The sequence below is a fragment of the Roseovarius tolerans genome, from assembly GCF_900109855.1.
In the GTDB taxonomy this organism is placed as follows: domain Bacteria; phylum Pseudomonadota; class Alphaproteobacteria; order Rhodobacterales; family Rhodobacteraceae; genus Roseovarius; species Roseovarius tolerans.
On the sequence record NZ_FOBO01000004.1, the window covers coordinates 220,226 to 272,672 of the forward strand.

General features: G+C 63.7%; 53 protein-coding genes, 1 tRNA gene and 1 pseudogene (1 of these 55 only partly in view). 30 read left to right on the plus strand and 25 right to left on the minus strand.

The features are described 5' to 3' along the window. The 9 genes from BMX04_RS05745 to BMX04_RS05785 form a co-directional block, all read right to left on the minus strand. On the minus strand, window positions 1-2,534 hold the 5' portion of the coding sequence (locus BMX04_RS05745) for an efflux RND transporter permease subunit (RefSeq protein ID WP_074785387.1). It extends 598 nt beyond the left edge of the window; 2,534 of the gene's 3,132 nt are visible here — the first part of the coding sequence; the start codon lies at window positions 2,532-2,534; the stop codon falls past the left edge of the window. Between the two features lie 3 nt (window positions 2,535-2,537). Next, on the minus strand, window positions 2,538-3,548 hold the full coding sequence (locus BMX04_RS05750) for an efflux RND transporter periplasmic adaptor subunit (RefSeq protein ID WP_175477328.1): 1,011 nt from the start codon (window positions 3,546-3,548) through the stop codon (window positions 2,538-2,540). Window positions 3,549-3,733: 185 nt separating this feature from the next. After that, complete coding sequence (locus tag BMX04_RS18860; protein WP_083398092.1) at window positions 3,734-4,192, minus strand: rhodanese-like domain-containing protein; 459 nt, start codon at window positions 4,190-4,192, stop codon at window positions 3,734-3,736. A 108-nt stretch (window positions 4,193-4,300) separates the two neighbouring features. Continuing rightward, window positions 4,301-5,047, minus strand: coding sequence for an amino acid ABC transporter ATP-binding protein (locus BMX04_RS05760; protein ID WP_074785389.1), 747 nt, complete (start codon window positions 5,045-5,047; stop codon window positions 4,301-4,303). 9 nt (window positions 5,048-5,056) lie between these two features. Then, entirely contained in the window at window positions 5,057-5,893 is an 837-nt protein-coding gene (locus BMX04_RS05765) for an amino acid ABC transporter permease (RefSeq protein WP_074785390.1), read from the minus strand. Then, window positions 5,893-6,636 (minus strand): amino acid ABC transporter permease, encoded by a 744-nt coding sequence (locus BMX04_RS05770; RefSeq protein WP_074785391.1) that lies wholly within the window; start codon window positions 6,634-6,636, stop codon window positions 5,893-5,895. Before BMX04_RS05770 ends, BMX04_RS05765 begins: the two co-directional genes overlap by 1 nt. Before the next feature lie 59 nt (window positions 6,637-6,695). Then, window positions 6,696-7,502, minus strand: a complete 807-nt coding sequence (locus BMX04_RS05775) for a transporter substrate-binding domain-containing protein (protein ID WP_139194502.1) — start codon at window positions 7,500-7,502, stop codon at window positions 6,696-6,698. A 298-nt stretch (window positions 7,503-7,800) separates the two neighbouring features. After that, on the minus strand, window positions 7,801-9,036 hold the full coding sequence (locus BMX04_RS05780) for a DMT family transporter (RefSeq protein ID WP_244888481.1): 1,236 nt from the start codon (window positions 9,034-9,036) through the stop codon (window positions 7,801-7,803). A 316-nt stretch (window positions 9,037-9,352) separates the two neighbouring features. After that, window positions 9,353-10,225 (minus strand): polysaccharide deacetylase family protein, encoded by an 873-nt coding sequence (locus BMX04_RS05785; RefSeq protein ID WP_074785393.1) that lies wholly within the window; start codon window positions 10,223-10,225, stop codon window positions 9,353-9,355. 290 nt (window positions 10,226-10,515) lie between these two features. Here BMX04_RS05785 and BMX04_RS05790 point away from each other — a divergent pair, with 290 nt between their 5' ends. Genes BMX04_RS05790 through BMX04_RS05805 form a run of 4 tightly spaced genes read left to right on the plus strand, consistent with a single transcriptional unit; the run spans window position 10,516 to window position 14,186 of the window. Continuing rightward, on the plus strand, window positions 10,516-11,478 hold the full coding sequence (locus BMX04_RS05790; protein WP_244888482.1) for a TRAP transporter substrate-binding protein: 963 nt from the start codon (window positions 10,516-10,518) through the stop codon (window positions 11,476-11,478). Window positions 11,479-11,498: 20 nt separating this feature from the next. Continuing rightward, the gene (locus tag BMX04_RS05795; protein WP_244888483.1) at window positions 11,499-11,993 is read left to right on the plus strand and encodes a TRAP transporter small permease; all 495 of its coding nucleotides are present in this window, start codon (window positions 11,499-11,501) and stop codon (window positions 11,991-11,993) included. Beyond that, window positions 11,990-13,270: a TRAP transporter large permease gene (locus BMX04_RS05800; RefSeq protein ID WP_074785395.1), complete on the plus strand. Its 1,281-nt coding sequence runs from the start codon at window positions 11,990-11,992 to the stop codon at window positions 13,268-13,270. The genes BMX04_RS05795 and BMX04_RS05800 overlap by 4 nt, the downstream gene beginning before the upstream one ends. 4 nt (window positions 13,271-13,274) lie before the next feature. Beyond that, entirely contained in the window at window positions 13,275-14,186 is a 912-nt protein-coding gene (locus BMX04_RS05805; RefSeq protein ID WP_074785396.1) for a LysR family transcriptional regulator, read from the plus strand. 143 nt (window positions 14,187-14,329) lie between these two features. Here the strand turns inward: BMX04_RS05805 and BMX04_RS19560 are convergent. After that, window positions 14,330-15,199: pseudogene (locus BMX04_RS19560) on the minus strand (LysR family transcriptional regulator); the annotation flags it as partial. A gap of 230 nt (window positions 15,200-15,429) precedes the next feature. Here BMX04_RS19560 and BMX04_RS05820 point away from each other — a divergent pair. The 5 genes from BMX04_RS05820 to BMX04_RS05835 all read left to right on the plus strand — a co-directional run bounded on the left by BMX04_RS05820 (window position 15,430) and on the right by BMX04_RS05835 (window position 17,600). Beyond that, window positions 15,430-15,831 carry a helix-turn-helix domain-containing protein gene (locus tag BMX04_RS05820; RefSeq protein ID WP_074785398.1) on the plus strand — a complete coding sequence of 134 codons (402 nt, stop codon included), beginning with the start codon at window positions 15,430-15,432 and terminating at the stop codon, window positions 15,829-15,831. Between the two features lie 5 nt (window positions 15,832-15,836). After that, window positions 15,837-15,977: a hypothetical protein gene (locus BMX04_RS19365; RefSeq protein ID WP_175477329.1), complete on the plus strand. Its 141-nt coding sequence runs from the start codon at window positions 15,837-15,839 to the stop codon at window positions 15,975-15,977. A 180-nt stretch (window positions 15,978-16,157) separates the two neighbouring features. Next, on the plus strand, window positions 16,158-16,709 hold the full coding sequence (locus BMX04_RS05825) for a fasciclin domain-containing protein (RefSeq protein WP_074785399.1): 552 nt from the start codon (window positions 16,158-16,160) through the stop codon (window positions 16,707-16,709). Window positions 16,710-16,782: 73 nt separating this feature from the next. Then, window positions 16,783-17,250: a peptide-methionine (R)-S-oxide reductase MsrB gene (gene msrB / locus BMX04_RS05830; RefSeq protein ID WP_074785400.1), complete on the plus strand. Its 468-nt coding sequence runs from the start codon at window positions 16,783-16,785 to the stop codon at window positions 17,248-17,250. Beyond that, window positions 17,247-17,600 carry a DoxX family membrane protein gene (locus BMX04_RS05835; RefSeq protein WP_074785401.1) on the plus strand — a complete coding sequence of 118 codons (354 nt, stop codon included), beginning with the start codon at window positions 17,247-17,249 and terminating at the stop codon, window positions 17,598-17,600. Before msrB ends, BMX04_RS05835 begins: the two co-directional genes overlap by 4 nt. 285 nt (window positions 17,601-17,885) lie before the next feature. Here BMX04_RS05835 and BMX04_RS19845 read toward each other — a convergent pair whose 3' ends face one another. Beyond that, window positions 17,886-18,092 carry a DUF1272 domain-containing protein gene (locus tag BMX04_RS19845; RefSeq protein WP_083398101.1) on the minus strand — a complete coding sequence of 69 codons (207 nt, stop codon included), beginning with the start codon at window positions 18,090-18,092 and terminating at the stop codon, window positions 17,886-17,888. Here BMX04_RS19845 and BMX04_RS05845 point away from each other — a divergent pair. After that, entirely contained in the window at window positions 18,024-18,257 is a 234-nt protein-coding gene (locus BMX04_RS05845; RefSeq protein ID WP_074785402.1) for a tyrosine-type recombinase/integrase, read from the plus strand. The two genes, BMX04_RS19845 and BMX04_RS05845, sit on opposite strands and share 69 nt — an antisense overlap. Window positions 18,258-18,328: 71 nt before the next feature. Here BMX04_RS05845 and BMX04_RS05850 read toward each other — a convergent pair. The 10 genes from BMX04_RS05850 to BMX04_RS05890 form a co-directional block, all read right to left on the minus strand. Continuing rightward, window positions 18,329-18,405, minus strand: a tRNA-Pro gene (locus BMX04_RS05850). Window positions 18,406-18,513: 108 nt separating this feature from the next. Then, window positions 18,514-19,620: a 3-isopropylmalate dehydrogenase gene (leuB, locus tag BMX04_RS05855; RefSeq protein WP_074785403.1), complete on the minus strand. Its 1,107-nt coding sequence runs from the start codon at window positions 19,618-19,620 to the stop codon at window positions 18,514-18,516. 91 nt (window positions 19,621-19,711) lie between these two features. Next, the gene (locus BMX04_RS05860; RefSeq protein ID WP_074785440.1) at window positions 19,712-20,767 is read right to left on the minus strand and encodes an endonuclease/exonuclease/phosphatase family protein; all 1,056 of its coding nucleotides are present in this window, start codon (window positions 20,765-20,767) and stop codon (window positions 19,712-19,714) included. Then, entirely contained in the window at window positions 20,764-21,609 is an 846-nt protein-coding gene (locus BMX04_RS05865) for a hypothetical protein (protein ID WP_074785404.1), read from the minus strand. Before BMX04_RS05865 ends, BMX04_RS05860 begins: the two co-directional genes overlap by 4 nt. Before the next feature lie 334 nt (window positions 21,610-21,943). Beyond that, a complete protein-coding gene (gene leuD, locus BMX04_RS05870) occupies window positions 21,944-22,549 on the minus strand; it encodes a 3-isopropylmalate dehydratase small subunit (protein WP_074785405.1) in 606 nt (201 codons plus the stop codon). Then, a complete protein-coding gene (gene leuC, locus BMX04_RS05875) occupies window positions 22,549-23,949 on the minus strand; it encodes a 3-isopropylmalate dehydratase large subunit (protein ID WP_074785406.1) in 1,401 nt (466 codons plus the stop codon). Before leuC ends, leuD begins: the two co-directional genes overlap by 1 nt. Window positions 23,950-24,005: 56 nt before the next feature. Further along, window positions 24,006-24,140: a hypothetical protein gene (locus tag BMX04_RS19745; protein ID WP_276325612.1), complete on the minus strand. Its 135-nt coding sequence runs from the start codon at window positions 24,138-24,140 to the stop codon at window positions 24,006-24,008. A gap of 104 nt (window positions 24,141-24,244) precedes the next feature. After that, window positions 24,245-24,739: a hypothetical protein gene (locus BMX04_RS05880; RefSeq protein ID WP_175477330.1), complete on the minus strand. Its 495-nt coding sequence runs from the start codon at window positions 24,737-24,739 to the stop codon at window positions 24,245-24,247. A 155-nt stretch (window positions 24,740-24,894) separates the two neighbouring features. Beyond that, on the minus strand, window positions 24,895-25,596 hold the full coding sequence (locus tag BMX04_RS05885; protein WP_074785407.1) for a response regulator: 702 nt from the start codon (window positions 25,594-25,596) through the stop codon (window positions 24,895-24,897). Further along, window positions 25,593-26,090, minus strand: coding sequence for a MarR family winged helix-turn-helix transcriptional regulator (locus BMX04_RS05890; RefSeq protein ID WP_074785408.1), 498 nt, complete (start codon window positions 26,088-26,090; stop codon window positions 25,593-25,595). Before BMX04_RS05890 ends, BMX04_RS05885 begins: the two co-directional genes overlap by 4 nt. A 165-nt stretch (window positions 26,091-26,255) precedes the next feature. On the opposite strand from BMX04_RS05890, the gene BMX04_RS05895 reads away from it, so the two are divergent. Together BMX04_RS05895 and BMX04_RS05900 are read left to right on the plus strand one after the other, a co-directional pair. Continuing rightward, window positions 26,256-27,122 carry a branched-chain amino acid aminotransferase gene (locus BMX04_RS05895; protein WP_050663957.1) on the plus strand — a complete coding sequence of 289 codons (867 nt, stop codon included), beginning with the start codon at window positions 26,256-26,258 and terminating at the stop codon, window positions 27,120-27,122. Between the two features lie 885 nt (window positions 27,123-28,007). Further along, window positions 28,008-28,697 (plus strand): sugar transferase, encoded by a 690-nt coding sequence (locus BMX04_RS05900; RefSeq protein ID WP_244888486.1) that lies wholly within the window; start codon window positions 28,008-28,010, stop codon window positions 28,695-28,697. On the opposite strand, the gene BMX04_RS05905 is transcribed toward BMX04_RS05900, so the two are convergent. Then, entirely contained in the window at window positions 28,677-29,855 is a 1,179-nt protein-coding gene (locus tag BMX04_RS05905) for a glycosyltransferase family 4 protein (protein ID WP_074785409.1), read from the minus strand. The genes BMX04_RS05900 and BMX04_RS05905 overlap by 21 nt on opposite strands. Window positions 29,856-30,077: 222 nt before the next feature. Between BMX04_RS05905 and BMX04_RS05910 the strand changes: the two genes are divergently transcribed. From BMX04_RS05910 to BMX04_RS05950, 9 genes are all read left to right on the plus strand, one after another. Further along, window positions 30,078-31,493, plus strand: a complete 1,416-nt coding sequence (locus BMX04_RS05910; protein WP_074785410.1) for a hypothetical protein — start codon at window positions 30,078-30,080, stop codon at window positions 31,491-31,493. Between the two features lie 13 nt (window positions 31,494-31,506). Then, a complete protein-coding gene (locus BMX04_RS05915; RefSeq protein WP_074785411.1) occupies window positions 31,507-32,796 on the plus strand; it encodes a glycosyltransferase family 4 protein in 1,290 nt (429 codons plus the stop codon). Then, window positions 32,793-34,787 (plus strand): acyltransferase family protein, encoded by a 1,995-nt coding sequence (locus BMX04_RS05920; RefSeq protein WP_074785412.1) that lies wholly within the window; start codon window positions 32,793-32,795, stop codon window positions 34,785-34,787. The genes BMX04_RS05915 and BMX04_RS05920 overlap by 4 nt, the downstream gene beginning before the upstream one ends. Continuing rightward, entirely contained in the window at window positions 34,784-36,361 is a 1,578-nt protein-coding gene (locus BMX04_RS05925) for a GMC oxidoreductase (RefSeq protein WP_074785413.1), read from the plus strand. Before BMX04_RS05920 ends, BMX04_RS05925 begins: the two co-directional genes overlap by 4 nt. Further along, the gene (locus tag BMX04_RS05930) at window positions 36,358-37,119 is read left to right on the plus strand and encodes an SDR family oxidoreductase (protein WP_074785414.1); all 762 of its coding nucleotides are present in this window, start codon (window positions 36,358-36,360) and stop codon (window positions 37,117-37,119) included. Before BMX04_RS05925 ends, BMX04_RS05930 begins: the two co-directional genes overlap by 4 nt. Before the next feature lie 105 nt (window positions 37,120-37,224). Then, on the plus strand, window positions 37,225-38,199 hold the full coding sequence (locus BMX04_RS05935) for a metal ABC transporter solute-binding protein, Zn/Mn family (protein ID WP_074785415.1): 975 nt from the start codon (window positions 37,225-37,227) through the stop codon (window positions 38,197-38,199). A gap of 2 nt (window positions 38,200-38,201) precedes the next feature. After that, window positions 38,202-38,987, plus strand: coding sequence for a metal ABC transporter ATP-binding protein (locus BMX04_RS05940; RefSeq protein ID WP_074785416.1), 786 nt, complete (start codon window positions 38,202-38,204; stop codon window positions 38,985-38,987). 4 nt (window positions 38,988-38,991) lie between these two features. After that, window positions 38,992-40,191 carry a metal ABC transporter permease gene (locus BMX04_RS05945; RefSeq protein ID WP_074785443.1) on the plus strand — a complete coding sequence of 400 codons (1,200 nt, stop codon included), beginning with the start codon at window positions 38,992-38,994 and terminating at the stop codon, window positions 40,189-40,191. Further along, window positions 40,191-41,126: a metal ABC transporter permease gene (locus BMX04_RS05950; protein ID WP_175477331.1), complete on the plus strand. Its 936-nt coding sequence runs from the start codon at window positions 40,191-40,193 to the stop codon at window positions 41,124-41,126. The genes BMX04_RS05945 and BMX04_RS05950 overlap by 1 nt, the downstream gene beginning before the upstream one ends. On the opposite strand, the gene BMX04_RS05955 is transcribed toward BMX04_RS05950, so the two are convergent. After that, the gene (locus BMX04_RS05955) at window positions 41,119-43,425 is read right to left on the minus strand and encodes a DNA topoisomerase IV subunit A (protein WP_074785418.1); all 2,307 of its coding nucleotides are present in this window, start codon (window positions 43,423-43,425) and stop codon (window positions 41,119-41,121) included. The genes BMX04_RS05950 and BMX04_RS05955 overlap by 8 nt on opposite strands. Before the next feature lie 158 nt (window positions 43,426-43,583). On the opposite strand from BMX04_RS05955, the gene BMX04_RS05960 reads away from it, so the two are divergent. The 6 genes from BMX04_RS05960 to BMX04_RS05985 all read left to right on the plus strand — a co-directional run bounded on the left by BMX04_RS05960 (window position 43,584) and on the right by BMX04_RS05985 (window position 47,836). Then, the gene (locus tag BMX04_RS05960; RefSeq protein WP_074785419.1) at window positions 43,584-44,231 is read left to right on the plus strand and encodes an SH3 domain-containing protein; all 648 of its coding nucleotides are present in this window, start codon (window positions 43,584-43,586) and stop codon (window positions 44,229-44,231) included. A gap of 38 nt (window positions 44,232-44,269) precedes the next feature. Then, window positions 44,270-45,097, plus strand: a complete 828-nt coding sequence (locus tag BMX04_RS05965; RefSeq protein ID WP_074785420.1) for an SDR family NAD(P)-dependent oxidoreductase — start codon at window positions 44,270-44,272, stop codon at window positions 45,095-45,097. A 102-nt stretch (window positions 45,098-45,199) separates the two neighbouring features. Then, the gene (locus tag BMX04_RS05970) at window positions 45,200-45,406 is read left to right on the plus strand and encodes a twin transmembrane helix small protein (protein WP_050664271.1); all 207 of its coding nucleotides are present in this window, start codon (window positions 45,200-45,202) and stop codon (window positions 45,404-45,406) included. A 4-nt stretch (window positions 45,407-45,410) separates the two neighbouring features. Further along, on the plus strand, window positions 45,411-45,983 hold the full coding sequence (locus tag BMX04_RS05975) for a cob(I)yrinic acid a,c-diamide adenosyltransferase (protein ID WP_074785421.1): 573 nt from the start codon (window positions 45,411-45,413) through the stop codon (window positions 45,981-45,983). 168 nt (window positions 45,984-46,151) lie between these two features. Next, window positions 46,152-46,910: an electron transfer flavoprotein subunit beta/FixA family protein gene (locus BMX04_RS05980; RefSeq protein WP_074785422.1), complete on the plus strand. Its 759-nt coding sequence runs from the start codon at window positions 46,152-46,154 to the stop codon at window positions 46,908-46,910. Continuing rightward, window positions 46,910-47,836 carry an electron transfer flavoprotein subunit alpha/FixB family protein gene (locus BMX04_RS05985; protein ID WP_074785423.1) on the plus strand — a complete coding sequence of 309 codons (927 nt, stop codon included), beginning with the start codon at window positions 46,910-46,912 and terminating at the stop codon, window positions 47,834-47,836. The genes BMX04_RS05980 and BMX04_RS05985 overlap by 1 nt, the downstream gene beginning before the upstream one ends. 49 nt (window positions 47,837-47,885) lie before the next feature. Here BMX04_RS05985 and BMX04_RS05990 read toward each other — a convergent pair whose 3' ends face one another. After that, window positions 47,886-48,719 (minus strand): DUF6473 family protein, encoded by an 834-nt coding sequence (locus tag BMX04_RS05990; protein WP_074785424.1) that lies wholly within the window; start codon window positions 48,717-48,719, stop codon window positions 47,886-47,888. A 163-nt stretch (window positions 48,720-48,882) separates the two neighbouring features. Between BMX04_RS05990 and BMX04_RS05995 the strand changes: the two genes are divergently transcribed. Continuing rightward, window positions 48,883-49,758, plus strand: a complete 876-nt coding sequence (locus BMX04_RS05995; protein WP_074785444.1) for a 3-hydroxybutyryl-CoA dehydrogenase — start codon at window positions 48,883-48,885, stop codon at window positions 49,756-49,758. Window positions 49,759-50,002: 244 nt separating this feature from the next. Here the strand turns inward: BMX04_RS05995 and BMX04_RS06000 are convergent, their stop codons facing one another. Further along, a complete protein-coding gene (locus BMX04_RS06000; RefSeq protein WP_074785425.1) occupies window positions 50,003-51,364 on the minus strand; it encodes a cytochrome P450 in 1,362 nt (453 codons plus the stop codon). A 120-nt stretch (window positions 51,365-51,484) separates the two neighbouring features. On the opposite strand from BMX04_RS06000, the gene BMX04_RS06005 reads away from it, so the two are divergent. Both BMX04_RS06005 and BMX04_RS19640 read left to right on the plus strand, forming a co-directional pair. Beyond that, window positions 51,485-52,213 carry a hypothetical protein gene (locus tag BMX04_RS06005; RefSeq protein WP_074785426.1) on the plus strand — a complete coding sequence of 243 codons (729 nt, stop codon included), beginning with the start codon at window positions 51,485-51,487 and terminating at the stop codon, window positions 52,211-52,213. Between the two features lie 54 nt (window positions 52,214-52,267). Further along, a partial coding sequence (locus tag BMX04_RS19640; protein ID WP_244888487.1) for a GTP-binding protein occupies window positions 52,268-52,447 on the plus strand: 180 nt, incomplete at its 3' end.

A 52,447-nucleotide genomic window follows, 5' to 3' on the forward strand; every position in this document is an offset into this window, starting at 1 on the left:
GCCACCTCTTCCATCGCCGCCAGCGCGGCCCCAGATGACAGACCCGGCGCGGGGTTGCCGCTGATCTTGGCGGCGCGCTGATTGTTGTAGCGCGAGAGCGACATCGGCCCGGTGATATAGTCGGCACGGGCAAATGCCCCGATGGGCACCATTTCTCCGGACGCGCCGCGCACCTGAATGCGCCCGATATCGTCCACGGCGTCACGATATTCGGGCGCGGCGCTCATCCGCACCTGCCACGAGCGGCCGAACAGATTGAAATCGTTGATATAGGCCGAGCCGAGCGTCGGTTGCAGCGCGGCAAACACGTCCGACACGGGGATGCCCAGCGCATAGAGCCGCTCGCGGTCGATCTCAAGAAAGAGCTGCGGGCTGTTGGCCGAGAAGGTGCTGTAGACCCCCGCGAGCGTCGGATTGCCATTGGCGGCGAACGAGAGCCCCCGCGCGGTTTCGGCCAGTTCCTGCGGCGTGCGCCCCTGCGTGTCGAGCAGTTGCATCTCAAAGCCCGACCCGGTGCCAAGCCCAGCAATCGGCGGCAGGTTGAAGGCAATGACCTGCGCCGAGCGAATGGCCGCACCCTGACGGATGGCCTGCTCGATCACGTTGAAAACGCTTGTCTCTTCGGTCGTGCGTTCGGCGAATTCCTGCATCGACACCAGCGCAAAGGCGGCGTTCGACCTGGTGATGCCGTCCAGGAGCGAAAAGCCCGCGACCGAGGTGACGGACTCGACCCCCGGCAGGCCCAGCAATATCTCTTCCACCTCGCGCTGCGCCGCGATGGTGCGGGTGACCGAGGCCGCCTCGGGCAGGCGCGTCTCAACGATGAACGAGCCCTGATCCTCGGACGGCAGGAACCCCGTCGGCACCGCCTTGAACAGCCCGCCGGTCAGCGCAATGGCCCCGATCAGCAGCGCCAGCCCAAGCACCGCGCGCCGCGCGATGGACCCGGCGACCCGCGCATAACCGTCGCGCGCACCGTCGATGCTGCGAGAAATCCGCCCCATTATTCCCTTTTTCGGCCCGTGATGCGGCTTTAGCAGGATCGCGCAGAGCGCGGGCGACAGGGTAAGCGCGTTGATCGCCGAGATTACCATCGACACGGAAACGGCGACCGCAAATTGCTGGAACAACTGCCCGGATATTCCCGGAATGAACGCCACCGGCACAAAGACCGACAGCAACACGAGCGTCGTTGCGACAATCGCGCCGGTGATCTCGGACATCGCCGCCGAAGAGGCCTCGGCCGGTGACATCCCGGGGTTTCCCTCCATCTTGGCCTCGACCGCCTCGACCACCACAATGGGGTCATCAACCACGATCCCGATGGCCAGAACCATCGCCAGCAGCGACACCGTATTGAGCGAAAATCCCATCGCCTGCATCACCGCAAAACTGCCGACCAGCGCCACCGGCACGGCAATCAGCGGGACCAGCGTGGCGCGCAGCGAACCAAGGAAGATGAACACCACGATCACCACGAGGACGAAAGCCTCGATCAAGGTCTTTTGCACCTCGTGGATGCTTTCCTTGACGAAGGTGGAACTGTCCGAGACGATGTCATAGGCCATGCCGTCGGGGAATCCTGCTGCCACATCCTGCATCATCGCCTTGGCGGCGTCGGCGGCGGCAATGGCGTTGCCACCCGGCGCAAGATAGAGGCCGATCAGCGTCGCTGGCTTGCCATCAAAACTGGTCACGACATCAGAGCTTTTCTCGCCCAGCGTCACCTCTGCCACATCGCGCACGCGCACGACGCTGCCATCGCTGCCCGCGCGCAGTATGATCGCGCCGAATTCCTCGGGGCTCGACAGCCGCCCCTTGGTCGATAGGTTGAGCTGCAATCCCGGATCCTCGGTCACCGGCTGTCCGCCGACCCGCCCGATGGCGGCCTGAAGGTTCTGACTCTTGAGAGCCGCGCTCACATCGGTGGGCGTGAGGTTCAGCGCCGCGAGCCGGTCCACATCCAGATTGACGCGCATCGCGAACTCATTGGCCCCGAACATCGAGGCATCGCCCACCCCCTCGACCCGCTTGAGCCGGTCCATGAGGTTGAGCCGGGCATAGTTCGTAAGATCACGGCCCTCAAGCGCGTCGCTTTCGGCATAAAGTGCGATGCCCATCAGCAGCGACGACGATTTCTTGGCGACCTTCACGCCGGTCTGACGCACCTCCGACGGCAAGAGCGGCTCTGCCAATGACACCCGGTTCTGCACGTTCACCGTGGCGATATCAGGATCTGTGCCCACCTCGAAGCTGATGCTGAGGATATAGGTGCCATCTGCGCCCGAGGTTGAGGACATGTAGATCATGTCGTCGACGCCCACGACCTGATCCTCGATCACCTGTGCGACGGTCTGCTCCACCACCTCGGACCCGGCGCCGGGATAGCTTGCGGTGACCGAGACCTGCGGCGGCACGATATCGGGGAACTGCTCCACCGGCATCTTGCTCAGCGCGATAAAGCCGGCAAGGAAAAGGACAATGGAAATCACCCCGGCAAAGCGGGGGCGCTTGATAAAGGTATCTGCCAGCATGGATCAGCCCTCGGGTGCGGCGGCATCGACCGCGCTGCCGGGGCGAACCTTGTTCACGCCCTCGGTGATCACGCGCTCGCCCTCGCTCAGGCCCTCGGCGATAACGGCAAAGCCTTGCGCATTGCGGCGCACGGTGACGCGGCGCTGCTCGGCCACCTCGCCCTCGCCCACCACCAGTACAAAGGCCCCTTGAATGTCTCGCTGCACCGCCTGCGCCGGGATCGCCAATTCGCCCTCGGCCGTGTCAGAGGTCAGCGTCACGCGCACCAGTTCACCATCGAGCAAACGCCCATCGGAATTGGCGAACCGTGCGCGCAGCGTCACGCTGTCGGTGCCCGAATTGACCCGGCTGTCCACGAAATCGATATCGCCCGGCGCGCCATAGACCGTGCCATTGGCCAGCGTCAGGCTGACCGCGGCGTCTTTCGAGGCCTCGCCGCGTTCGACTCGTTCGAGGAAATCCCGCAACACTGCGGTCGGCACCGCGAATTCGGCATGGATCGGATCAAGCTGCACCAACGTCGCCAGCGCGCCCGCTTCCGGCCCGACAAGCGCGCCTTCGTCCATCGCGCTGTCGCCGATGCGCCCCGCGAAAGGCGCCTTGATTTCCGTGTAGGACAGGTTGGTGCGCGCCCGGTCGAGTGACGCTTCGAGCCGCAGCACATCCGCCTCCGCGGTCGCAAGCGCGGCCTCCGCCTGATCGAGACGCGCCTGCGCCCCGGCCTCGCGCGCGACGAGTTCTCCCTGTCTGTCCCGTTCGATCCGCGCCAGATCTCGCTGTGCCTGCGCCGCGCCCAGCGCACCCTCGGCCTCGCGCGCCGCCGCCTCGTATAGATCCCTCTCGATCACGAACAGCGTCTGGTCCTGAATCACCTCGGCACCCGGAGCAAATCCGATCTCCTCGATCACGCCAGACACCCGCGCGACAAGCGCCACCCGGCGATTGGCATCCAGACGACCGTTGAAATCAGAGGTTTCCGCAAGATCGCGCGTCATCGCCTCGACTGCAACCACGGCTGCGGGCGGCGCGCCTTCCTGTGAAATTAAGGCACTGCCAAGGGATGCGACAGCAACTGACAATAAAAGTGTTCTAATCATTTCCACCCCATCAAGCGCAAAATCGCTGCTCGAACGATACCCGATAGATCTCCGGAGTCACCTGAAAACGTGCATTCTCAATTTTTTGCTGAACGCCCTGTTCAAACCTCGCTCATGAGAATGGCGTTTGGCCACGCGCTCAGAACCACTACCGAGGGCAGCTCCGACGTTCGTTCGAAATCGATAGACCGACACCTTGGGCCACTAGCGAAGTTGATCGCGCCGGGGATCGTGCCACCCTGAAACCAGTCGGGCGTCCGGCTGTCCACGACCACTGACCCTGGGTCTTGTAACATCTCCAGAAGCTCAAGCTCCCCGATCGTTGATACGCCCGGGGCCGGGCTCATCGCCTGGATGCAGAATTCCGGACACTGGCGCGAGGTGCGTGCCCACTGGCCGGTAATCTCGTTAGAAGGATCCTGAACGCGGTCGATCACTTGCGGGCCACTTTCGGTCTGCACGGTCACTTGAGGCATCGATTTCGTGATCCCCAGTGTAGGGTCAGCCTGCGCCGCACCAGCGATAAGTGCGGCCGAAAAAGCAGTGGTGAATGTCTTCATTCTTTCCTACAGCCTGGGTGCCCATACAGCGTGCGCGACGCTAGTCGACTATTCGCTAACCCGTTGCACCTCCAACTCACGGCAAGCACCGTGGCTGTGGGACATGCATCAGAGGATCTGGCTGAGAAACTCCCTGGTGCGGGGGTCCTGCGCGTTCTTGAAGAAGGTCTCCGGCGGGCCGTGTTCGACAATGATACCGCGATCTGTAAAGTAGATGTGGTCTGCGACCTCTCGGGCAAAGGCCATTTCGTGGGTGACGAGGATACAGGTCATCCCCTCTTCAGCCAGATCCTTGATGGTCTGCAGGACCTCACCGACGGTCTCGGGATCAAGTGCTGCGGTGACCTCATCGAATAGCATTACGTCAGGCTGCATTGCCAAGGATCGTGCGATGGCGACACGTTGCTGCTGCCCTCCGGAGAGTTCACCGGGATACGCACCTTCCTTGCCCTCGAGACGCACCTTTTTCAACAAGGCCCGTGCGGTCGCTTCAGCCTTTGCCTTGTCCTGTTTCAGCACGCGCACCGGTGCCATCATGACATTTTGCAACGCGGTCTTGTGCGGAAACAGGTTGTATTGCTGAAACACCATGCCGACTTTCTTGCGCAACTCCAGCTTGTCCAGGTTGGGGTCGTTCACCTCTTGCCCCTCGACGAGGATAGATCCCTGCTGAATGTCGTTGAGCGCATTGACGCAGCGGATCAGTGTCGATTTGCCGGACCCTGATGGGCCGATGATGCAGATCACATCACCTTTCATCACATCAAGCGATACGCCGTTCAAAACCTTGAGCGTGCCAAAGGACTTGTGGACGTCCTTCAGTGAGACCATCGGTTCGGCAGGGGTCCAACTCATTTCATTTCCTTAGTTGATGACTGCGAATTTGCGTTCCAGCCGAACGGTGAAACGTGCGATGGGATAACAGTAGGCGAAGAACAACAAGAGGACGAACCCGTAGAACGGCGCCAGCAATTCAGGACGACCGCCTTCTGCGGCGAGCGCCTGTCCGGTCAGGGTCATGACCTCTGAAACGCCGACGATCGAGGCCAGAACCGTTGCCATAGTCAGAATGGAATAGAGATTCATCCAGGGCGGCAGCATGCGCTTGACGCATTGCGGCAGGATGATCAGCCATAGGGTTTGCCGCCGCGAATAGGCAAGGCTTTCAGCGGCCTCCCATTGTCCGCTGGGCAGCGATCTGACGGCCCCGCGCACGATCTCGGAGACGTTCGCCATCACCGGCAGCGACAGGCCAAGAATGGCTTTGAACCAGTCGGGGAACGGTATCGAAACGCCCAGAAGGTTGATCTCGAACGGTAACAGGAACATCGCGAAGAACAGTAGGACCAGCCAGGGGGCGTTGCGAAAGAACTGTGTGAGGAACCAAGAGACGCCGCGTGTCGCCCGTGAGAGCGATATCTGTCCGAGCCCCAGCAACGTGCCGAGCGCCGTTCCGAGGGCCATCGCGAGAAATGAGATGGCGAGATTGAAGATGAAGCCCTGCAACAACAAGGGCACCCAATCGAGAAGAACAGCAAACGGGGTCAACAGCGGCACGCCTGCCTGAGCAAAGGCAAGTGATGGTCCGAAAAAGACCAGGAGTGCGATCACCACGATGTGCCAAGGTCGGAACCCCAAGAGCGGTTCCGGCTCGCGCGGTTTGAAAGGCTTCATCACGGGAAGGTCGGTCTTATAGCTCATTAGCCAAACCCCGGAATTCTCATCGCGCGCTCCCAACGGTTCATGCCGCCCACGAGGATGCCGACCAAGACAAAATACGCCAGAAGGAGGAAGATCATCATCTCGGTGACGTTCACGTTGTCGGACCATATTTGGTTGGCCTCGTAGAGCATCTCGGGCACGGCAATCGCATAGGCGAGTGTGGTTGTCTTGACCAGGTTGACGAGGTTGTTGTTGAGCGCCGGCAAAACCACCCTGAACGCCAGAGGCAGCGTCACATCACGGTAGATCTGCAGTCTCGAAAACCCGAGAGCCTCTGCCGCTTCGACGGTGGATTTCGGCACCGCCTCGATCCCAGAGCGGAATATCTCGACATTGAAGGCCCCGGCGAAGAAGGACAGCGATATAGCCGCCCAGGCGAAACTGCCCAGAATCGGCGATTGGCCGCCCCAATCGTTCTCCACCGTTGGCAGCATCGTCCCGATGGCGAAATAAAAGAAATATAGCTGAACCAGCGGCGGGGTGTTGCGAAATAGCTGGATATACCCGTTGACGATACGACGGGTCCATTTGAAAGATGACCCTTGCAGCCACGCCCCGACCACCCCGATGAGCACTGAAAAGAACAAACAGACTAGCGAAAGCCGGATCGTCGTGAAGAATCCGTCGACCATCCGATTGCGGTCATACGCATCGTAAAGAAATGGCAGGTTTATGCCGGTTTCGTCGTAGAGAACACGAAACCATTCAAAGATGACGTCCATGTCGGAGGCGCTCCGGGGCAGAATTGGCTGGCGAAGCAGAAGGCTTCGCCAGCTGTAGTTTACTTGAACTTCGCGTGCATCGCTTCGGCGAACGGCGTGTTGGCCACGCCCCACTCCGTCTCAAGCTCAAGGATACGACCGGATTTGTGCCATTCGGTGATCATGTCGCTCATCAGGCTCGCGAACTCATCCTCGCCCAACTGGACGGCAAGCCCCCAGGGCGCGTCGTCGATCGTCTTGAGCGGCATTTCATAGTCCGACCATTCGGGATCATTTGTTTTTGCGACAATTGCACTGTCATCATAGACAAACGCGGCGCAATTGCCGGCCTTGAGGGCCGAATAGGCCTCTGCCGTGCCCGTAAAGGCGACGATCTCCGCACCATAGTTCTGCGACGTGGACTTATTGTAGAACGCCCCCTGAATGCCGCAGACAGGCTTGCCTCGCAGGTCTTCCCATTCTTCCAGGCCGAGGCTCTTGAGCGCCAGGATGTTCGTTCCGGAGGAGTAGTAATTGGGGTCTACGATCTGCACGACCTTGCGACGATCTTCGGTGTCCGTCATCGTCGCGATCATCAGGTCGATCTTGCCCTGCTCCAGAAATTGCATCCGGTTCGAACTGACGACCGGCACATACTCGACCTCGACCCCCAGCTTGTCGGCAACATCCTTGGCAAGATCGGGCTCGATACCGATGATGTTACCGGATGAATCGAGAAAGCCGTAGGGCTTGTAATCGGCCTTGACGCCCACGACGAGTGTGCCGCGTTCCTTGATGGTGTCGAGCACATCGGCGGAGGCCGCTGTAAGGCCCATGGCCGATAAAACAAGAGCTGACGCGAGGGTGTTCATGGTTGTCTTAATCATTTCAATCTCCCTGAGTTTTTTCACCGTTGGTCGGTTGTGGTTCCATCAGTTCGAAACTTAGACACTACTTCAACCCTGAATCTGGCAAATTCTGACTCTAGATGTCAGAATTTTGCTTGGCTGACAGGTTGTGGAGCGTGTTGCGTTAAGCCGTTTCAACAAGGCGATACTTTGAAGAGATTGTAACAGTAGCAGTCGCTTAAGAGATCGGCTTGGCTTTCAGCCTGTTGTCAGATCAAAGCGAGACCTACTGCCTTTTGTCAGAACGTGAACCGCCGACACCGATTGGTGACTTGGCCTATCCTCCCAGAGCAGGGCGTGACCAAGGCAATCTAGGTGGGGCCGTTGAGAGGGTCCATGGCGGGTATGCTCCGGTTGGCGCGCCGTGTCTGGACTCGGCCAGTTGGCTGGCCGTTGGATGGGATGGCGGTGGGATCAACTGAGCCCATTGTGGCCGCACGTGGGATTGGGGCGACCAGGCGAACGGCGTGTGCCGCTCCCGGTCGTTGGTTGCGACGCCATGGTCAATCAGTGCAGTTCGCTGCCGCGAGAACAGACCATTGCCGATCGCAATCGCCAGCACGATCAGCGCAGCGCCCGGTATCAGGCCCGGCCCCGCAGTTTCGCCCAGAAGCACCATCGCAATCAGGATCGCCGCGAGCGGCGAGAAGGATGTGGCGAGCGAAAGCTCAGAGGCGCGTGCGTGTTTCAGTGCCATGTTCCAGGCCAACTGGCCCAGCACGATGACCACGCCTGCATAGAGCCAGATCCACTGCCACAGCAGCGGTGAAAGAATATCACGAAACACCTGAGGGCCGTAGAGCGCCGACACGAGGACGAAATAGATCGCGGCACCCACGACGGTGCGATAGATCGAGAAGATCCCGAGCGGGATATCGCGCAGGCTCACGCGGGTCACCAGCGTCGAGGCGACGTAGGACAGCGTTGCCGCCACGGTGGCCCATTCGCCGGTGCCAAGCGCGCCGACCCCGCCACCGTCGCGCGATCCGATCATCACAACGGCACCGGTCAGGGCGATCAACCCGGCCGTCATGGTTCGACGGCAGACCCGCTCATTCAGCACCAGCCAGGCGGCCAAGAGAAACAGCGGCGGCTCGATCCGCGAGACCAGAACCACGTTGGTCACGCTGGTATGGGCCAACGCATAGAAGAACAGTCCCGGCGTCAGCGCCGACGACAGGAATGCCGAGAGCGTCAGCATACGCCAGTCGCGGCGGGTCAGTCGCGCGATGTTGGCGCGGGTCCAGTCGCGCCGGAACAGAAAAACCATCGGAATGACTGAGAGAAGCGAGCCCAGCAACAGCAGGTTCATGTAGGTTATGGCGTTGCGCCCCTGGTCGACCGGGTTGGCCTCGCCGATGTCGACCAGCAGTGCCACGATGGAATTCGACGCCGCATAGATGAGCACTGCGGTCCAGGCACAGATCAAACCCCAACTCGCCATCGGCAGGCGGCGGATGGCCAGACAGATGTCTGTTGTTATGGGCCGTCTAAGGCTTATTGCGTTCTGCATCATTGCTCCTCAGGCCCGGGATTTCGGGCAGGGTCACAACGAAGCACGCAGGACGGACGATGAAAGTTTCAGGCTGGCCACTGAATGCCGCCATCACACCGCGTCTGGATGGTATGAATCCGGAACCTGATTTCCGTGGAATTCGCGCTTGCTTCGGTAAGGGTGCAATCAGCAAAACGACACATAATCAACACTTGGCGCAGACGTCGAACCGTGGCCTTGTGGATGCATGTCCGGTCTGAATTCGCGGCATTGTCCTTTGGACAATGCTGTTAGATTGGAGCGCGCTCAGGTCACCCTTGCCTTTGCACACAGATCAAGCGGCGTGTTGACCTATCTTTTTGTAATGTGCTGCGATCTCGGAGCGCGTTGTGAGCCAGATGGAGTCGTCCTCCTTGCAGAGGCTTGCGATTTCGTCGATGGCCCAGGCGGCAGCGGGGCGACCGTAGCAATGGCCATGTGCAATGATGTCGAGGATGAGCGTTTCCGCAGACTGCGACCGCAGTCCGGTCAAGGCGTCGTGAAACATCTCGACGAATTGCGTCGGGGTGCGGCCGAAACGCATGGCGTGCGGCAGGTCGTTGAACTCGATCGACATCGGAATTGCCAGAATCTCGCCATTCTCGAACCTCTGGAGGTAGGGAAGGTCGCCATCGAGCACGTCGCCGTGCCAATGATATCCGTGGGCGGCAAGCAGGCTTTGCGTCGCTGTCGATGATGTCACTCTGGGGCTGATCCAACCGGTGGGCCTGCGTCCGATTGCGGCTTCGATTGCCGCCGTGCTGCGGATGATCGACCGCTCTGCGTCGTCAGCGGAAAGCGTCGGAAAGATCATGTCCTGCGCAAGGCCGTGGCCGACGATATCATGACCTCGGGCCGCGTAGGTGCGGAGCTGTTCGGGAAAGGTCTCAGCCACCAGCCCGGAGGTCATCAGCGTGACTGGAACCTCGTGGCGTTCGAGAATCGAGACAAGCCGTGGGATGCCGTGAGTGGCGTTGTAGCGCCCGTAGCTGTCGGCATTGGGGTCAAATAGACCGTCGCCGAGTATGTTGCCCATCGGCCCAACCCCGGATGTCACCCCTGGTGACCACATCTCGTAGGCAAGGTTGAATACCACGGCGATCCGACGGTTGTCGGGCCAGAAAATATCCGGTGCAAGATGTCGTGTCTCAAATTCGATCTGGGTCATGCACCTCTTCCTTCTTGCACCACTTGCCGGAGCAGATCTGACTTTGTTCAAGCTTAAGGGGTGACTCTGCCTGAGAAAACTTCATTTCTTTCAGAGCATCCTGCAGGGATTTCAGTTTGGAACCTGCATGATGTGCAGGTTACAGTGCGACTTATGCACTGTTTGCATCGGTTGGGGCGCGTGTAGGCTTCGGGCAGACCTTCGGGACGAGGGAGAGGCCCAGACCCGGACGATCATCAAAGGGAGGAAAACCGATGACCATGACTTTCACACGCAGAGCGGTTGGCGCCATGCTCACCAGCATAGCCCTGACCGGTGCCGCGCATGCCGCCGAGATCGAGTTGAAGCTCGCCTGGCTCACGGCTGACAGCCCGACCGATCCCTATGCGATCACCGCCCATGCCTTCAAGGACGAGCTGGAGGCGGCATTGCCCGGACGGGTCGAGGTGCAGCTGTTTCCGAACCGACAGCTGGGTGACGACAAGGAGATCCTCGAAGGGCTGCAATTTGGCACCATCGACATGGGGATCATCACCAACGCTGTGGTTGCCAATCTCGAACCCAGCTACCAGCTTGTCGATCTGCCGTTCCTCTTCGGCAGCGCCGAGCAGGCGCATGCGGTGCTTGACGGAGAGGTGGGGCAACAACTGGCGACCAACCTGCGTGAGCATGGGGTCGTCTCTCTTGGGGCGGCCGAAGGCGGCTTTCGCAACATGATCAACAACACCCGGCCCGTGCGCACACCCGAGGATGTCGAAGGCGTGAAATACCGCACCATGCAGAACCCCGTTTTTATCGAGATGTTCTCTTCGCTCGGTGGCAGCCCGGTGCCGATGGCCTGGGGCGAGGTATTCACCGCGATGCAGCAGGGCACCGTTGACGGGCTCGAAATCCCTACTTCGGTGGTGAACTCCAACAACTACGCCGAGGTCACCAAGTATCTCAGTTTCACGCGGCACACCTACTCGGCGATCCATCTGCTGGTGTCGGAGCGCAGCTTCGAGAATTTGCCCGAGGATGTGCAACAGGCGGTGATGGAGGCCGGTGAGGCGGCGATTGCCAAACAACGCGATGCGGTCGCCGCAGCCGAGGCGGACGTCGTCGCGGCGCTGAAAGAGAAGGGCATGGAAATCAACGAGATCGACGATGTGGGCGCGTTCCGCGCCAAGGTCGGTCCGGTTTACGAGCGCTTCGAGGCGACCATCGGTGAAGAGCTGCTCGACAGTGCGCTGCAAGCCGTGTCGTCGGACTGACGGCACCAAAGGAGGCACGCGTGCGCAGGATCGCCCTGATCATCGAAACCACGAGCCGCGTGACTTCGCGGCTCGTGGCCAATCTCTGCGTCGGGCTGATCTTTGTGATGCTGGGCCTTCTCGTGACACAGGTGCTGATGCGCTATTTCCTCGGAGCGCCGCCAAGCTGGACCGAGGAACTGGCGATCATTCTCTTCGCCTGGCTGGTGCTGCTTTATGCCACCGTCGGATTGCGTGAGGGCTTTCACGTCGCTGTCGAGTCGATCCCGGCGCAGTTTGAGCGGTTGCAGGGATGGGCCGACCGGCTGGTGGCCGCTCTCGCGATCCTGTTCGGCTGGGTCACGCTCACCGCCGGGATTGCCTATGTCGGGCGCACGGCGGGGCAACTCACCGCCGCGCTGCAAATTCCCATTGAGGTGCTCTATCTCTGCGTGCCGGTCTGCGGGGCGCTTTTCATCCTGCATGGGCTGGCGCGGCTGGTCACGCCTGCTGACCCCGAGAAGGCCGCCGCATGAACACTACCCTGCTTGTCCTGACGCTTGGCCTGCCGCTGATGCTGGTGCTGCGCGTGCCGTTGGCCTTTGCCATCGGCCTGGCCACGATAGGCGCGCTCTGGAGCGCTGATATCGACATGATGATATTTGCGCAGCGCATGGTTTCGGGCACGCAATCCTTCAGCCTGTTGGCGATCCCGTTCTTCATTCTCGCCGGTGACCTGATGACGGCGGGCGGTATCTCGCGTCGGCTGGTGGGATTCGCCGACGTGCTGGTGCGGCACCGCACCGGGGGGCTTGGCATGGTCGCGGTTCTGGCCGCCGCCTTCTTCGCGGCGCTCTCGGGCTCCGCGCCCGCGACCACGGCGGCCATCGGGGCGATCATGATCCCGGAAATGGAAAAGCGCGGCTATTCGCGCGCCTTCGCCACAGCCCTCGCGGTCGCGGGCGGGATCATCGGGCCGATGCTGCCGCCGTCGATCCCGATGGTGGTCTGGGGGGTGATGTCGGAGACCTCGATCAGCCAGCTGTTTCTCGCCGGTATCGTGCCGGGCATCCTGCTGGCGCTCGGCCTCATGGCGCTCTGCTGGCATCACGCGCGCAAGCATGACATCGCGCCGCAACCCAAGGCGACACGCGCCGAGGTCTGGGCCGCGTTCAACGCAGCGAAATGGGCGCTCTGCGGGCCGATCCTCGTGCTGGGTGGCATCTATGGCGGGATCGTCACGCCGACCGAGGCGGCCATCGTCGCAGCGGTCTTTGCGCTGGTGCTGGGCTTTGGCGTCTACCGGGAACTGACGCTGGACAATATCGTTCCGGTCACGCGCGGATCGCTCAAGACCATGACCATCGTCATGTTCATCATCGCGCTGGCCAACGGTTTCGGCTGGGTCATGGCCTTCGAGCGCATCCCCGGTCAGGTGACACAGGCGATGGAAGGCTTTGCCGACACCCCGGCGCTTTACCTGCTGCTGGTGAATCTGCTTTTGCTGGTGATCGGCTGCGTGATGGACAATCTCGCCGCGATGATCATCCTCGCCTCTTTCCTCATTCCCATCGGAGACCAGCTTGGCATGGACCCGGTGCAGTTCGGGGCAATGGTGGCGATCAATTTCACCATCGGCATGGCAACGCCGCCCTTCGGCTACACGATCTTTGTGGGGGCGGCGATCAGCGGTCTTCGGATCGGCCAGATCGCGCGGCCGCTGATCCCGATGCTGGGGGTGATGATTGCGGTGCTTCTGCTGGTTGCCTTCGTCCCGCAGGTGACGCTGTCCTTTGTAAGCCTCATGCGGTGATGCCATGGTGAACCTGCGCAATTTCGACCTCAATCTGCTGGTGATCTTCCGCGCCATCATGGCACGCGGCTCCATTGCTGGGGCCGCGGAGGAAATTGGCTTGTCGCCCTCTGCGGTCAGTCATGCGCTGGCCCGCCTGCGCGTCATGCTCAATGACGAGCTGTTCTTTCGCACCGCCGACGGGGTGTGCCCCACCGACCGCGCGCGCGAGTTGAGCGCCGATATCGAACGTGGACTGGGCTTCATCTCGACGGCGATTTCGCTGCAACACCAGTTTGTGCCCTCCGAGGCGAAGCGGGTTTTCACCATGCAGGTCGCTGATTACGTCTCAGGTTTTCTGCTACCAAGGTTGGCCGAGCGGTTGCAGGTCGAGGCGCCCGGCGTGTCCTTCGACATCCTGCCGTTTTCGATCTCGCCCGAGAGCGTCTGGGACAGGGTCGATATGCAGGTGCGTCTCACCCCGGGACGACTTCAGCCCGAGATGGTGCGCTCGCAGCGGCTCTTGGCAGATGAGATCGTCGTGCTGATGCGCCGTGACCATCCGCGTGCGAATGATCCGATGACGGCGGAGCTTTATGCCGAACTTCCCCATGTTAAGCTGTCGCAATCGGCCACCGGAACCACGGTAATAGATGACGCACTTGCCGCGCGCGGCCTGGAGCGGCACATGGCGATGACCGTGGCAAGTTGGTTCGAGATTCCCGATATCGTGGCCAAGTCCGACCTGATCGCAATCGCGCCGCGTCGGCTCTTCTCGCTCGACCCACGCCTGCGCAATCTCAAGGCGTCACCCCTGCCACTGGAAGAAGTGGTGTTCTCGTTCGACCTCTGCTGGGATCTCAGGACCGAACGCGAGCCGGGACAGAAATGGCTGCGCAAGGTTGTGTCGGATGTCTTCAAGGAGATCCGCACGTGAAGCAGCCCGCCTTTGACCTGCGAGTTGTCCGGCTGCCGTAGCGCAATTCCAGCATTCGTTTGGTGAGTAGGCGGCGTGGATTTAGTCGAAATCCTTGTCGAGGTGCTGATCGCAGCTGCTAGCTGACCCATATCCACGAGGTGGTCTATGAAGAGCCTGAGCTTTTGCAGCATGGGTTTGACCGGCGGCCAGACGACATGGATCGGCAAGCCGTGTGGGCGGAGGTCCGGCAGAACCTGAACCAACCGACCCTCCTCGATATCCCTGTGAACGATAAACATTGGTAGAAGCGCTATGCCAAGTCCGGCACAGACCATGTCGCGCATCGCCTCGCCATTGTTGGTGACAAGATGCGAGGGTCGGGGAGGCCGAACATGCGGCTTGAAACGCCAGATGTCGCCGATCCGTCGGTTCAGAGAACGGATCGTGGCATGCTCCGAGAGCTAAGCCGGGTCAGTGAGCGGGCCATGACGCTCAATATAGTCGGGGCTTGCGACGATGGCGCGCCGATCCTCGCAGAGCTTGCGCGAGAGGAGCGTGCTGTCCGACATCTCACCTAGACGAATGCCAACGTCATGACCCTTGCGCGCCAGATCGACCATGGCGTCGTCATAGTCGAGCACGATCTCGAGTGCGGGATGTGCCCGGGCAATTAAAGCAATGATCGGGCCAAGATGATGGATGCCGAAGCTCATCGGTGCCGATATGCATAGCTGACCACGCAGTTCCTTGACGTCAGAGACCGCACTTTCAGTCGCATTGACCAGGTGCGCGAGCGCCGGTCGCAGCCGCTCGGCGAGTGTCAGCGCCGAATCCGTCGGTGTGATGCGTCCTGCGTGGCGTGTGAAGAGGGCTGTTCCGAGGGCTGTCTCGAAGTCACTGATCCGCTTGCTGATCACGGGTTTCGAGACATCCACGCGGATTGCAGCGCCCGAAATCGAGTCTGCATCGATAACCACGAGAAAGGTCTCGATTTCGTTGATCGTCCACCGCATTTTTTCTGATTTCGGCATGGATCGATCATGCGCAATTTTCAAACGCTGTGTGCTGCGATGCGATGTCGCCACGCCGAGCGTCGGCTTGGCTCCTGCGATAACACTCGAACATCTGCAACTTGCGGTTTTAACCAAGACAAAGAACTAGAACATCATATCCCCTCTCATCCCGCCACACTTTCCCAATCTCACGCTTGCTATAGCGAAGACATGCAGCGCGTGCTGCGTCACAAATGAGAGAAACAGCGATGACCAAGAGACCGCATCAGGACACCCGGCTGGCGAAATATGTTGAACGCCGCATTCTGGAACTGAAACCGCACAAGACGCAGGGCGAAATCGCCGCGCAGGCGGGCTTCATCAATCCGAACGTGATCACGATGATCAAGCAGGGAAAGACCAAGGCGGCGCTCGACCGCATCCCGGCCCTCGCCCGTGCGCTGGAGTGCGATCCGGCCTACTTGACGCGCCTCGCCCTGGAGCAGGCAGTTGGACCGACGGCGGCGGCGGCTGTGACCGAGATATTCGGCACGCCGATCTCCGCGAATGAGCGGGGCTGGATCGAAGCGATCCGCGCAGCCTCCGACAATAGCGATCCGCGCCTGACCAGCCGGTCGCAGGCGGCGATCAATGCTATCTTCGGGAGGTAGAGGCGATGAAGCATATGGAGGAACTCAGCGAGAACGAGCGCGCCTGGTTGGAATTCCTGCGGATGATCAGCCTCGACTGCGACCCGGCACTCACGCTGCGGCGCGTGCAGCTACTGCGACGTGTTTGTGCAGCCAAGCGGGCATAGGAAAGAGAATTGCACCCCTGCGCAACCAACATCCAATTGAGCGCTCATTGGGGCCAACCCGGCCGCTGACGACTTCTTCGATGTAGATTTTTCAGGCGGGCTGAAACTCTTTCGCTGGCGCATCCGTATCTTCTGTCGCTAACGCAGGAAAGCTGCGGACATTATTGGGAGGAGAAATACATGAAAATCGTATCCAAACTGGCCACTGCCGTTACAGCATTAACCATCGCGACTGCCGCCTATGCAGAAAACCCGATGGTTGGCGGCGCGCCGATGTTCGAGAACAAGAACATCGTGGAAAACGCCGTGAACTCGGCCGACCACACGACGCTCGTTGCTGCTGTCAAGGCCGCGGGGCTGGTCGAAACCCTGCAAAGCCCCGGACCATTCACCGTCTTCGCGCCGGTCAACGACGCGTTCGCGGCCCTGCCGGACGACACCGTCGACACGCTGCTGAAGCCCGAGAACAAGGACATGCTCACCAAGGTGCTGACCGCGCACGTGGTTGCGGGTGACTGGTCCGCCGGCGAGATCGCACGCCAGGCGCGCGCCTCGTCCGATGGCTTTTATCACTTCAATGCGGTGTCGGGCGACGCCCTGTCGGCGCAGGTGCGGGGCAACAACGTCTTTATCTACGACGAAAGCGGCAACGCGGGCCGCGTGACCATCGCGGATGTCGATCAGTCAAACGGCGTGATCCACGTCGTCGATACGGTCCTCGTTCCGAAATAGGTCGAGCAGAACCGCCTGGGCGGGCCGACGCCCCCCGCTGGTCCGTCCGGGCATTTTTCGAAGAGGTGAAACCATGAAACGCAGAGCATTTCTCTTGATGACGGGAGCCGCCTTGATGGCACGGCCTCTCCACGCCTCAACATGCGGTTTCGAGATTTGCCGCACCGAAGCGGAGTGGCGCGACCGCCTGAGCGAGAACGAATACCTGGTGCTGCGCGAGGAAGAAACCGAGCGGCCATACACTAGCCCACTCAATGAAGAAACGCGCACTGGGACATACCATTGTCGTGGGTGCGACCTCCCGGTTTATGTCTCGGACTCGAAATACGACAGTGGAACCGGCTGGCCGAGCTTTTATAAAAGCCTGCCGGATGCTGTTAGGACTAAAGAAGACAGGAAACTCCTCTTTCAGGTCCGGACCGAGGTGCATTGCCGCCGATGTGGCAGCCACTTGGGCCATATTTTCGATGACGGACCGGAGCCGACGGGCAAACGTCACTGCCTGAATGGTCTCAGCCTGACCTTCGTTCCAGGCGAATGACCAATAGATTTGAATGGGCCGTCGGGCGGTATCTATTGGCGATACTTTTTCTTGCCGGGGCCGTGCAGAAGACAATTGACCCAGGTCCCGCGCAGGCGCTTTTGGCGGGTGTTGGATTGCCCGAGTTGTTGATCTGGCCCGCCCTGGCGTTCAACGTGTTGGCTGCCGGGCTTCTTATCGCGGGCAAGTTCTTGAAACCTCTCGGACGTTGGTTGGCGGTATATTGCCTGCTGACTAGCGTCTTTCATTTCATTCCATCGGCCCCATGGCAGATGTCGATCATGATCAAGAACTGGGCGGTGGCGGGCGGGTGCCTGATCTTGTCGGCATCGTTGGAAAATAGCACTTGAGCACAGGACCAAAAGCTTATGGTCAAAACGGTGATTTGGGCAATCTCGTAGGCTGCGACTCAATAACTGGACGCTCATCCGCCGCGCAGCTTCTGGTGCAGATCGGCTCGAGCCAGACCCTAGCTGTGCCATGCACGATGGTCAGCGTCCCAGACACGATCATGGTTTGCGAGCAATAGACCGAACGTTCCCGTGGCAGCAAGTCTCGGAGCTTTACGCTTAATGCATCAACCTGATCACGCGTCCACTTTGAATGTTTTCGAACTGTGCTGGCTGGTTGATTCCTCAAGCCAAGCTTGGCTGATCACGATGGGCACTCTGTGGGCGAATTGGTCGTTGTGCAAAGCCCCCACCGCATGTTGCACATACGTTATGTAGAATCTTTTCCAAACATTCGGCACAATAGGTGCATATGCGCGACAGTTGAAGTCCATCAAAAAGGGTTTCAAGGCCGCTGTGGTTGATGCATGGCCGCGCGATGTCTCTCCGCATGTGCTGCGCCACACGGCTGCTGTCCACATGGCCGAAGCATGTGTCACGATGGACGAGATCGCCCAGTATCTTGGGCATTCAGACTCGCGTATCACGGCCTCCATTTACGCGCGTTACAGTCCGGAACATCTCCGCAAGGCGGCCAGTGCACTGGAGTTCGGATAGCGTGCAGGTTCGACGAACCTTGGAGCACAGTCTTTAAATCACCAAAGGCCCCGTAAGGGGCCTTGATTCATTGGTCGGAGTGAGAGGATTCGAACCTCCGGCCCCTGCCTCCCGAAGACAGTGCTCTACCAAGCTGAGCTACACTCCGACCGTGAGACAGGCGACTATACGTCGTGGCGGGGCTTTGCAAGGGGGATTTCCGGGGTCTTGCACAGTGCGGGCGCGGGCGGTGTGCCCGCGCCCGTTTTCACGTGGTTCAGAGGCTCGCGTCGAGGGCGGCAACGACGGCGTCGCCCATCTCGCTGGTGGAGACGGGGGTGGCCCCCTCCTCGCCCAGAAGGTCGGCGGTGCGCAGCCCGTCGGCCAGAACCTGCTCGACCGCCTTTTCCACGCGCGTCGCGTCCTCGCCCATATCGAAGGAATAGCGCAGCGCCATGGCGAAGCTGAGGATGCAGGCGATCGGGTTGGCCTTGCCCTGACCGGCGATGTCGGGGGCGGAGCCGTGGACCGGCTCGTAAAGCGCCTTGGGACGGCCATTGGCCATCGGCGCACCAAGCGAGGCCGAGGGCAGCATGCCGAGGCTGCCGGTCAGCATCGCGGCGGCGTCTGACAGCAGGTCACCGAAGAGGTTGTCGGTCACGATGACGTCGAACTGCTTGGGCCAGCGGCAGAGCTGCATGGCGCCTGCATCGGCATACATGTGGCTAAGCTCGACATCCGGGTAATCGGTGTCATGAACGCGCTGCACCACCTCGCGCCAGAGCACGCCGGATTCCATCACGTTGGCCTTTTCCATCGAGCAGACCCGGTTCGAGCGCTTGCGCGCCAGCTCGAACGCCGAGCGCGCGACGCGGTCAATCTCGCTTTCAGTGTAACGCTGGGTGTTGATGCCGACGCGCTCGTTGCCCTCCTGGATGATGCCGCGCGGCTCTCCGAAATAGATGCCGGAGGTGAGTTCGCGCACGATCATGATGTCGAGGCCGGCGACCACATCCTTTTTCAACGAGGAGAAATCCGCCAGCGCGTCGAAGCACTGTGCCGGGCGCAGGTTGGCGAAAAGGTCCATTTTCTTGCGCAGGCGCAGGAGGCCGCGCTCGGGCTTCACGCTGAAGTCGAGGTCGTCGTATTTGGGCCCGCCGACGGCGCCGAGCAGGACGGCATCGACCTCTTGCGCGCGGGCCATGGTGTCATCGTGCAGCGGCGTGCCGTGCGCGTCATAGGAGCAGCCGCCGACGAGATCCTCGCTCACATCGAAGGTGACCCCGCGTTTGTCGCCAAACCAGCCGATGATCTTGGTGACTTCGGCCATGACTTCGGGGCCGATCCCGTCACCGGGCAGGATGAGAAGCGAAGGGTTGCTCATGGGGGTGTGTCCTTGGTTATGGCTTTGAATGATGCAGGTGGCCTATAGCCAAGGCGTGGCGGGGTCAAGAAAGCGCATGCTCAGGGCAGTATCAGGGCAGTGTCAGATCGACCCAGACGAGCCGGTGACGGCTGGCCGTGGCGCTGTCCTCGGGCCAGTGGATGCCTGCGTCTAGGATGTGCAGGTCGCGCGACGGCAGGATGTAGGAGACGCGCAAGCTGCCGGGGCCGGGATCTGGCCAGTCGACCGTGTGCAGGCGCGGATCGCCGGATTTGTCGGGTGTGGGTGCGACCGGGCCGGGGCGCATCGGACGCGGGTCTTGCAGGCGTGGGTCGGCGAGCAGGGCGCGGATTGCGCCCTGCCGTCCGTCGCTGTCATCCGGGTCGAGATTGGTGTCGCCCATCAGCACGAAGCGCGCCTGCGGAGGCGGGCCGTAGGCCCCGTCGAGAAACACCTGCCAAAAGCGGATTTCGTCGTGGTTGCGCCGCCCGTTGGCGTCCTCGGGTCCGTCGAAGACCGGCGGCGTGGCGTGAAAGGCGAGGAGATGAAGCGGCCCCGAGGGCAGCATCAGTGGCACCACCCAATGGCCGGTATAGGAGAGGCGCTGCACCGCCTGCGTCTCGGGGGAGGGGAAGGCGGTGCCATCGTCATGCGTTGGTAGCAGCGCGCCGGGCAGGTCGCGCCACAAAAGATCGCTGAAATCGCGCACGGCGTCTTGGTCGATGGGCAGGCGCGACAGGAGCGCCATGCCGCCCTGACCGGAAAACGCGCCGTAGCCCTGCGCGTCGCGCGCGTCGCAGCAGCGCCCGTTGCCATCCATGTCGTGCCCGGTATGCATGCCGCTATTGGGGCGCAGCGCAAGGATGTGCGGATAGTGCGGGCCGTCCTGTGCCAGCCGGTCGCGCAGGGCGCGCAGCGCGTGCAGGTCATGGTCATGATCGACCTCCTGCAGGAGCAAGATGTCGGGGGAGAGGGCCGCGATCACCGCGGCGATGGCGGTGATCTGCGGGTCGTCCTCGCGCAGGATATCGCGGAGCAGAAGGCCGGGCCCCCGACGTTCCAATTCGACATTCCAGGTGGCGAGGCGCAGGCTGTCGGCGGTGGCGGGGCAGCCAAGGCAGAGCAGCGCAAGGCAGAGCGCGATCAGGCGCGTTGCAACCCGTTGCCCCCGAGATCGTCGGCGGCATAGGCGCGGCGGCGCTTGTCCTCGATCATGTCGGCGATGCGGCTCATCGCGATGCCGCGGATCAACATGCTGGCAGGAAGAAAGGCCCATGCTGTCATCGTCCAGATCAGGGTTTGCGGATGCGCGATCGAGATCGGATCGACCAGGCTCGAAGCCGCGCTCACGGCGGCCGGGATCAAGAATGGCAGCAAAGATCCTAACACGACGTTAAGACCGGCATCCCGGCGCAGCCGGTGCAGCACATCGCCGCCGCCCGTGGGATCGAAAAGCGGCAGGTTGATCCAGACGTTGAAGGCTCCCGACCGGGCGGGCCAGCCCAGCAGACGCACCAGCGTGAGAAAGACCAGGATCATCCCCAGCGACACGGTATAGGCCACGCCCGCCGCCATGCGCACCATTTCGATCAGGGCCGCATCGGCATCGGCGGGCATCATCAGCACCACAAGGCGCACCGGGGAGTAGGGGAAATCCACCGCTTCGCCCAATCCGTGGGCGAAATGCGTGATCAGAACGGTCCAGACCGTCGGATCGTTCTGGCCGCGCAGGATCAGCGACAGGGTAATGAGGATCAGCGCGAGCGAGAAGAACTTGATCCGGTTGAACGGCGGCGCAAAGCGGAACTCGATGATGCTGGGATATTCGCCGTAATATTCGATGAAGGTCATGAACCCGGCGATGAAGGACAACACGATCACGATCTGCGCAGTGTCCGGTGGTGTGGACGGCATCAGAAGGGCCGGTGTCGCCACCAGCAATGAGATCAGTATGGCCCGCGCGAGCGCGCCGGGGATTTGTGAGAACAATGCCCGTTCCCTTTCAACTTGGTCGGTCGCGATGCGTCGCCGCGTCCCTGGTCCAACTTGATCCCGCATATTATGGCGGGGTGCCTCATTTCCGCCCAATTTTTGCCTACTTTCGCAGTTGATCACAAGACTTTGGTGAATCAGACGAAAGATATTGGGCGAATTGAAGGAGTGACTGGTGCAGGATTACATCATAGTTACGTCAACTTTGCGGCATAACCTCATGTAACCACTCCATCTTGTGGTCCGGGCGGAGTGAGGCACAGGGGCGCCGACCAATGAAAAACGCCGCGAGCGGTGTCGCGGCGTTTTTGATGTTTGCGATATCCGGGGCTCAGACCCAGGGGCGTGCTTGTGCCGCGCGCGCCTCAAAGACGTCGATGGCGTCGGCCTTGGCCAGCGTCAGGCCGATATCGTCGAGGCCTTCGAGAAGGCAGTGCTTCTTGAAGGCGTCCACCTCGAAGGCGAACACTTCGCCGTCCGAGGTTGAGACGGTCTGCGCCTCGAGATCGACTTCGATGCGGGCATTGGCGCCTTTCTCGGCCTCTTTCATCAGCACGTCGACCTGGTCTTGCGGCAGGGCGATGGGCAGGATGCCGTTCTTGAAGCAGTTGTTGTAGAAGATGTCTGCATAGGAGGGCGCGATCACGCAGCGGATGCCGAAATCCTTGATCGCCCAGGGGGCGTGCTCGCGGCTGGAGCCGCAGCCGAAATTATCGCCCGCGACAAGGATCTGCGCGTCGCGGTATTGCGGCTTGTTGAGGACGAAATCGGGGATCTCGTTGCCGTCATCGTCATAGCGCATCTCGTCGAAGAGATTGATGCCCAGTCCCGACCGCTTGATCGTCTTGAGGAATTGCTTGGGGATGATCATGTCGGTATCGACATTGATCAGCGGCAGGGGCGCGGCAATGCCGCTGAGTTTTTCGAACTTTTCCATTACATCATCTCCCGAATATCGGTCAGCCGACCGGTCACGGCTGCCGCCGCAGCCATGGCGGGGCTCATCAGGTGGGTGCGGCCGCCGCGGCCCTGACGGCCCTCGAAATTGCGGTTCGAGGTGGCCGCGCAACGCTCGCCGGGGCTGAGCTGATCGGGGTTCATGGCGAGGCACATGGAGCAGCCCGCAAGGCGCCATTCGAATCCTGCCTCCTTGAAGATGTCGGCGAGCCCCTCTTCCTCGGCCTGGGCGCGCACGAGGCCGGAGCCCGGCACGATCATGGCGCGTTTCACCGCGATCTTCTTGCCTTTCAGGATTTCGGCGGCAGCGCGCAGGTCTTCGATGCGGCCATTGGTGCAGGAGCCGATGAAGACGGTGTCGATCTCGACCTCGCTCAGCTTTTGCCCCGGCTTGAGACCCATGTAGTCGAGCGCGCGTTTCACGGCATCGACCTTGCCACCGGCGAAGCTGGAGGGATCGGGGACCTCGGCGTTGATCGGCAGCACGTCTTCGGGGCTGGTGCCCCATGTGACGACCGGCGCGATTTCCTCGCCCTTGAGGGTCACGACCTTGTCCCAATGCGCGTCATCGTCGGAATAGAGCGTTTTCCACCAATTGAGGGCGGCCTCCCATTGCGCGCCCTTGGGGGCGTGCGGGCGGCCCTGCACATAGGCAAAGGTCTTGTCGTCCGGGGCGATCAGACCGGCGCGCGCGCCACCCTCGATCGCCATGTTGCAGACCGTCATGCGGCCCTCCATGCTCAGGTCGCGGATCGCCTCGCCGCAATATTCGATCACGTAGCCGGTGCCGCCGGCGGTGCCGGTGGCGCCAATGACCGAAAGCGTGATGTCCTTGGCGGTGACGCCGGGGGCCAGCTTGCCGGTGATCTCGACCTTCATGTTCTTCGATTTGGTCTGGATCAGGGTCTGGGTGGCCAGCACATGCTCGACCTCCGAGGTGCCGATGCCATGCGCGAGCGCACCGAAGGCCCCATGCGTGGCGGTGTGGCTGTCGCCGCAGACCACGGTCATGCCCGGCAAGGTCCAACCCTGTTCGGGGCCGACGATATGCACGATGCCCTGGCGGACATCGTTCACCGGGTAATAGTGAATGCCGAAATCCTCGGCGTTCTTGTCGAGTGCCTCGACCTGGATGCGGCTTTCGGGGTTCTCGATCCCATGCACCCGGTCAGGCGTGGTGGGCACGTTGTGATCAGGCACGGCGATGGTCTTGTCGGGCGCGCGCACGGTGCGGTTTGCCATACGCAGACCCTCGAAGGCCTGCGGGCTGGTGACCTCGTGCACGAGGTGACGGTCGATATAAAGAAGGCAGGTGCCGTCCTCGGCCTCGTGGGCGAGATGGGCATCCCAGATCTTGTCATAGAGTGTCTTGGGGGACATGCGTCCTCTCCCGTTTTGCTGGTGGCTACTTCAGATATGACGGTTGCGCGCGCGGCTCAGGCCCGCGCGGTTATGCTGCGCATCGCCCCGAAAAACCGCCAGGGCAGGCGGGCGCGATCATCCATGTCGAAAATCCGTGTCATGCACCGCAGATACAGCGCCGTGGCGGCTCTATCAAGAGGGGGCGCCATGCAAAACGGAGGCACGGCCGCGCCCCCGTTTCATCTTGCCCGAAATATTCCGGGGGAGTCGCCCATCGGGCGACGGGGGCAGCGCCCCCATGCCCCGCCCGGTCTCAGGGGGCGTCGGCGATTTCCCCGGTTAGCGTGAACATCCGCTTGGGTCCGCCCGCCGGTTCGATCTTGAGATGGCCGACACCGCGCAGGCCTGCGAATTGGCCGGTGCCGTTGACCAGCTCCCAAAAGCCGTCGTCATGCAGCACGGGCTTGTCCTCGCCCTTCATGAAGACGGCGCGGACGGTGAACTTGATGATCGCCACATCGCCGTTCTCAGCCGTGAAGCGCAGATAGCCCTGCGGGTCGCCGGCGTGCGGCGGGTTGATGTCATGCCAGCCGAATTCGGTGACATTGGCCCCGGCGAGCACGCCGTCGCCTTCCGAGACGCCCTCGCGGCGCACGGCAAGGACGAAATGTTTCGATCCGTCGCCCATCTCGAAGCGCATCTGTTCCTGCGGGTCCAGAACCGTGCTGACCGCGACCGGGGCGGCGAGGGCGGGGCCCGTCATCAGCAGGGCGGCGGCACATGCGGCAAGGTATTTGGTGAAAGTCATTTTGCATCTCTCCTGCAACTCATCCAGTGCCGGACCACAGGGGGCGGGACCGGCTGGCGGGAAAGTCACATGCCACATGTAACCACTCAACGAGTCTTTGGTTTCAGAGGGTCAAATATACGTGCACATATCGTGATCTGCGCATGTGTGTGCGCCTAGTCGGGGGCGAGCATGTAGCCCTCGCCGCGCACGGTTTGCAGGTAGCGCGGTTGTTTGGGATCGGATTCGATCTTGCGGCGCAGGCGGGTGATCTGCACATCGACGGCGCGCTCCTGCGCCTGACCGCCATCGCGGCCCAGATCCTCGACCAGTCGCGCCCGGCTGACCGCCTGGCGCAGGTTCTCGGCGAAGATCCGCATCAGTTGCACCTCGGTCGCGGTCAGGCGGATGGGCGCGCCTGCGCGGCTGAGTTCGGCGCGCTCGATATCGTAGCGCACCGGCCCCATCTGCACGATCTTGGGCTGGGTCGGTTCGGGTTCCGGCTCGGGCATGCGGCGCAGGATGGCGTTGATCCGCAGCAGCAGTTCCTTGGGCTCGAACGGTTTCGGCAGGTAGTCGTCGGCCCCGGCCTCCAGCCCTTCGATGCGGTCGGGGGTTTCGCCGCGCGCGGTCAGCAGCAGGATCGGTGTGTCATGGGTTTCGCGGATCGCGCGGGTCAGTTCCACGCCGCTTTCGCCGGGCATCATGACGTCCATCACCAGCAGGTCGAAGTCGAGCCCGACGAGAAGGCGGCGCGCGTGGGCCGCGTCGCGAGCGACCGACACGAGAAACCCGTTGCGGATGAGAAATTTGCGCAAGAGGTCGCGAATGCGCTCGTCATCGTCGACGATCAGAAGATGCGGCGCTGGCTCGCTCATGTGTCACTCTCCCGTATGGCGTGATAGCGGCGGCGCATGTCGGGGTCCATCATCGCCTCGAGCACGCGGCGAAAGCCCGCAACCGATTGCGGACCGGCGGCGCGATAGGCGGCGCGCATGCGCGCGCGCTGCGCATCCGACAGCTTGCGTTCGAGGGCTGCCCCGTCCTCGGTCAGGTAGAGGTGACGTTCGCGCTTGTCGGTGGTGCCGACGCGGCTCTGGACCAGACCGTCCTCGATCAGGGTACGCAGCACGCGATTGAGCGACTGTTTGGTCACGCCGAGGGTGGCGAGCAGGTTGTTGACCGTGGTGCCGGGGCTGCGGGCGATGAAGTGGACCGCGCGGTGATGCGCCCGGCCATAGGCCATGGTGGCGAGGATGCGATCCGGGTCGGCGGTAAAGCCCTGATAGGCAAAGAACATCGCCTCAATCCCCTGACGCAACTGTTCGTCAGTCAGGAAAAGCAGGTTCTCGCCGCCCTGTAATTCGGCCATGCCACCGCTCCGTTCACAAATCACGCGCCTCGATTTCACATTAAGTCAGCTTTATTGACATTCCAAGGGCAAACTGGTAGCGAATCGCAGTTTTAGCGCAATTTTATGTCCGGAGTGGACGTATTGGGCGCAACAAATGCAAAAGATGCGCAAAGGAGACGGAAGATGTCTGGCTATGGTGATCGCGATGGCAAGATCTGGATGGATGGCAAGCTGGTCGAGTGGCGCGATGCCAATGTGCATATCCTGACCCATGCGCTGCATTACGCAAGCTCGGTCTTCGAGGGCGAGCGCTGCTATGACGGCAAGGTGTTCAAGAGCCGCGCCCATTCCGAACGGCTGCTGAAATCGGGCGAGCTGATGGATATGCCGATCCCCTACACGGTGGACGAGATCGAGGCCGCCAAGCGCGAGGTGCTGGAGGCCAACGGGCTGAGCAATGCCTATCTGCGGGTGCTGGCGTTTCGCGGCGCGGGCGAGGACATGGGCGTCGCCGCCGCGCGCAACCCGATCCGCATGGCGGTGACGGCCTGGGAGTGGGGCAGCTATTACGGCGACGCCAAGACCAAGGGCGCGAAGCTCGATATCGCCAAGTGGAAGCGCCCGAGCCCCGAGACGATCCCGGTCGCGGCCAAGGCGGCGGGGCTCTACATGATCTGCACCATGTCCAAGCACGCCGCCGAGGCCAAGGGCTGTTCCGACGCGATGTTCCTCGATTATCGCGGCTACGTGGCCGAGGCGACGGGGGCCAACATCTTTTTCGTCAAGGACGGCGAGGTGCATACGCCGCTGGCCGACGCGATCCTGAACGGGCTGACCCGGCAGACGGTGATCGGCATGCTCAAGGATCGTCAGGTCAAGGTGCATGAGCGCCACATCATGCCCGAAGAACTGGAGGGGTTCGAGCAGTGCTGGCTGACCGGTTCTGCCGCCGAGGTGACGCCGGTGGGGCAGATCGGGGATTACAGTTTCGAGGTGGGTGCGATGACGCGTGACATCTCGGAGGCTTACGAGGCGCTGGTGCGCGCCTGACCTTTTGCACCGGGACGAGAGCAGGGCCGTCCGGCGATCCGCCGGGCGGTTTTCGCGTTTCTCGGGCCTGCGATTCGGGGGTGTCCGGGCAATGGTGGGCCGTGCGGGATAAAGTGACCCTCTGGTGGCGCTTTACTTAAACGTGTCGAAATTGTGGCCTGTTGCGGGTCAGTGCGTCTGGCGTTTGCGCGAGGCACCTGTGGTGCGACGGGTGCGGCACGGGTGTTCTCGCTTGCGCAACAATAGATTTGGTCGGCGCGGCTGTTTTGCGGGAGGTCGAGCACTTTTCCGCCGTTGGCCCTCGTCAATCTCACGGTTTCGTGAATTTTGTTTCCTGTGCAGCAACAGTGCGGCGCGTTTGCTGCGCGAGTCCGCACAGACCGTGCACGGATGGGGGCGGCGGTTGTGGTGAGAATGCGGCGAAACCTTGATCCGATATTGCGAGAAACCCTGCTCGAAATATGGTGATTTTCTGGCACGGCGCGCCCGGGCGAAAGCCCGTGGTGATCTCGATTCAGAGGGGCATTGCAACCAATGCGTGTAAAATATACCTCTTCTTGACTTGGCTCGTAGCAAGCGTCATCCTGATTAAGTCTCCTCGGAGCCTATAAAAATTCGTTTGCTGGGATGTGGGGGCATCAATGCGGCAAGGGTATTTGGCGAAGGAGTGACGTTACGTCATATGCGCTCGGATGCGGAATACGTGTGTTCTTGCATCGCCCGAATGTAGCGCGGTTATTGCCACAATTCGGGCTTGATTGAGACAGGTGCGCCGGGCTCTCCGGCGTATCGGGAGACGGGGGGCCTGAACTCTCGATCTTCGGTGAGTAACGGTTCGGGGACGTGACGAGTGCGGAAATCAAGTGCTTCTGGGGAGAAGCTGCCATGCCTTTTGATATTATGTGGGCCAGTACGCGCCCAAATGCCGGAAACTTCAGTGATCGTATCCCGATCCCGCCAAGGGGCCGCCTGCTCTATGCGGATCGTCTGAAGCGGGTTCTGGACATCGCCATCGTGCTTCTTGCGGCGCCGCCGGTGTTGCTGACGGTGGGTGTGCTGTGCCTGTTGATCATGCGCGACGGCAAGTCGCCGTTCTTTGTGCAGCAGCGCGTCGGGCGGCATGGCCGCATCTTTCGCATGCTCAAGCTGCGCAGCATGGTTGTCGATGCAGAGGCGCGTTTGCAATCCTATCTGGAGGCCAACCCCGCGCGGCGCGCGGAGTGGAAGGTAAACCAGAAACTGCGCCATGATCCGCGGATCACCCGGATCGGTAGGATCATCCGAAAATCCTCTCTTGATGAGCTGCCGCAGCTTTGGAATGTGCTGATGGGGGATATGTCGATCGTCGGCCCGCGGCCGATGATGCCCTCGCAGAAGGCGCTCTATCCCGGTGTGGCCTATTACGCGATGCGCCCGGGGATCACCGGGTTCTGGCAGATTTCGGTGCGCAACGAGAGCAGTTTTGCCGAGCGCGCGCAGTTCGACGCGCAGTATTTCCGGGACCTGTCATTCGCGACAGACCTGCGTGTGATACTGCGCACATTCAGCGTTGTGTTACGCGGCACCGGTAGCTGAGGCGCGCGCCGCGAGAAGCTGCGCGCGCACCGTTTTTCCCCAGGATTTCCAGTTGAGGCGGGTCGTGTATTCGCGGCGGCTGCTGTGGCGCAGTTTCGCGTAGCCGTCGGGATCATCGACATAGCGCGCGATGCAGGCGGCGAAATCGGCGACCGTGGCCTCGGGGGGCAGGGCGTGACCGTTGACGCCATTGCGCACCGGAACCCCGCCCACGCGCAGGCAGAGCGATGGCAGCCCATGGGCCGAGGCCTCGCAAAAGGCGAAACCATAGGATTCGTAGGACGGCATGACCATGAAATGCGCCGTGTCGAGATGGTGCAGGAGGGTCCGGCGCTCGTCCGGCTTGCCCTTGTCGAGATGCGCGTGCACCGTGACATGGGCGTTGCGGTGGTGATCGGGCGGAGTGCATCCGATGACCGTCAGGCGCGCATCGAGACCGCGTGCGCGCAGGGCCTGCATGGTGTCAAACGCGATCGGACCGCCCTTGGCATGCCAGTCGCGCCCCAGCAACAACAGGCGCAGTGGTGCGTCGGCGCTGATCGGCACCGGGGCGGCTGTGCCCGGATCGTCGATATTGGCACCCCATGGCACCAGATGCGAGGCCGTTGGAGAGAGGCCGTAGAGCGCGTCCGCCTCTGATTTCAGCCATGCGCTGGGCCAGAACAAATGATCGCAGCGGCGAAACACCCGCCGTTCGGCGCGCAGGATCAACGGGTCGAGCATGCGCGCGAGCCGCAGGTAAGAGCCGAATTCCTGCCCCACCTCGGAGCGTTTGTAGGCTGTCGGGGTGGCGTCGGAACTGAAAACGCGCAGCATCGGGTAGGGCAGGTTCAGCCCCATGAGCGACTGAAAGCTGTAGGCGCAGAACAGGACGTCATACTGGTCCTCGGCCAATTCGCGCCGCACGCCGCGCGCGATGATCCGCGCGAGGGCCAGATGCGCCCGCCAATCGGCCCGCATGGTGATCCGGTCGGGCATTGCCTCGATCATCGCCCGAACCGGTTGTGCCGCGTGCCAGCCGGAACTGAGCACCGTGACCTCGCCGACGTGATCGCGCAATGCCCCACAGATCCGTTGATTGCCGCCGGAATAGGTGAAGCGGTCTTCCGGGGGCTGATCGCAGAGATAGGCGATTTTCAGGGGGCGGTCCTGGCCCATATGTCGAGCGATCCTCTTGCTATGGTAACAATCGTCGCTGTGAGGCGGTATTGATGCATCGCACCGGCGAAATCGGTCTTTAGACTGTTGAATTTGTTGATATCAGGCGTCGTTGGAGCATAGACTGTCCCTCAAATCAACCCTGCCGGGGGCGGGCCTCAATCCCATGGGTCGCGCAGGGACGGCTCAACGACGTAAGATCACAGGGGTGCCCGGCGCGTCATGCCCAATGCCTTGGCCTATCTGATGCTGGCGGTCTGGCCGCTTGTCACGCTGGTGATGTTTCGCCGCTGGCCGATCGAGCGTGCGCTGATCTGGTCGCTTCTGGGGGCCTACCTGTTCCTGCCGCCGCCGCCTGCCGCATTCGATTTTCCGTTGATGCCGCCGCTGACCAAGGAGTCGCTGCCGAGTGTCGCGACCTTTCTGATCTGTCTTGTCGTGTGCGGGCGACGTGCGCCGCTCTTGCCCGAGGGATGGCTGGCGCGAGGGCTGGTGCTGATCTTCGTGTTCTGCCCGGTGGCCACGGTGCTGACCAACATGGAGCCGGTGTTCTTCGGCTCTGTCGCCCTGCCGGCGCTCGGGCTCAAGGATATGGTGGCGCAGGTGTTGTTGCAGTTCATCCTGCTGTTGCCGTTCCTGATGGCGCGGCAGCATCTGGCAAGCCCGCAGGGCCTGCGTGAACTGGTGATCGCTGTCGTGCTGGGCGGGCTGATCTATTCGCTGCCGATGCTGCTGGAGGTGCGGCTGTCGCCGCAGCTCAACACTTGGGTCTATGGCTATTTCCAGCATGATTTCGGTCAGATGATGCGGCAGGGCGGGTTCCGGCCCATCGTGTTCATGTATCACGGGCTGTGGGTGGCGTTCTTTGCGATGATGGCGATGACCTGTGCCATCGCGCTGGCGCGCGAGGCGGATGCGCGGCGGCGGGTGCTGCTGCTGGTTGCGGCGGGGTACATGGGCGTGGTGCTGGTGCTGTGCAAATCGCTGGGCTCGTTGATCTACGGGATTTACCTTGCGCCGCTGGCCCTGTTCCTGCCGACGCGCACGCAGATCCGCATCGCGGGTATCATGGCCGTGGTTGCGGTGGCCTATCCGGTGCTGAAGGGCGCCGGGCTTATCCCTGTCGACTGGATGATGGAACAGGCCGCCAAGTTCAGCGGTGAGCGGGCCGGGTCGCTGGGCTTTCGCTTCGAGAACGAGGATATCCTGATGGAGCGCGCACTGGAAAAGCCGCTTTTCGGCTGGGGCAGCTGGGGGCGCAACCATATCCTCGATCCGGTGAGCGGGGTGATTCAGACCGTGGCCGATGGACGCTGGATCATCGTGATCGGCAGTCTCGGATGGGTCGGTTATCTGGCCGAATTCGGGCTGATCGCGCTGCCGGTGCTGCTGTTGTGGGTCAACGGACGGTATCTGCCCGATGCGGCTTATGTGCGGCTGATCGGCCCGGTTGCGTTGTTGCTGGCGGTCAACATGATCGACATGCTGCCGAATGCGACGCTCACGCCGATCACGTGGCTCTTTGCGGGGGCGGTGCTGGGTCTGGCCGAGGCGGCACGGCGCGGGGCGCTGGCCCCCGGTGAACGAACAGCGCCTGCGGCAGGGTCGCGCAGCCTTGGCTGGCGGCCGATCATGTGAGGAGAGGCCGCGCATGAGCAAACCCCGCGTTCTGGCCATTGCCGAGGCGGCCAATCCCGAATGGGTGAGCGTGCCGCTGGTCGGCTGGTCGCTGGCCACGGCCCTGCGCGAGGTGGCCGAGGTGCATATCGTCACGCAGATACGCAACCGTGACGCGTTCCTGCGCGCCGGGCTGGTCGAAGGTCGCGATTTCACCGCCATCGACTCCGAGGGTTTGGCGCGACCGATGTGGAAGCTGGGCGAGTTTCTCAGGATGGGGGAGGGCAAGGGCTGGACGACGCTGCAGGCGATCAACGCCATCAGCTATCCGTGGTTCGAGCATCTGGTCTGGCGGCAGTTCGGGGCGCAGATCCGGGGCGGGGGCTATGACATCGTGCATCGCATCACGCCGCTCAGCCCGACCATATCGTCATCGCTGGCGGGCAAATGCGCACGGGCGGGGGTGCCGTTCATCCTCGGGCCGCTCAACGGTGGCGTGCCCTGGCCCAAGGGGTTCGATGCAGAGCGGCGGCAGGAGCGCGAGTTCCTCAGCTATCTTCGCGGGGTCTACAAGGCGCTGCCGGGGCGCGGGGCGACCCTGGGTCACGCAGCGGCGATATTGGCCGGGTCGCGGCACACGCTGGGGGAAATGCCGGGGTGGGCGCAGGAGAAGGCCGTCTACCTGCCGGAGAATGCGATTGATCCGGCGCGGTTCGGGGGCGTGGCCGCGCCTGCATCGGGTGGCCCGATGCGCGCCGGGTTCGTCGGGCGGCTGGTGCCCTACAAGGGGCCGGACATGCTGATCGAGGCGGCGGCCCCGCTGATGCGCGCCGGGCGGTTGCATCTCGATATCGTGGGCGACGGCCCGATGATGGCGGGCTTGCGCGCGCAGGCCGAGGGGCTGGGCGTGGCCGGGGCCGTGACGTTTCACGGCTGGCTGGAGCATGAGCGCGTTCGCGACGTGCTTGGGGCCTGCCACCTCTTCGCCTTTCCGTCGATCCGCGAATTCGGTGGCGGCGTGGTGCTTGAGGCAATGGCGCTGGGCGTGCCGCCGCTGATCGTCGATTATGCCGGGCCAGGGGAATTGGTGGACGCGGCACGCGGCACCAAGGTGCCGATTGGCACCCGGGGTGAGATCATCGCGGGCTTCGCCGCAGCCCTCGACCGGCTGACGCAGGACCGCGCCGCGCTGGCGGCGACCGGGCAGGCGGGGCGCGATTGGGTGATGGAGCATGCCACATGGGCCGCCAAGGCGCGACAGGTGCGCGCGGTCTATGACGCGGTGCTGACGGGCGCGCCGCTGCCACGGGTTTTCCCGTCGTGAGTTCTGCAATCGCCTATCGCCCCGAGATCGACGGGCTGCGCGCCATCGCGGTGCTGTCGGTGGTGCTCTATCATTTCGGGCTGCCGGGGATCGCGGGCGGCTTTGTCGGGGTCGACGTGTTCTTCGTGATCTCGGGCTTCCTGATCGGCGGCATTCTCTGGGACGATATCCGCGAGACTGGCCGCATTCGCCTTGCGCGGTTCTACCTGAGGCGCATAAGGCGACTGGCGCCTGCCTATTTCGCGATGGCGGGGGTGACGCTGGTGATGGGCTGGCTGATCCTGCTGCCGTTCGAGTTTCGCGAATTCGGCAAGTCGCTGATTGCCGCGACGGTGTACCTCTCCAACATCCATTTCCATCGCGAGGCGGGGTATTTCGACGGGCTGTCGGAGGAAAAGCCGCTGTTGCACACATGGTCGCTGGCGGTGGAGGAGCAGTTCTACATCGTGCTGCCGTTTCTGATGCTGGTGCTCTTGCGCTTGCGGGCATCGGTGCCGGTGATCCTCGGGGGGATTGCCGTGCTGTCGCTGGTGGCCTGCATCTGGCTGACGCGGGGCATGCCGCAGGCCACCTTCTACCTCTTTCCGTTCCGCGCGTGGGAATTGCTGGCGGGCGTGCTGCTGACCATCGCGGGGCGCGAGGGGGGCTGGCGCTACGCGCTGCATCCGGCGCTGTCATGGGCCGGGCTGGCGCTGATCCTCGGCTCGGTGCTGTTCATCCGTGCCGAGGGATTTCCCGGCTGGCAGGCGCTGGGGCCGGTTCTGGGCACGGTGCTGATCCTGTTGAACGGGCGCGAGGCGAACCCGGTCAACCGCGCGCTGGCGCATCCCGGGCCGGTGTTCATCGGGCTGATTTCCTATTCGCTCTACCTGTGGCACTGGCCGGTTTTCGTGCTGTCCTCCTACTGGCGCGGCGGCTATGGCGGGCCAGTCGAGGCGGTGGGGTGGCTGGCGCTGGCGGTGGTGATTTCGGTGCTGTCCTGGCGGTATGTGGAGCGGCCGGTGCGGCGCATGCGAGGCGGCACTCGCGTGCTGCTGGGCGGCACGGTGCTGGCCTCTGCCGGGCTACTGGCATTCGGCGCGGTGCTGTGGCGCGGGGATGGGTTGCCCGCGCGGTTTCCGCCCGAATATCGCACCCATATCGCCGCCTCCGGCGATTTCAATCAGGACTGGTCGCGCTGCACCGTGCCGGGCAGCGGCGCGCTGGCGGGGGTCGAGACCTGCCCGATTGGCCCCGAGGGTGCGCCGCAGGTTCTGATCTGGGGCGACAGCCATCTGAGGGCGATGAAAGAGGGGCTGGAGGCGGCGGCGTGGCTGGCCGAGCGCCCGGCGCTGATCCTGTGGCATGCCGGGTGCCCGCCGCTCTTCGGGGTGTCAAAGACCGAGACTGCGGCGACGCCTGCGCAAGATGCGGCCTGCACGGAGGCCAACCGGGTGATCCGCGAGGGGCTGGCGCAGATCGAGAGCCTGGAGGTGCTGCTGCTGGTCGGGCGCTGGAGTTATTATGCCGAAGGGCAGGGCGCGGGGCGCGACGCGGATAACCGGATCACGCTTGCGCCATTGCCTGATAGCCTGCTGCCACAGGGGCCGCAGCATACGCTGTTCAACGCGGCGCTGACGCGGACGCTGGCGGACCTTGGGCCGCAGTTTGCGCGCCTCTACCTGTTGCGCCAGCCGCCGGAGGTGCCGGATTACGACTCGCGTGCCGTGGCGCGGGCGCTGGTGCATGGGCGTGGCGTGGCCGACGAGGTGCTGCGCGTCCCGCGCCCCGAGGCAGAGGCGCGCGCCGCGCGGGCCGAGGCCCCGCTCCGGGCGCTCGATGCCGCCGGGGTGATCGAGGTGATCGACCCCTGGCCGAGGCTATGTGATGACGCATCCTGTTCCGTCATGCAGGGCGGCGCGGCGCTCTATTTCGACAACAACCATCTGACCAATCGCGGGGCGATCGCGCTCAGCGATCTGTTCGCGCCGGTCTTCGAGGGGGTGGAATGAGCAGCGATATCCGAGACACCCTGTGGGATGTGATCGTGATCGGCGCCGGTATGGGCGGCGGGATCATCGGGCGCAGGCTGGCCGAACGCGGCCTCAAGGTGCTTTTTGTCGAAAAGGGGCCGCAGGGGTATCGCGCCGAGCGGCAGGGGCTGAACCCCGAGATGGGCGACCCGGTGGCACGGCAGTTGCGCGGCTATTGGCCGGGTCGGGTCCGGGCGCGGATCGACGGGCGCGCGTCGGAGTTTTTCGGCCCCATCGGCGCGGGGGTAGGCGGATCGTCGGTATTCTACGCCGCCACTCTGGAGCGGCCCGAGCGTCATGATCTGGAGCCTGTCGAGGGCCGCCCGCACCCCACCGGCGGCTGGCCGATGAGCTATGACGCGATGCGCGACTGGTACGCCGAGGCCGAGCAACTTCTGCATGTCTGCGGCGAGGCCGATCCGCTCTCGCCTGAGCCTGCCGATCCGCTGGTCGCGCCGCCGCCTTTGTCCGGCGTGGACCGGGCCTTGATGCACTCCCTGCGCGGGGCGGGGCTGCATCCCTACCGGCTGCATTCCGCGATCCGGTATCTGGACGGGTGCAAGGACTGTCTGGGGCGCAAATGCCCGCGCGCCTGCAAGATGGATGGCCGCTCTGCCGGGGTGGAGCCGGCGCTGGCGACCGGTCGCGCGGCGCTTCTGGACGACTGCGAGGTGCGCAGGCTGTGTGGTGGGGCCGATCACGTCAGCCATATCGAGGTAACGCAGGGCGGCGAGGCGTTCGAGCTGCGCGCACGGCAATTCGTGCTGGCGGGCGGCGCGCTCGGCTCGCCGCGCCTGTTGCTGGCCTCGGCATCCGAGGCGTGGCCCGAGGGCTGCGCCAATGCAAGCGGACTGGTCGGGCGCAACCTGATGTTTCACCTCAACGAGATTTTCGCGCTCTGGCCGCCACGCGGCACGCCGCAGGATGGCCCCGGCAAGGCGATCAGCTTGCGCGATTTCTATCACTGGCAGGGGCAACGCTTTGGCACCGTGCAGGCGATGGGGATCGCGGCGGGCTATGGCGAGATCGTGCATGCGCTCAATGGCATGTTCGACCGCTCGGCGCTGCGCAATGCGCGCGCGTTGCGGCATCTGACGCGCCTGCCTGCGGCAGTGGCGGCGCGGCTCTTGGGGCGGGCGCAGGTGTTTGTCGGGCTGATGGAGGATCTGGGTTATCCTGAGAACCGGGTGACATGGGATGCGCGCACGCCCGAGGCGATTGATATCGACTATACGCTCAACCCAGAGCTTTTGGCCCGCCGCCGTGCCTTTCGCCGGGCGATCCGGGCGGGGCTGCGCGGGCATCGTGCGTTTTTCCTGACCCATGCGCCGGAGTTGAATTTCGGCCATCCCTGCGGCACGCTGCGGATGGGCGACGACCCAGACACCAGCGTTCTGGATGCCGAGTGCCGGGCGCATGGCATCGGCAACCTCTATGTGGCGGATGCGTCGTTCATGCCCTCCTCGATGGGGGTGAACCCGAGCCTGACCATCGCCGCCAACGCGTTGCGGGTGGCAGAGGGGATCGTTCGGCGCAGGGAGGGGCAGGAATGACGTTGACGGATGGCATCGCGGTGGTCACGGGAGCAGGCGGCGGCCTTGGCCGGGCGCTGGCGCTGGACCTGGCGGCGCGGGGGATGCGCGTGGCGGCACTGGGGCGCAGCGCGGGCGGCGTGGAGGAAACCGCCGCGATGGCGCCCGAGGGACAGATCCTGCCGGTGGTGGCGGATGTGTCGGATGCAGGGGCCGTGCGCGCGGGCTTCGCGCAGCTGGCGGAGGCGGGGCCGGTCACGGTGCTGATCAACAATGCCGCTGTTTATCCGCGCCGAGATTTTCTTGACGAGAGTGGCGAGATTTTTGCCGAGACCGTGGCGATCAACCTTGGCGGCATGGTCAATTGCACCCGCGCTGCACTTGACGGGATGGTGCAGAGCGGGCGAGGCCGGATCGTCAACGTTTCGACCTTCGCCGATATCGCGCCGCTGCCCGCCTCTTCGGCCTATGCGGTGTCCAAAGGGGCGGGGCGCATTTTCAGCCGGGCACTGGTCGCCGATCTGGCGGACCGGTTTCCGGGGATCGTGATCAGCGACTGGATGCCGGGGATGCTGGCCACGCGGATGGGAGTTGCGCAGGGGCTCGACCCGGCTCAGGCGGCGCAATGGGGGGCGGCACTGGCGCTCTGGGATGATCCGGCACTCAATGGTGCAGTCTTCGAGATGGATCGTGAGATCCTGCCTTCACGCGGTTTGAAAGGCCGGATCAAGGATGCGGTTCTGATGCGCAGGCGGCACGCGCGGGTGATCGAGGCGTAGCCGGGGATACATCCCTTTTAGTTTGAGAATGATTTGCAATCTCCTTGACTATTTTGCGAGTCACTCTCATATTCAATTGCATATCAAAACCAATGGAGAAGCCGAATGTCGTTGCATCGCCGTCATGTTCTGAGCCTCGCCGCCGGGGCCGTGGTCGCGCCCATGGTCTGGGCCGGGGGCGCGCGGGCGCAGGCGGGCAAGCTGTCGGTCGTTGCGACCACTGGCATGATCGCCGATGCCGCGCGCGTCGTGGGTGGTGATCTGATCGAGGTGCGCGGGCTGATGGGGCCGGGGATCGACCCGCATTCCTACCGGCAGACGCGCAGCGATATTGCCGCGCTCACCCGCGCCGACCTGGTGCTGTGGCACGGGCTCTATCTCGAGGCGCAGATGGAGGAGTTCCTGCTCAAGCTGGCCCGCCGTCAACCGGTCGTTGCTGTGGGCGAAGCGGTGCCGGAAGAGGCCCGTATCGGCCACGAGGATTACGAGGGCCGCTTTGATCCGCATGTCTGGATGGTGCCCGATCTTTGGCTGCCGGTGGTGGACCGGGTGGCACGGGCGCTGAGCGATCTGCGCCCCGAGGACAGCGCCTTTTTCGAGGCCAACGCGCAGGCCTACAAGGATGAGATCACGGCGCTTGGGTCCTATGCTGAGGGTGTTCTGGCCTCGGTGCCCGAGCCTGCCCGCGTGCTGGTCACCGCGCATGACGCATTCGGCTATTTCGGGCGCGCCTATGGTTATGAGGTCGAGGGTATCCAAGGCATTTCCACCGAGAGTGAGGCCGGTCTGGCGCGTATCCGCGACCTTGTCGATCTGCTGGTGGCGCGCGACATCAAGGCGGTGTTCGTCGAAAGCACCGTGTCGGATCGCAACGTGCGCGCGCTGATCGAGGGGGGGGCGGCGCAGGGCCACGAGGTGCGCGTCGGCGGGGAGCTCTTCTCGGACGCCATGGGCCGGCCCGGCAGCTACGAGGGCACCTATCTGGGCATGATCGACCATAACATGACAACTATCGCGCGCGCCCTTGGTGGCAGTGCGCCCGCGCGGGGCCGTCTGGGCCGTCTGGCGGCGGGGAGTTGAGCATGGCACTGGAACTTGTCGGATCGGCCCCGGAACAGAACGATGATCTGCCGCTTTCGATCCGGGGGCTGACGGTTTCCTATGGTGAGAAACCGGCGGTGTTTTCCGTCGATGTCGGTTTTCAGCCGGGTCAGATGACGGCGATTGTCGGCCCCAACGGGGCGGGCAAATCGACGCTGCTCAAGGCCGCGCTTGGTATTGTCACGCCGCTCTCGGGGCAGGTGCGCTGTCATGGTCGCCCGCTGGCGGAGATGCGCGCGCGCATCGCCTATGTGCCGCAGCGCGCGAGCGTCGACTGGGACTTCCCGGCGCGGGTGCTCGACGTGGTGCTGATGGGGCTCTACCGCGATCTGGGCCTTTTGGGACGCATCCGGGGGCAGCACCGGGCGCGGGCGATGGAGTGTTTGGCGCGGGTCGGGATGGACGGTTTTGCCGCCCGCCAGATCGGCCAGCTTTCGGGCGGGCAGCAACAGCGGGTGTTTCTTGCCCGCGCGCTGGCGCAGGGGGCCGATCTCTACCTGCTGGACGAGCCCTTTGCCGGGGTCGATGCCGCCACCGAAAAGGCGATCATCACCGTGCTCAAGGATCTCAAGGCCGAAGGGGCCACGGTGGTTGCGGTGCATCACGATCTGGCCACGGTGCCCGACTATTTCGACCGGGTCTTCCTGATCAACACCACGGCGATTGCCGAGGGGCCGGTCGCCGATGTCTTTACGCCCGAGAACCTGCAAACCGCCTATGGTGGGCGTCTGGCGCTCGCCCAGATGGGCGGCGTGGCGGCGGGGTGAGGGCATGCTGTGGCAGGCGCTGACGCTGCAACTTGGCTATAACGCCACGTTGGTCACCTTGGGGGCCGCGATGCTGGGCATGGCGGCGGGGGCCACGGGCACGTTCCTTTACCTCTCGAAACGCGCGCTGGTCAGTGACGCGATCAGCCATGCCACTTTGCCCGGCGTGGTTTTGGGTTTCATGGCGATGGTGGCCATCGGCGGCGACGGGCGGTTTCTGCCGGGGCTGATGCTGGGATCGGCAGTGTCGGCCGGTCTCGGGCTGTTGGCGGTGACTTGGCTCACCACCCGCACCCGGCTGGCCGAGGATGCGGCGATCGGCGCGGTATTGTCGGTCTTTTTCGGCTTCGGCATCGTCCTGTTGACGGTGGTGCAGGTGATGGATTCGGGCCGTCAGGCCGGGTTGGAGACCTTCCTGCTGGGGGCCACGGCGGGGATGCTGTGGAACGAGGCGATGCTGATCGCGGGGGGCGGCGCGCTGGTGCTGGCCCTCGTCGTGCTGCTGCGCCGCCCGATGTCGCTGGTGGCGTTCGACCCGGGTTATGCGATGGGGCAGGGGATCAGCCTGCGGGCGGTGGAACTGGCGATGATGGGACTGGCGCTGGCGATCACGGTTGTGGGGCTCAAGGTCGTGGGGCTGGTGCTGATCGTGGCGCTGCTGATCATTCCGCCGGTCGCCGCGCGCTTCTGGTCCGAGCGGGTGGGCGCGGTGGTGGCCATCGCCGGGCTGATCGGCGGGCTGTCGGGCTATGCGGGGGCGGCGATTTCGGCCACGGCCCCGGCGCTGCCCACCGGGCCGATCATCGTGCTGGCCGCCTTTGGGCTTTTCGTGCTGTCGCTCTTGCTGGCGCCGGGGCGCGGTGTGCTGGCGGCGGCGCTGCGGCATCTGCGGTTTCAACGGCGGGTGCATCTGCGGCAGGGGCTGCTGGCGCTGGCCACCGGGCAGCCCGTCTACGAGCCGCTGACGCTGCGCCTGATGCGCCGCGCCGGGCTGGTGCGCGCCGACGGGGTGGCGACCGAGGAAGGCCGGGCGATGGCGGCGCGCGCGCGGCGCGATGAACGCCGCTGGCAGATCCTGCGCAGCGATCCGGAATTCGAGGCGGCGGCGGCGCGCTACGATGGCCTGACCCCGCTGGGAGAGGTGCTGACCGCCGATCAGATCGCGGCGGTCGATCAGGGGCTGCGGCCCGAGGGGGCGGTTTGATGGGTGCGGATTTCGTCATGCTCTCGCTTACCCCGCTGCTGATCGGGATCGCGGCGGCGGTGGCCTGCGCGCTGCCGGGAAATTTCCTGTTGCTGCGCCGTCAGGCCCTGATCGGCGATGCGATCAGCCACGTGGTGCTGCCGGGCATCGTCGTGGCCTTTTTGCTGACCGGTGTCGTGGCGGCGCTGCCGATGATGCTGGGTGCGGGTGCGGCAGCGCTGGTCGCGGTGGTGTTGATCGAGGTCATTCGCAGGCTGGGCCGGATCGAGCCGGGGGCGGCGATGGGCGTGGTCTTTACCGCGATGTTCGCGGGTGGTGTGCTGCTGCTCGAACAAAGCGCGACCTCGGGTGTGCATCTCGACGTGCAGCACGCGCTTTACGGCAATCTCGAAAGCCTGATCTGGCTCGACGGCTATGGCTGGGCGGCGCTCCTCGATCCGGACGCCCTGCGTGCGCTGCCGCCGGAATTGCCGCGCATGGCGGCGGTGATGCTGGGTGTGGTGATCTTCACAGGCGTGATGTGGCGGGCGCTCGTGATCTCCACCTTCGACGAGGGCTTTGCACGCAGCATGGGCCTGCCGGTGCAGGCGCTCAGCCTGTCGCTGATCGTGGTGGCGGCGATCGCGGCGGTGGCGGCGTTCGACGCGGTCGGCTCGATCATCGTGATCGCGATGTTCATCTGCCCGCCTGCGGCGGCGCGGATGATGACCAACCGGATGGGCGCGCAGGTGGCTTGGAGCGTGGGCTTCGCCGTGCTCTCGGCGGTCTCGGGCTATGTGCTGGCGGGCTATGGCCCATTGTGGCTGGGCTATGACAGTGCGGTGAGTGCGGCGGGCATGATCGCGACCGTGTCCGGCGTGATCCTGGGGCTTGCGGCCCTCGCCGGGCCCTGCCGCACCGGTGGCGACGCGCAGGCCTCGGGCGCGTTCAGTTAAAGCGGTTGTCGCGGGGAAAACCGCGCGGGGCCATGCGGCCCGAGCTGGCGCGTTTGGCGCGCCATTCGGTCAGGTCGGTCTCGGTGCGCGTGCGCCCCGCCGGATCGCGCCAGCTGAGGCCCTCGGAGAGGCTGAAGGTGGTGGCATCCGACAGCCCGCCATCCTTGTATTTCTGCAGCCGCACCCCCTTGCCGCGGGTCAGTTCCGGCAACTCATCAAGGGCGAAGACCAGAACCTTGCGGTTTTCGCCGACGCAGGCGACGTGATCGCCGCTCACCGGGCGGCAGACCTGCGCGCGGGCGGGCTCGCGCAGGTTCAGCACCTGCTTGCCGCTGCGGGTCTGGGCGACGATCTCGTCCTCGGGCACGACAAAGCCATCGCCCGCCGAGGAGGCCACGAGCAGCTTGCGGCCCGGTTTGTGGATGAGCAGATCGACGATCCCGGCTTCGTTGGGCAGATCGACGATCAGGCGCAGCGGCTCGCCCATGCCGCGCCCGCCGGGCAGGTTGGCGGCTGAGAGCGTGTAGAAGCGCCCGTTGCTGCCGAAGACAAGGATGCGGTCCGTCGTTTCGGCGTGGAACATGAAGCGCGGGGCGTCGCCGTCCTTGAACTTCAACTCGCGACCCAGGTCGATATGGCCGGTGAGGGCGCGAATCCAGCCCATCTGGCTGCAGACCACGGTGATCGGCTCGCGGTCGATCATCGCCTCGAGCGGCACATCCTCGATCTTGCCCGCCTCGGCGAATTGCGTGCGGCGGGCGCCGATGGGATGATCCTTGCCGAAGGTCTTTTTCACCTCGCGCAGCTGGTCGGCGACCGCAGCCCATTGCAGGGATACGTCGTCGAGCAGGTCCTCGAGCCCGGCGCGTTCTTCCATCAGCGCGTCGCGCTCGCGCTTGAGCTCCATTTCCTCGAGCCGGCGCAGGCTGCGCAGGCGCATGTTGAGAATGGCCTCGGCCTGCACGTCCGCCAGCCCCTCCTCATCGGTGGGGGCGGGGGGCACGTAATCGGCCTCGGAGGTGGCGCGGGTGAACGTGCGGCCCCAATCCTCGCGCATCAGCGCCGGTTTGGGCTCTTCGTCATAGCGGATGATGTCGATAACCCGGTCGAGGTTGAGGAAGGCGACGATCAGACCTTCCAGCACTTCGAGCCGGTGGTCGATCTTTTCCATCCGGTGCTGCGAGCGGCGCAGTAGCACCTCCTGCCGGAAATCGAGGAAGGCGCGCAGCACCTCTTTGAGCGAGCAGACCCGCGGCGTCACCCCGTCGACCAGCACGTTCATGTTGAGCGAGAAGCGCAGTTCCAGGTCGGAATTGCGATACATCAGCCCCATCAGGACCTCGGGATCGACGTTCTTCGAACGCGGCTCGAGGATGAGGCGCACGTCATCGGTGCTCTCGTCGCGGACATCGGCGAGGACGGGGATCTTGCGGGTCTGGATCAGTTCGGCGATGCGCTCGATCAGCTTGGATTTCTGCACCTGGTAGGGAATTTCGGTGACCACGATCTGCCATTGGCCGCGGCCCATATCCTCGACCTCCCACTTGCAGCGCAGGCGGAACGCGCCGCGTCCGGTGCGGTAGGCCTGCGCGATGCTCTCGGGTGGCTCGACGATGACGCCGCCGGTGGGGAAATCGGGGCCGGGGATGTAGTTCAGCAGGGTGTCGTCGCGCGCATCGGGCGTCTTGATCAGGTGAATGCAGGCGTCGATCAATTCGGCGATGTTATGCGGCGGGATGTTGGTGGCCATGCCGACGGCAATCCCCGACGAGCCGTTGGCCAGCAGGTTCGGGAAGGCGGCGGGCAGCACCACCGGCTCGCGCAGGGTGCCGTCGTAGTTGTCGCGGTAATCAACCGCATCCTCGGCGAGGCCGTCGAGCAGCGCCTCGGCAAAGGGCGTCATCCGCGCCTCGGTGTAGCGCGAGGCGGCGGGGTTGTCGCCGTCGATATTGCCGAAATTGCCCTGGCCGTCCACCAGCGGGTAGCGCACCGCGAAATCTTGTGCGAGGCGGGCCATGGCATCGTAGATCGCGGCATCGCCATGCGGGTGATAGTTGCCCATTACGTCGCCGGAAATCTTGGCGGATTTGCGAAATCCCCCGGTGCTGGCAAGCCTCAGTTCGCGCATCGCGTAGAGGATGCGCCGGTGCACCGGCTTCAACCCGTCGCGCGCATCGGGCAGCGCGCGATGCATGATCGTCGAGAGCGCATAGGTCAGGTAGCGGTCGCCGATGGCACGGCGCAGCGGCTCTGATGTCGCTTCGGGCATCATGTTGGGGTCGTCGATCAAATCACTCATGGATATTGTGATATCGCCACTGGAATGCACCGTAAAGCGGGGATCGGGGCAGGCGGCGTAAACTTTCCTGATTTTCCCCGTCGCGGGAACGCGCGAATCGGCTATTATGAGGTAGCTGCCAAGCTTTTTGACATGTGTGTGTAATCGGGGGATGCGCGATGTGGCGCTTTATTTTGCTGAGCTTTGTTTTTCTGGGCTGGGGATTTTACGAGATGAGTGGCGGGGCGGAGTATCGTCCTTCGGCCAACTCCATTCAGATGCGGGCGACGCTCGACAATCAAAGACCGAAACCGCGCCCGCTGCGGGTGAACGTGATCGAGATCGCGCAGGACGGCCTGCTGCAGCCCGACACGCGGGTGACGCGCACGGTCACCTCGCTGCATGGTCTGGGTCTGACCATGGGACAGCGGGTGGAAGTGACACTCGCCTCGGCGGCGGAGGGTGACGTGTCCCGGCCCTCTGCCGCCGTCGAACCTGTCGAACCTGATCTTGCCGGGCCCGAGACCCCCGAGATCACGGTGCCGACCGTCGCCGTTGCGCGCAGCGAAACGCCCATCGGCGTGGCGGTGCCCGGTGACGCGGTGTCGTCATTCGCGCCGGTGACCGAGACGCGCCGTGTTGCGGGCACATCCGTCAACCTGCGCACCGGGCCGGGCACCGCCTTTGGCGCGATCACCAGTCTTGCACGCGGGACCGAGGTGATCGTGCTGCGTGATCCGGGCAATGGCTGGATCAAGCTGCGGGTGGCCGGGACGGGGCGCATTGGGTGGATGGCCGACCGGCTTTTGACGGTGGCGTCCGAGTAGGCTTGCGTTGCGGGCAGGGACCGGTCACAAACCCCGCCATGAGCAAGAAAACTATCCTGATCACCGGGTGCTCGTCGGGCATCGGATATGACGCGGCGCACAGGTTGCGGGAGCGAGGCTGGCGGGTGTTTGCCGCCTGCCGCGCGCAGGCCGATTGCGACCGGCTGCGCGGCGAGGGGTTCGAGGCCCCGCGCATCGACTACGAGGACGAGGCCAGCATCGCCTCTGGCCTCGCCGAGGTGCTGGAGGCCACGGGCGGGCGGCTTGATGCGTTGTTCAACAACGGGGCCTATGCTGTGCCCGGCCCGGTCGAGGATGTGCCGACCGAGGCGCTGCGCACGATCTTTCAGGCCAACCTGATCGGTTGGCATGATCTGACGCGGCAAGTGATCCCGGTGATGCGCGCGCAGGGGCATGGCCGGATCGTGCAATGCTCGTCGGTGCTTGGCCTCGTGGCGATGAAATGGCGCGGTGCCTATGTGGCGACCAAGTTCGCGCTGGAGGGTCTGAGCGATGCGATGCGGATGGAGCTGTCGGGGACCGGCATAGCGGTGTCGATCCTCGATCCCGGACCGATCGAGACGGCGTTTCGCCAGAATGCGATCAAGCAGTTCGAGAAGTGGATCGACTGGGAAAACTCGCTTCGCGTGGAGGAATATCGTGCCGATCTTTTGACGCAGCTTTACGAGGGCAGCAGCAAGGGGCCGCAATGGCCGGCAGGGGCGGTCACGAAGAAACTGGTGCATGCGCTCGAGGCCACGCGCCCCAAGCCGCGCTATTATGTGACAACACCGACCTATGTAATGGGCGTGCTGCGCCGGGTTCTGCCTGCGCGCGCGCTCGACTGGATCATATCCAAGGGCTGAGCTGTGCGGCTGTCAGGGCGGCCCGCGTCACATTTTCTCTTTCGCTTTTGGCCGCGCCCCGCCTAGATGTGCCCCACGAGACCGACTCGGAAAGGACGCCTTATGTGGAAAGACCCGTTATTCCTGCTTGTGGCTGCGGGCTGTGCCGTCGTGGCGATCATCCTTATCCGCGGCATTGCCACCTTCGGCAAGGAAGGGGTGGAGAATGCCAAACGGTCCAACAAGTACATGCGGTGGCGGCTGATTGCGCAGTTCGTGGCCATCGTTCTCATTCTGATTTTCGTTTATTTCCGCAGGCAGGGAGGCTGAGCCGATGGTGGTTCTCAACAAGATTTACACGCGCACCGGGGACGCGGGCGAAACCGCGCTGGGCAATGGCACGCGGGTGGCCAAGCATTCGGCGCGGGTCACGGCCTATGGCACCGTCGATGAGCTGAACGCGACGCTTGGCCTTGCACGGCTGCATGCCTCGGGTGAGACCGACGCGGCGCTGGCGCGCATTCAGAACGACCTCTTTGATCTGGGGGCCGATCTTTGTCGCCCGGACATGCAAAAGGACGAAGAGTCCGAATATCCGGTGCTGCGCATGGTGCCCGCGCAGGTTGACCGGCTGGAGGCCGAGATCGACGCGATGAACAAGCATCTGGAGCCGCTCCGCAGTTTCATCCTGCCCGGCGGCAGCGCGCTCTCGGCGCATCTGCATCTCTGCCGCACCGTGTCGCGCCGGGCCGAGCGGCTGACGGTGGAGTTGTCGGCACTGGAACATGTGAACGACGCTGCCGTGCGTTATCTCAACCGGCTGAGCGACTGGTTCTTTGTCGCCGCCCGGATGGCAAATGACGGCGGCAAGGAGGATGTGCTGTGGGTTCCGGGCGCTAACCGCTGAAACACTCCTGCAACGATCCTGTCGTGAAAAGCCCGAAACGCGACGTCGCCGGGCTCTGACGTGACGATTTTACTCTGTTTTCGCGCGGCCTGACCCGGTATCAACGCGCGAGACGAATAAGACGAAGAGTCGGACCGGCTCTTCACCACTTTAAGGGAGACCATGCCAATGAAGGTTCTAGTGCCTGTCAAACGCGTGATCGACTATAACGTGAAGGTTCGCGTCAAGGCGGACGGAAGCGGTGTCGATCTTGCCAATGTGAAGATGTCGATGAACCCGTTCGACGAGATTGCCGTCGAAGAGGCGATTCGCCTGAAAGAGGCGGGCAAGGCCGACGAGGTGATCGCCGTCTCCATCGGCGTGAAGCAGGCGCAGGAAACGCTGCGCACCGCATTGGCCATGGGCGCGGATCGCGCGATCCTCGTGGTTGCCGCCGACGATGTGCATCAGGATATCGAGCCTTTGTCCGTGGCGAAAATCCTTGCGAAAATCGTTGAGGAAGAGGCCCCCGGCCTCGTGCTTTGCGGCAAGCAGGCGATCGACAATGACATGAACGCCACCGGGCAGATGCTCTCGGCGCTGCTGGGCTGGTCGCAGGCGACGTTTGCCTCAAAACTGGAGATCGAGGGCGACAGCGCGCTCGTGACCCGTGAGGTCGATGGCGGCTTGCAGACGATCAAGGTGGGCATGCCCGCCATCGTCACGGTCGACCTGCGCCTCAACGAGCCGCGCTATGCCAGCCTTCCCAACATCATGAAGGCGAAGAAAAAGCCGCTCGATGAGAAGACCGCCGCCGGTTACGGTGTGGACGTGACACCGCGTCTGGAAGTTACCGGCACGGCAGAGCCCGAGGCTCGCAAGGCCGGCGAAATCGTGGGCTCGGTCGATGAGCTTGTTGCGAAACTCAAGGAAGCGGGGGCCGTCTGATGTCTGTACTTCTTCTTGCCGAAGTCACCGATGGTGACCTCAATCTCGATGCGACCTCCAAGGCGGTTACCGCCTCTGCGAAACTGGGCGATGTGACGGTGCTCTGTGCCGGGGCCTCTGCGGCGGCGGCGGGCGAGGCGGCGGCCAAGATCGCCGGTGTCGCCAAGGTGCTGGTGGCCGAGGATGCCTCGCTCGGTCATCGTCTGGCCGAGCCGACGGCGGCGCTGATCGTCAGCCTCGCGGGGGATTACAGCCACATCGTGGCCCCGGCCACGACCGACGCCAAGAACGTGCTGCCGCGCGTCGCGGCGCTCCTGGATGTGATGGTGATCTCCGATGCCTCCGGCGTGGTCGATGCCGACACGTTCGAGCGGCCGATCTACGCGGGCAACGCGATCCAGACCGTGAAATCGCGCGATGCCAAGAAGGTCATCAGCTTCCGCACCTCGACGTTTGATGCGGCGGGCGAACAGGCGGCGGCCCCGGTCGAGACCATCTCGGCAGCGGACAATCCGGGCCTGAGCGAATGGGTCGAGGACAAGGTGGCTGCAAGCGACCGCCCCGAACTCACCTCGGCGGGCGTCGTGGTCTCGGGCGGTCGCGGTGTCGGCAGCCAGGACGATTTCGCGCTGATCGAGAAGCTGGCGGACAAGCTGGGCGCTGCCGTGGGCGCAAGCCGGGCCGCGGTCGATTCGGGCTATGCGCCGAATGACTGGCAGGTTGGTCAGACCGGCAAGGTCGTAGCCCCCGATCTCTATGTCGCCGTCGGCATCTCGGGTGCGATTCAGCACCTCGCCGGCATGAAGGACAGCAAGATCATCGTCGCGATCAACAAGGACGAAGAGGCGCCGATCTTTCAGGTTGCCGATTACGGGCTGGTGGCCGACCTCTTCACCGCCTTGCCGGAACTGACCGAAAAGCTCTGAGTCCCTTTGACACCGGACCAAGGCCCGCGCCCAATCGGCGCGGGTTTTTTCATGCCTCGGTCAGCGCGCGCAGAGCGGGCAGCAGGGCCTGCGCCGCCTCGGCATGGGCGAGCGGGCCGGGCAGGTCGGCGGCGGCGCTTTCCTCCATCGGTGAGAAGCGCATGCCACGCGTGCCCTGGTTGCGCGCGGTCTTGCTGATCACCATCTGCGTCAGGTGGGCGGCGCGCGGGCGGATGGCGCGCATCATCGCAAGGCTCACAAAGGCCGGATCGTCGCAGATCTCTGTGGAATTCGGGTTCGGCCCCGGGGCGTGATTGGCCAGCCACAACAGAATGACGGGCCGGTCGATAAGAGCGATGGCGCGCTGCATCCGGTCGATCCAGATATCCTGCAGGCTGTCGCGCAACAGCGTGAAACGCTCCGGCGCGAGAGAGGCAAGCCGCCGCATCATGTGGCGGGTGAAGTGGAATTCGGTAAAGTCCACCTCCGGATAAAGACGGCGCAGCCGGGCGCTGGCGCTGACAAAGCGGTCGTTGCGGCGCGGATGCACGTCGTAATAGGGGTTCGAGAGGTTCATCGCGCAGGGCACCTGCAGAACCACGGCAGAGGCCCCACGCACGAGATCCAGCAATCCCGCATCGCGCAGGAAGACGTCCGGCCCGGCATTGGGCAGGCCGAAATTGACGCAAGGCCGACCAAGATCCGCCTCAAGCCGTTCAGGCCAGGGCCGGTCGAGGAATTTGCCATGCGTCTCGGTGCCGCCCAGACAGGCGACATACTCGCCCGAAAGGTCACGCAGCGGTCCACGAAATGTAAGTTTAGACGTGCCGTATCGCACAGGCTTGTAGTCAAGGGGCGTGCGCCCCATGCGTTCGAAGACCATCGGTCCCACCCCTTATATCAAGTCACCCGGACGCAGGATTTTCCGATTCCCGTTTCCATTCCCTTAAACGTCGAATTCGCGGATAAGTTTAGGCACCTGCGGCCCTTGCGGCCCGGCCCTGCTGGGGCCTATGCTGGCGCGGCAAAATCACGAGGATCGGGCGATGGAAATCAGGACAATCGGCGTTGTCGGCGCGGGGCAGATGGGCAACGGGATCGCGCATGTCATGGCGCTGGCGGGCTACGAGGTGGCGCTGAACGATATCAGCCGCGAGGCGCTCGACAAGGCGATGGCGACGATCCGCAAGAACCTTGACCGGCAGGTGAGCCGGGAAAAGATCACTCAAGACGAGCTTGAGGTCGCGCTGGCGCGGATCACCACGACGCAAACCCTGACCGATCTGGGCCAGAGCGACCTGATCATCGAGGCCGCGACCGAGCGCGAGGTCGTGAAACAGGCGATCTTCGACGAGTTGCTGCCGCATCTGGGGCCGCAGACGATCCTGACCTCGAACACCTCGTCGATCTCGATCACTCGGCTGGCGAGCCGCACCGACCGGCCCGAGAAATTCATGGGGTTCCATTTCATGAACCCGGTGCCGGTGATGCAGTTGGTGGAGCTCATTCGCGGCATCGCCACCGACAAGGACACGTTCGAGGCCTGCCGCGCGGTGGTGGACAAACTGGGCAAGACGGCGGCCAGCGCCGAGGATTTCCCGGCTTTCATCGTCAACCGCATCCTGATGCCGATGATCAACGAGGCGGTCTATACGCTCTATGAGGGGGTGGGCAACGTGCAGTCCATCGATCAGTCGCTGAAGCTGGGGGCCAACCACCCGATGGGGCCGCTGGAACTGGCGGATTTCATCGGGCTCGACACCTGTCTTGCGATTATGAACGTGCTGCATGACGGGCTGGCGGATACCAAGTACCGGCCCTGTCCGCTGTTGACCAAGTATGTCGAGGCGGGTTGGCTGGGGCGTAAGGCCGGGCGTGGTTTCTATGACTATCGCGGCGAGGAGCCGGTGCCGACGCGGTGAGGGCAGGGGTGGCTTTGAGCTGACATAAGCGACGCCCGCGCGAAACGCACCGAAGGTGCCGCGCGATCGCCGGGCCGTCCCGCGGCCTGGCGATTTGGTCGGGCGCGCAACGTATTGAGGTCACACGGAAGTTGCTGGGATAAAGCACCCTCCACAACCGTTGTATCGCCAGTCCTCGGCCCTGCGATCACGCGGCACCTTCTGGCGGGGTGCTATGTCCGCTCCAGTCCAACCCTGCCGCTACTTACACCGCCTCGGCCATCAGCCAGACGCCGCCTTCGGGGCGCAGGGTGAGGATCATCACCGGGGCGGGATCACGCCCGGGCACCGGCGTGAAGCGAAAGCGGGACAGCAGCGTGGCAAGCACGATCACCGCTTCCTGCAGCGCAAAGCTCGCTCCGATGCAGATGCGCGGCCCGTCACCGAAGGGCAGGTAGCTGTAGCGCGGGGTGTTTTTGCGGTCGGCAAAGCGATCGGGATCGAAGGCGTCGGGGGCCTCCCATAGCAGGTGGTTGCGATGCAGCGCGTAGATCGGGATCATCACCGTGTCGCCGGGCCTGATCTCGCGCCCGCAGAGTGTATCGGCCGCCTGCGCCGTGCGCGAGATCAGGCCCGCAGGCGGATAGAGGCGCAGCGCCTCGTCGATGATCTGACGGATGAAGGGCAGCTTTGCGACGTCCGCGCCGGTGGCGGCGCGGCCCGCTAGGACCGCTTGCGCCTCGGCGCGGGCGCGGTCCTGCACCTGTTGGTCATAGGCGCAGAGGTAGAGCGACCAGCCGAGCGCGAGGGCGGTCGTCTCGTGGCCCGCCACGATGAAGGTCAGCAGGTTGTCGCGCAGCTCCGGCGTGCTCATCCGGCGCTTGGTCTCTGGGTCCGCGCCGTCGAGCAGCAGATCGAGCAGGTCGGGCACCGCGCGGGGGCCGCGCGCGCGGCGCGTCTCGACCGCCTTGTCGGCGGCGTGCTTCATCTCGGCCATCGCGCCGCCCGACATCACCCGCGCCGGGCGCGGCACCCAGTCCGGCAGGCCGAGGATGTCGAAGAGCGACAGGCGGCCCGCCTCGGCGATATAGGCGTCGATGCTGCGATGCACCGCGTCGAGATCGAACCCGCCGTCGCCCGAAAAGGTGACATCGGCGATCACGTCGAAGGTGGTGCGCACCATGTCGGCGGCCATGTCGATGGCGCGCGGCCCGGTCGCGGCGATACGCTCGGCGCTGCGTTCGGCGGCATCGGTCATGACCGGGGCGAGGTTCATCACGTTGCGATGCGAGAACGCGGGGGCCGCTGTGCGCCTCTGCCAGCGCCAATGCGCGCCCTCGGCAATGAAGAGCGACTCGCCGATCGCCGGGCGCAGCAGGTTCTTGGTGACCAGCGACTTGGGGTAATTGTCGAGGTTTTCCAGAAGCATGCGCCGGATCGCGTCCGGGTCCATCACCATGTGCCAGCGCTTGCCGGTGCGCCCCGAGACCATCGGCTGGCGGGTGGCGAGATCGGGGATGATCGACAGCACGTTGCGCCGCGCCGCACGCAACGATCCCAGCACGCCCAGGGGTTCGGTGACAAGCGGGACACCGACGGGCGGTCGGGTGATCTGGCTCTGTGGCATGGGGCACCTCTGCGCGATTGCCCTAGATATAGGATGACGGCCCGATCCGGGCAAATGATTGCGTGCCGCCGCGCTCTGGGGTATTGCGGCGCGAGTTTGCCTAGTCCGGGATGATACGGAATGACGCGTTTGCTTGCCCTTCTGGGGCTTATCTTCATCACCGCCTGCACCAATCCGAACGATCTGGATGAGGCGCCTGCCTATCTTGGCAATTTCCAGCTGGGGCACAATGTTGTCGTCGCTCCGAACCTGACCAAGGGCCCGGCATCGCGCGAGGCTTCGCAGGAAGAGTGGGTCGCCGCCGTGACCGAGGCGATGACCGACCGGTTCACCCGCTATCAGGGCTCCAAACTCTATCACCTGGGTGTCAGCATCGAGGGCTATGTGCTGGCCGTGCCGGGGGTGCCGATCGTGGCCTCGCCGAAATCGGCGCTGATCCTGCATGTCACCGCATGGGATGACGCGGCGGGCAAGAAGCTCAACCCCGAGCCGCATATGGTCACCGTGGTCGAGAGCATTTCGGGCGCGACCTTTCTCGGCTCCGGCCTGACCCAGAGCAAGGAGGTCCAGCTCCAGAACCTCAGCCGCAATGCCGCCAAGCAGATCGAGACCTGGCTGGTGCGTCAGAACCAGAAATTTGGCTGGTTCGAGGATGACGGGGTTCCCGCGTCGAAAAAGAGCGACGACGAGTTGACGCGCACGGCACCCGGTGCCGATGAGACACCCGCCGCAGGTGAGGCTGCAGCGCGTGTCGAGACCGGCGACGCGCCGCTCACCCCGGCCGAGCAGGCGACGGCGGCGGTCGAGATCATTGAGGAGCCCGATGTCGCACCGCGCGTGATCGAATGATCCGCAGCCGCCGCTCAGGCCGCCCGTGCCGCGCGCGGGCAGGCGTGGGCGAGGTTGGGCTTGATTTTCCCGTCCAGACTCAATAAACGGCGCGCGGAGCAACAATCGGGCCACGACGGCCCCCCAACTGACAAGGCGCCCACGACCATGGCAAAGGAAAAGTTTGACCGTTCGAAACCGCATGTGAACATCGGCACGATCGGGCATGTGGACCACGGCAAGACGACGCTGACG

Bases quoted from the DNA above. Each gene is read 5' to 3' on its own strand.
- BMX04_RS05905 (WP_074785409.1), bottom strand. From the start codon at position 29,855: ATGGGCCAGGACCGCCCCCTGAAAATCGCCTATCTCTGCGATCAGCCC.
- BMX04_RS05785 (WP_074785393.1), bottom strand. From the start codon at position 10,225: ATGACCCAGATCGAATTTGAGACACGACATCTTGCACCGGATATTTTC.
- leuC (WP_074785406.1), bottom strand. From the start codon at position 23,949: ATGTCCCCCAAGACACTCTATGACAAGATCTGGGATGCCCATCTCGCC.
- BMX04_RS05985 (WP_074785423.1), top strand. From the start codon at position 46,910: ATGTCTGTACTTCTTCTTGCCGAAGTCACCGATGGTGACCTCAATCTC.
- BMX04_RS05900 (WP_244888486.1), top strand. From the start codon at position 28,008: ATGCCTTTTGATATTATGTGGGCCAGTACGCGCCCAAATGCCGGAAAC.
- BMX04_RS05990 (WP_074785424.1), bottom strand. From the start codon at position 48,719: ATGGTCTTCGAACGCATGGGGCGCACGCCCCTTGACTACAAGCCTGTG.
- leuD (WP_074785405.1), bottom strand. From the start codon at position 22,549: ATGGAAAAGTTCGAAAAACTCAGCGGCATTGCCGCGCCCCTGCCGCTG.
- BMX04_RS05955 (WP_074785418.1), bottom strand. From the start codon at position 43,425: ATGAGTGATTTGATCGACGACCCCAACATGATGCCCGAAGCGACATCA.
- BMX04_RS05780 (WP_244888481.1), bottom strand. From the start codon at position 9,036: ATGCAGAACGCAATAAGCCTTAGACGGCCCATAACAACAGACATCTGT.
- BMX04_RS05835 (WP_074785401.1), top strand. From the start codon at position 17,247: ATGACCAATAGATTTGAATGGGCCGTCGGGCGGTATCTATTGGCGATA.
- BMX04_RS05765 (WP_074785390.1), bottom strand. From the start codon at position 5,893: ATGAGCTATAAGACCGACCTTCCCGTGATGAAGCCTTTCAAACCGCGC.
- leuB (WP_074785403.1), bottom strand. From the start codon at position 19,620: ATGAGCAACCCTTCGCTTCTCATCCTGCCCGGTGACGGGATCGGCCCC.
- BMX04_RS06005 (WP_074785426.1), top strand. From the start codon at position 51,485: ATGACGCGTTTGCTTGCCCTTCTGGGGCTTATCTTCATCACCGCCTGC.
- BMX04_RS05895 (WP_050663957.1), top strand. From the start codon at position 26,256: ATGTCTGGCTATGGTGATCGCGATGGCAAGATCTGGATGGATGGCAAG.
- BMX04_RS05910 (WP_074785410.1), top strand. From the start codon at position 30,078: ATGCCCAATGCCTTGGCCTATCTGATGCTGGCGGTCTGGCCGCTTGTC.
- BMX04_RS05880 (WP_175477330.1), bottom strand. From the start codon at position 24,739: ATGACTTTCACCAAATACCTTGCCGCATGTGCCGCCGCCCTGCTGATG.
- BMX04_RS05940 (WP_074785416.1), top strand. From the start codon at position 38,202: ATGGCACTGGAACTTGTCGGATCGGCCCCGGAACAGAACGATGATCTG.
- BMX04_RS19745 (WP_276325612.1), bottom strand. From the start codon at position 24,140: ATGGCGCCCCCTCTTGATAGAGCCGCCACGGCGCTGTATCTGCGGTGC.
- BMX04_RS05970 (WP_050664271.1), top strand. From the start codon at position 45,200: ATGTGGAAAGACCCGTTATTCCTGCTTGTGGCTGCGGGCTGTGCCGTC.
- BMX04_RS05800 (WP_074785395.1), top strand. From the start codon at position 11,990: ATGAACACTACCCTGCTTGTCCTGACGCTTGGCCTGCCGCTGATGCTG.
- BMX04_RS05980 (WP_074785422.1), top strand. From the start codon at position 46,152: ATGAAGGTTCTAGTGCCTGTCAAACGCGTGATCGACTATAACGTGAAG.
- BMX04_RS05790 (WP_244888482.1), top strand. From the start codon at position 10,516: ATGCTCACCAGCATAGCCCTGACCGGTGCCGCGCATGCCGCCGAGATC.
- BMX04_RS05950 (WP_175477331.1), top strand. From the start codon at position 40,191: ATGGGTGCGGATTTCGTCATGCTCTCGCTTACCCCGCTGCTGATCGGG.
- BMX04_RS19845 (WP_083398101.1), bottom strand. From the start codon at position 18,092: ATGCGGAGAGACATCGCGCGGCCATGCATCAACCACAGCGGCCTTGAA.
- BMX04_RS05825 (WP_074785399.1), top strand. From the start codon at position 16,158: ATGAAAATCGTATCCAAACTGGCCACTGCCGTTACAGCATTAACCATC.
- BMX04_RS05935 (WP_074785415.1), top strand. From the start codon at position 37,225: ATGTCGTTGCATCGCCGTCATGTTCTGAGCCTCGCCGCCGGGGCCGTG.
- BMX04_RS05925 (WP_074785413.1), top strand. From the start codon at position 34,784: ATGAGCAGCGATATCCGAGACACCCTGTGGGATGTGATCGTGATCGGC.
- BMX04_RS05975 (WP_074785421.1), top strand. From the start codon at position 45,411: ATGGTGGTTCTCAACAAGATTTACACGCGCACCGGGGACGCGGGCGAA.
- BMX04_RS05945 (WP_074785443.1), top strand. From the start codon at position 38,992: ATGCTGTGGCAGGCGCTGACGCTGCAACTTGGCTATAACGCCACGTTG.
- BMX04_RS05760 (WP_074785389.1), bottom strand. From the start codon at position 5,047: ATGAGTTGGACCCCTGCCGAACCGATGGTCTCACTGAAGGACGTCCAC.
- BMX04_RS05995 (WP_074785444.1), top strand. From the start codon at position 48,883: ATGGAAATCAGGACAATCGGCGTTGTCGGCGCGGGGCAGATGGGCAAC.
- BMX04_RS05775 (WP_139194502.1), bottom strand. From the start codon at position 7,502: ATGATTAAGACAACCATGAACACCCTCGCGTCAGCTCTTGTTTTATCG.
- BMX04_RS05820 (WP_074785398.1), top strand. From the start codon at position 15,430: ATGACCAAGAGACCGCATCAGGACACCCGGCTGGCGAAATATGTTGAA.
- BMX04_RS05915 (WP_074785411.1), top strand. From the start codon at position 31,507: ATGAGCAAACCCCGCGTTCTGGCCATTGCCGAGGCGGCCAATCCCGAA.
- BMX04_RS05805 (WP_074785396.1), top strand. From the start codon at position 13,275: ATGGTGAACCTGCGCAATTTCGACCTCAATCTGCTGGTGATCTTCCGC.
- BMX04_RS18860 (WP_083398092.1), bottom strand. From the start codon at position 4,192: ATGAAGACATTCACCACTGCTTTTTCGGCCGCACTTATCGCTGGTGCG.
- BMX04_RS06000 (WP_074785425.1), bottom strand. From the start codon at position 51,364: ATGCCACAGAGCCAGATCACCCGACCGCCCGTCGGTGTCCCGCTTGTC.
- msrB (WP_074785400.1), top strand. From the start codon at position 16,783: ATGAAACGCAGAGCATTTCTCTTGATGACGGGAGCCGCCTTGATGGCA.
- BMX04_RS05890 (WP_074785408.1), bottom strand. From the start codon at position 26,090: ATGGCCGAATTACAGGGCGGCGAGAACCTGCTTTTCCTGACTGACGAA.
- BMX04_RS05960 (WP_074785419.1), top strand. From the start codon at position 43,584: ATGTGGCGCTTTATTTTGCTGAGCTTTGTTTTTCTGGGCTGGGGATTT.
- BMX04_RS19365 (WP_175477329.1), top strand. From the start codon at position 15,837: ATGAAGCATATGGAGGAACTCAGCGAGAACGAGCGCGCCTGGTTGGAA.
- BMX04_RS05930 (WP_074785414.1), top strand. From the start codon at position 36,358: ATGACGTTGACGGATGGCATCGCGGTGGTCACGGGAGCAGGCGGCGGC.
- BMX04_RS05965 (WP_074785420.1), top strand. From the start codon at position 44,270: ATGAGCAAGAAAACTATCCTGATCACCGGGTGCTCGTCGGGCATCGGA.
- BMX04_RS05770 (WP_074785391.1), bottom strand. From the start codon at position 6,636: ATGGACGTCATCTTTGAATGGTTTCGTGTTCTCTACGACGAAACCGGC.
- BMX04_RS05885 (WP_074785407.1), bottom strand. From the start codon at position 25,596: ATGAGCGAGCCAGCGCCGCATCTTCTGATCGTCGACGATGACGAGCGC.